This window comes from Vibrio tapetis subsp. tapetis (assembly GCF_900233005.1).
In the GTDB taxonomy this organism is placed as follows: Bacteria; Pseudomonadota; Gammaproteobacteria; order Enterobacterales; family Vibrionaceae; genus Vibrio; species Vibrio tapetis.
Window position 1 is genome coordinate 2018264 of the sequence record NZ_LT960611.1, and the last position, 57671, is coordinate 2075934.

The 57671-nt window shown below is 43.7% G+C and carries 47 protein-coding genes, 2 other RNA genes and 2 pseudogenes (2 of these 51 running past the window's edge); 9 read left to right on the forward strand and 42 right to left on the reverse strand.

Annotation, left to right across the window (positions count from 1 at the left end; translation table 11 throughout):
• Positions 1-3100, reverse strand: partial view of an RHS repeat-associated core domain-containing protein gene (locus tag VTAP4600_RS09010; protein ID WP_102522493.1) — the start only. 3896 nt of this gene lie to the left of the window's left edge; 3100 of the gene's 6996 nt are visible here — the first part of the coding sequence; its start codon is at positions 3098-3100; the stop codon falls past the left edge of the window.
• Positions 3087-3413, reverse strand: coding sequence for a hypothetical protein (locus VTAP4600_RS09015; protein WP_145958569.1), 327 nt, complete (start codon positions 3411-3413; stop codon positions 3087-3089). The genes VTAP4600_RS09010 and VTAP4600_RS09015 overlap by 14 nt, the downstream gene beginning before the upstream one ends.
• 947 nt (positions 3414-4360) lie before the next feature.
• Between VTAP4600_RS09015 and VTAP4600_RS09020 the strand changes: the two genes are divergently transcribed.
• The gene (locus tag VTAP4600_RS09020; RefSeq protein WP_102522495.1) at positions 4361-4735 is read left to right on the forward strand and encodes a hypothetical protein; all 375 of its coding nucleotides are present in this window, start codon (positions 4361-4363) and stop codon (positions 4733-4735) included.
• A 270-nt stretch (positions 4736-5005) separates the two neighbouring features.
• Here VTAP4600_RS09020 and ffs (VTAP4600_RS09025) read toward each other — a convergent pair.
• The 11 genes from ffs (VTAP4600_RS09025) to VTAP4600_RS09075 form a co-directional block, all read right to left on the reverse strand.
• An RNA gene (gene ffs / locus VTAP4600_RS09025) (signal recognition particle sRNA small type) lies at positions 5006-5102 on the reverse strand.
• Between the two features lie 442 nt (positions 5103-5544).
• Positions 5545-6156: a type I-F CRISPR-associated endoribonuclease Cas6/Csy4 gene (cas6f, locus tag VTAP4600_RS09030; RefSeq protein ID WP_102522496.1), complete on the reverse strand. Its 612-nt coding sequence runs from the start codon at positions 6154-6156 to the stop codon at positions 5545-5547.
• Between the two features lie 16 nt (positions 6157-6172).
• Positions 6173-7216 (reverse strand): type I-F CRISPR-associated protein Csy3, encoded by a 1044-nt coding sequence (csy3, locus tag VTAP4600_RS09035; protein ID WP_102522497.1) that lies wholly within the window; start codon positions 7214-7216, stop codon positions 6173-6175.
• Between the two features lie 6 nt (positions 7217-7222).
• Entirely contained in the window at positions 7223-9310 is a 2088-nt protein-coding gene (locus VTAP4600_RS09040; RefSeq protein WP_102522498.1) for a type I-F CRISPR-associated protein Csy2, read from the reverse strand.
• Positions 9311-9312: 2 nt separating this feature from the next.
• Complete coding sequence (locus VTAP4600_RS09045; RefSeq protein WP_102522499.1) at positions 9313-10527, reverse strand: TniQ family protein; 1215 nt, start codon at positions 10525-10527, stop codon at positions 9313-9315.
• A 53-nt stretch (positions 10528-10580) separates the two neighbouring features.
• Positions 10581-10754, reverse strand: a complete 174-nt coding sequence (locus VTAP4600_RS25930) for a hypothetical protein (RefSeq protein ID WP_172443105.1) — start codon at positions 10752-10754, stop codon at positions 10581-10583.
• Between the two features lie 93 nt (positions 10755-10847).
• Positions 10848-11465 carry a hypothetical protein gene (locus VTAP4600_RS09055; RefSeq protein ID WP_102522501.1) on the reverse strand — a complete coding sequence of 206 codons (618 nt, stop codon included), beginning with the start codon at positions 11463-11465 and terminating at the stop codon, positions 10848-10850.
• A gap of 10 nt (positions 11466-11475) precedes the next feature.
• On the reverse strand, positions 11476-12471 hold the full coding sequence (locus VTAP4600_RS09060; protein ID WP_102522502.1) for a PDDEXK family nuclease: 996 nt from the start codon (positions 12469-12471) through the stop codon (positions 11476-11478).
• Positions 12472-12483: 12 nt separating this feature from the next.
• Positions 12484-14238 (reverse strand): hypothetical protein, encoded by a 1755-nt coding sequence (locus VTAP4600_RS09065; RefSeq protein WP_102522503.1) that lies wholly within the window; start codon positions 14236-14238, stop codon positions 12484-12486.
• A gap of 3 nt (positions 14239-14241) precedes the next feature.
• Entirely contained in the window at positions 14242-16020 is a 1779-nt protein-coding gene (locus VTAP4600_RS09070; protein ID WP_102522504.1) for a restriction endonuclease subunit S, read from the reverse strand.
• Positions 16020-17537, reverse strand: a complete 1518-nt coding sequence (locus VTAP4600_RS09075; RefSeq protein ID WP_102522505.1) for an N-6 DNA methylase — start codon at positions 17535-17537, stop codon at positions 16020-16022. The genes VTAP4600_RS09070 and VTAP4600_RS09075 overlap by 1 nt, the downstream gene beginning before the upstream one ends.
• A gap of 177 nt (positions 17538-17714) precedes the next feature.
• Here VTAP4600_RS09075 and VTAP4600_RS09080 point away from each other — a divergent pair, with 177 nt between their 5' ends.
• Positions 17715-18113 (forward strand): hypothetical protein, encoded by a 399-nt coding sequence (locus VTAP4600_RS09080; protein ID WP_102522506.1) that lies wholly within the window; start codon positions 17715-17717, stop codon positions 18111-18113.
• A gap of 125 nt (positions 18114-18238) precedes the next feature.
• Here the strand turns inward: VTAP4600_RS09080 and VTAP4600_RS25775 are convergent, their stop codons facing one another.
• A complete protein-coding gene (locus tag VTAP4600_RS25775; protein ID WP_145958570.1) occupies positions 18239-18388 on the reverse strand; it encodes a hypothetical protein in 150 nt (49 codons plus the stop codon).
• A gap of 76 nt (positions 18389-18464) precedes the next feature.
• Between VTAP4600_RS25775 and VTAP4600_RS09085 the strand changes: the two genes are divergently transcribed.
• Positions 18465-18830 carry an elongation factor Ts gene (locus tag VTAP4600_RS09085; RefSeq protein WP_102522507.1) on the forward strand — a complete coding sequence of 122 codons (366 nt, stop codon included), beginning with the start codon at positions 18465-18467 and terminating at the stop codon, positions 18828-18830.
• A gap of 51 nt (positions 18831-18881) precedes the next feature.
• Here the strand turns inward: VTAP4600_RS09085 and hsdR are convergent, their stop codons facing one another.
• The 3 genes from hsdR to VTAP4600_RS09100 form a co-directional block, all read right to left on the reverse strand.
• The gene (gene hsdR, locus VTAP4600_RS09090) at positions 18882-21332 is read right to left on the reverse strand and encodes an EcoAI/FtnUII family type I restriction enzme subunit R (protein WP_102522508.1); all 2451 of its coding nucleotides are present in this window, start codon (positions 21330-21332) and stop codon (positions 18882-18884) included.
• A gap of 152 nt (positions 21333-21484) precedes the next feature.
• Positions 21485-22864, reverse strand: a complete 1380-nt coding sequence (locus VTAP4600_RS09095; protein WP_102522509.1) for a DEAD/DEAH box helicase — start codon at positions 22862-22864, stop codon at positions 21485-21487.
• Positions 22858-23433, reverse strand: coding sequence for a VspR family transcription factor (locus VTAP4600_RS09100; RefSeq protein ID WP_102522510.1), 576 nt, complete (start codon positions 23431-23433; stop codon positions 22858-22860). The genes VTAP4600_RS09095 and VTAP4600_RS09100 overlap by 7 nt, the downstream gene beginning before the upstream one ends.
• Positions 23434-23534: 101 nt before the next feature.
• On the opposite strand from VTAP4600_RS09100, the gene VTAP4600_RS09105 reads away from it, so the two are divergent.
• Entirely contained in the window at positions 23535-23840 is a 306-nt protein-coding gene (locus VTAP4600_RS09105) for a helix-turn-helix domain-containing protein (protein WP_102522511.1), read from the forward strand.
• Positions 23841-23848: 8 nt separating this feature from the next.
• On the opposite strand, the gene VTAP4600_RS09110 is transcribed toward VTAP4600_RS09105, so the two are convergent.
• The 6 genes and pseudogenes from VTAP4600_RS09110 to VTAP4600_RS09140 form a co-directional block, all read right to left on the reverse strand.
• The gene (locus VTAP4600_RS09110) at positions 23849-24922 is read right to left on the reverse strand and encodes a TniB family NTP-binding protein (RefSeq protein WP_102522512.1); all 1074 of its coding nucleotides are present in this window, start codon (positions 24920-24922) and stop codon (positions 23849-23851) included.
• Positions 24922-26805 (reverse strand): annotated as a pseudogene (locus VTAP4600_RS09115) (Mu transposase C-terminal domain-containing protein). Before VTAP4600_RS09115 ends, VTAP4600_RS09110 begins: the two are co-directional and overlap by 1 nt.
• A gap of 2 nt (positions 26806-26807) precedes the next feature.
• Positions 26808-27431 carry a TnsA endonuclease N-terminal domain-containing protein gene (locus VTAP4600_RS09120; protein WP_102522513.1) on the reverse strand — a complete coding sequence of 208 codons (624 nt, stop codon included), beginning with the start codon at positions 27429-27431 and terminating at the stop codon, positions 26808-26810.
• 120 nt (positions 27432-27551) lie between these two features.
• Positions 27552-27648: signal recognition particle sRNA small type (ffs, locus tag VTAP4600_RS09125), an RNA gene on the reverse strand.
• Positions 27649-27773: 125 nt separating this feature from the next.
• Positions 27774-29725 (reverse strand): annotated as a pseudogene (locus VTAP4600_RS09130) (diguanylate cyclase).
• Positions 29726-29884: 159 nt separating this feature from the next.
• Positions 29885-30628, reverse strand: coding sequence for a VP0952 family biofilm-associated protein (locus VTAP4600_RS09140; RefSeq protein WP_102522516.1), 744 nt, complete (start codon positions 30626-30628; stop codon positions 29885-29887).
• A 42-nt stretch (positions 30629-30670) separates the two neighbouring features.
• Between VTAP4600_RS09140 and VTAP4600_RS09145 the strand changes: the two genes are divergently transcribed.
• Positions 30671-30973, forward strand: a complete 303-nt coding sequence (locus tag VTAP4600_RS09145; protein ID WP_102522517.1) for an MGMT family protein — start codon at positions 30671-30673, stop codon at positions 30971-30973.
• A gap of 29 nt (positions 30974-31002) precedes the next feature.
• Here VTAP4600_RS09145 and VTAP4600_RS09150 read toward each other — a convergent pair whose 3' ends face one another.
• Positions 31003-31443, reverse strand: a complete 441-nt coding sequence (locus VTAP4600_RS09150; protein WP_102522518.1) for a YbaY family lipoprotein — start codon at positions 31441-31443, stop codon at positions 31003-31005.
• Between the two features lie 103 nt (positions 31444-31546).
• Between VTAP4600_RS09150 and tesB the strand changes: the two genes are divergently transcribed.
• Positions 31547-32407, forward strand: coding sequence for an acyl-CoA thioesterase II (gene tesB / locus VTAP4600_RS09155; RefSeq protein ID WP_102522519.1), 861 nt, complete (start codon positions 31547-31549; stop codon positions 32405-32407).
• Between the two features lie 104 nt (positions 32408-32511).
• Here tesB and VTAP4600_RS09160 read toward each other — a convergent pair whose 3' ends face one another.
• On the reverse strand, positions 32512-35565 hold the full coding sequence (locus tag VTAP4600_RS09160) for a hypothetical protein (protein ID WP_102522520.1): 3054 nt from the start codon (positions 35563-35565) through the stop codon (positions 32512-32514).
• 326 nt (positions 35566-35891) lie between these two features.
• Positions 35892-36359 (reverse strand): Lrp/AsnC family transcriptional regulator, encoded by a 468-nt coding sequence (locus VTAP4600_RS09165; protein ID WP_102522521.1) that lies wholly within the window; start codon positions 36357-36359, stop codon positions 35892-35894.
• A gap of 299 nt (positions 36360-36658) precedes the next feature.
• On the opposite strand from VTAP4600_RS09165, the gene VTAP4600_RS09170 reads away from it, so the two are divergent.
• From VTAP4600_RS09170 to VTAP4600_RS09185, 3 genes are all read left to right on the forward strand, one after another.
• Positions 36659-37957 carry an L-cysteine desulfidase family protein gene (locus VTAP4600_RS09170; protein ID WP_102522522.1) on the forward strand — a complete coding sequence of 433 codons (1299 nt, stop codon included), beginning with the start codon at positions 36659-36661 and terminating at the stop codon, positions 37955-37957.
• 683 nt (positions 37958-38640) lie between these two features.
• Entirely contained in the window at positions 38641-39900 is a 1260-nt protein-coding gene (locus VTAP4600_RS09180; RefSeq protein ID WP_102523948.1) for an SLC5/6 family protein, read from the forward strand.
• A gap of 201 nt (positions 39901-40101) precedes the next feature.
• Positions 40102-43911 (forward strand): hypothetical protein, encoded by a 3810-nt coding sequence (locus tag VTAP4600_RS09185; protein WP_102522524.1) that lies wholly within the window; start codon positions 40102-40104, stop codon positions 43909-43911.
• A gap of 68 nt (positions 43912-43979) precedes the next feature.
• Here VTAP4600_RS09185 and VTAP4600_RS09190 read toward each other — a convergent pair whose 3' ends face one another.
• The 16 genes from VTAP4600_RS09190 to menH form a co-directional block, all read right to left on the reverse strand.
• The gene (locus tag VTAP4600_RS09190) at positions 43980-44360 is read right to left on the reverse strand and encodes a YbaN family protein (RefSeq protein WP_102522525.1); all 381 of its coding nucleotides are present in this window, start codon (positions 44358-44360) and stop codon (positions 43980-43982) included.
• Positions 44361-44439: 79 nt separating this feature from the next.
• Entirely contained in the window at positions 44440-45885 is a 1446-nt protein-coding gene (locus VTAP4600_RS09195; protein ID WP_102522526.1) for a Tad domain-containing protein, read from the reverse strand.
• Complete coding sequence (locus VTAP4600_RS09200) at positions 45875-46564, reverse strand: hypothetical protein (RefSeq protein ID WP_102522527.1); 690 nt, start codon at positions 46562-46564, stop codon at positions 45875-45877. Before VTAP4600_RS09200 ends, VTAP4600_RS09195 begins: the two co-directional genes overlap by 11 nt.
• Positions 46564-47010, reverse strand: coding sequence for a TadE/TadG family type IV pilus assembly protein (locus VTAP4600_RS09205; RefSeq protein WP_102522528.1), 447 nt, complete (start codon positions 47008-47010; stop codon positions 46564-46566). The genes VTAP4600_RS09200 and VTAP4600_RS09205 overlap by 1 nt, the downstream gene beginning before the upstream one ends.
• Positions 47007-47729 (reverse strand): tetratricopeptide repeat protein, encoded by a 723-nt coding sequence (locus VTAP4600_RS09210; RefSeq protein WP_102522529.1) that lies wholly within the window; start codon positions 47727-47729, stop codon positions 47007-47009. Before VTAP4600_RS09210 ends, VTAP4600_RS09205 begins: the two co-directional genes overlap by 4 nt.
• A gap of 10 nt (positions 47730-47739) precedes the next feature.
• Positions 47740-48636, reverse strand: coding sequence for a type II secretion system F family protein (locus VTAP4600_RS09215; RefSeq protein WP_172443108.1), 897 nt, complete (start codon positions 48634-48636; stop codon positions 47740-47742).
• 16 nt (positions 48637-48652) lie between these two features.
• The gene (locus tag VTAP4600_RS09220; RefSeq protein ID WP_102522531.1) at positions 48653-49549 is read right to left on the reverse strand and encodes a type II secretion system F family protein; all 897 of its coding nucleotides are present in this window, start codon (positions 49547-49549) and stop codon (positions 48653-48655) included.
• Positions 49539-50873: a TadA family conjugal transfer-associated ATPase gene (locus tag VTAP4600_RS09225; protein ID WP_102522532.1), complete on the reverse strand. Its 1335-nt coding sequence runs from the start codon at positions 50871-50873 to the stop codon at positions 49539-49541. Before VTAP4600_RS09225 ends, VTAP4600_RS09220 begins: the two co-directional genes overlap by 11 nt.
• Positions 50873-51391 carry a CpaE/TadZ family protein gene (locus tag VTAP4600_RS09230; protein WP_145958571.1) on the reverse strand — a complete coding sequence of 173 codons (519 nt, stop codon included), beginning with the start codon at positions 51389-51391 and terminating at the stop codon, positions 50873-50875. The genes VTAP4600_RS09225 and VTAP4600_RS09230 overlap by 1 nt, the downstream gene beginning before the upstream one ends.
• An 18-nt stretch (positions 51392-51409) precedes the next feature.
• Positions 51410-52069: a CpaE/TadZ family protein gene (locus tag VTAP4600_RS09235; protein ID WP_102522534.1), complete on the reverse strand. Its 660-nt coding sequence runs from the start codon at positions 52067-52069 to the stop codon at positions 51410-51412.
• Positions 52069-52698, reverse strand: coding sequence for a CpaD family pilus assembly lipoprotein (locus VTAP4600_RS09240; RefSeq protein WP_102522535.1), 630 nt, complete (start codon positions 52696-52698; stop codon positions 52069-52071). Before VTAP4600_RS09240 ends, VTAP4600_RS09235 begins: the two co-directional genes overlap by 1 nt.
• Before the next feature lie 9 nt (positions 52699-52707).
• Entirely contained in the window at positions 52708-53613 is a 906-nt protein-coding gene (locus tag VTAP4600_RS09245) for a type II and III secretion system protein family protein (RefSeq protein WP_102522536.1), read from the reverse strand.
• Complete coding sequence (gene menE, locus VTAP4600_RS09250) at positions 53586-54968, reverse strand: o-succinylbenzoate--CoA ligase (protein WP_102522537.1); 1383 nt, start codon at positions 54966-54968, stop codon at positions 53586-53588. Before menE ends, VTAP4600_RS09245 begins: the two co-directional genes overlap by 28 nt.
• Positions 54969-54996: 28 nt before the next feature.
• Positions 54997-55983 carry an o-succinylbenzoate synthase gene (menC, locus tag VTAP4600_RS09255; RefSeq protein ID WP_102522538.1) on the reverse strand — a complete coding sequence of 329 codons (987 nt, stop codon included), beginning with the start codon at positions 55981-55983 and terminating at the stop codon, positions 54997-54999.
• Between the two features lie 86 nt (positions 55984-56069).
• Entirely contained in the window at positions 56070-56936 is an 867-nt protein-coding gene (gene menB / locus VTAP4600_RS09260) for a 1,4-dihydroxy-2-naphthoyl-CoA synthase (RefSeq protein WP_102522539.1), read from the reverse strand.
• A 32-nt stretch (positions 56937-56968) separates the two neighbouring features.
• A protein-coding gene (gene menH / locus VTAP4600_RS09265; protein WP_102522540.1) for a 2-succinyl-6-hydroxy-2,4-cyclohexadiene-1-carboxylate synthase crosses the window boundary here: on the reverse strand, positions 56969-57671 show its 3' portion. The gene runs 86 nt beyond the window's last position; the window shows 703 of its 789 coding nt (coding positions 87-789); its start codon lies off the right edge, out of view — the gene reads right to left on this strand; its stop codon occupies positions 56969-56971.

Genomic DNA, 57671 nt, shown 5'->3' on the forward strand with positions numbered 1-57671 from the left:
GAGTAAACCCCGTGCCTGATAAGGTCTCACTCTTAGTATTCCCCCATTTATCATACTGCCAAGCTATGGAGGTCGATTTAGAGGCGAGGGCACCGCTTTCATAGTCCGAGCCTAATACGGTCTGCTGCTTCATAAAACCGGTGTTATGGTAATCAAACTGCGTTTTAGTTGTGCGGCTTAAACCTGTGCTGTTATCTTTTAGCACTACCGTTTTTATTTCAGGGGCAAAGAGTGTCCAAAATTGACCGCCACTTTCCGTCACCAATTTAGGGACAGAAGAAGCCAGTTGCTGTAACTCCCTTTTGCCTCCCTGATTTGTGAATGACATCTGCCCGCAAATATGGAGATTGGCGCTATCAAATTCTGCTTTCGACGCCGTGCTCAAATGACCCGTGACCACGCTTCGGTCATCAAGGGTTTGTACCTTGGGGGTCGATAATCGGTAATAATTGGGGTTTCGCTTCGCTAGGATAGGTGTGGTAACCGGCATCCCTATGAGCACAATCAGATCGTTGGCTTTAAAGTAAACCTCACCATTCTCACTGCAGTACCGAGTAAAACCGGCTTTAAACTGAGCCAGCTCAGGTAACAAGTGAGTCGAATTTCGGTCCAATTGATAAACGGTTCTATTCTGGTGTTGACCGGGGGACAGGTACTGATTGACGGTGGTTTGGGTGTAGCTGCCCGCGTGTGCTTGCTCACCGGTAAACTGACGGACTTCCTTTGTCACATTGCCGAATCTATCCACATTTCGAGTGATGGTTTCTATCCGCTGTGCAATTTGAGTACCCAGTGTAAAACTTTTTCTCTGCACCTGATTGGCATAGGTTTGATAATAGTCTGCGTCATAACCGGGAAAGGTTTTACTGTGATATTGATACGTCGCCTCTGACGTCTTTTTCCCATTTTTAATGACTCGCACTGATTTAACACTTCCGGCCAGTGTTAAGTCTTCTTGTTCAAATTCTGTTTCCGTGCGGGTGGTGACGGCGGCGATTTCCGTTTCTGTGACCGTTGCAAAGCCGAGAAAACCACCGCCTTGTAAATGAGAAAGCGCCCCAGCGTAATGGTATTGATAGTGCGTTTTGGCGTAACCTTGCGGCTGTTTTTCTACCGTATAAACCAGCTCGACGGCTGGGGTGACAGACTGATACGGGAATGACTTAATTGCCGAGCCTTGAGTATAAACGTTGCTATCCGTCGCGGGTAAGTAACGAATGGTGTAACTGACGCCATGTTCGGTGACTTTTGTTAGCTTATCTTGCTGATGCGCGACAGAAAGCTGCCTATCTACGTTGGCGGTATTACTGCCACGCGAAAGTATGTCTACCCACCCATCTCCGTTGATGTCTTGCAACGAATACACTTCTTGGCTTGCTTCGTAGAGAACGGTTTCACTGATCTCACCGAACAGGTTCTGATAGAACGTATTCTTTGCCACCAACTCTGGGTACCCATCGCCATTAATATCAGCGAAGTTAATGCGATCTGTGCTTTCGACCTTGAATTTCGTTTTGGTCGGTTCGGTAAACGTGTTTCCTGTAAACAAGTAGACATATAAGTGATCACTCCCGCTCGATGGCCCCATGATCACATCTAGATAGCCATCGCGGTTAACGTCTGCCATGCTTTTGAGCTCTAAACTTCCCGCAGAGGGCAATGCACCCGATAGACCGCCGGAAATTTCATAGGCATAACCCCCGTTGACCACATCAAAACGATGTTTGTCATCAATACCATCGCCATTAAAGTCAGCGATTGAAAATCCCGAAATGGTTTCAGTGATCCCATCCCCGTCGATGTCACCCGCATTCAAACCATTCGATGAGTATTGACAAGAATTGCCAGTACATTGAGAAAACTGACAATATGGCGTGAATTCACCTTTGCCGTTAACATAGCTTGATGCCAAGTTGTACTTACACTGGTTCAACGCTAACTTAGGCTCGCCAAGCTTACCTTTTAGCGTAAATGATGCAACGTTACTGTGTGTGTTTCCTTGAAGATCTTTAACTTGGTATTTGCCCGTTTGGGTATTTTCAGACAGGACGCCATACGCGGTAGCCTGACCATCTCGATCCTCATCGTAAAAACGTGGCGCCTTTAATCCCGTGCTTTGAAACCCAGACCATTCAACGATTGGACGGCTCTGCCAATCAAACAGGATAGAGGAGGAACATCCCTCTAGTGTGCAGTATTGTATGCGTTCGAGTAAGGTTCGTGAGGTTGCAGAAGACACTTTATGAGTGAGCTGATAGGTGCCGACTTTAACGTGAGCGGCATCAAATGTGTTGATGGTAGACATGAGTCTGTCTTTGACAATCTGGTCCCCACCTAAATAAAAGCGGCGTACATCGCTTCTTGTTTTGTATTCAAACGTCACCTTCCCGCCAGCATAAACGACGCTTTTTATGAGTGGCACCCCGTTCTTTGTACCAAAATCGCTGTACTGGTACTGAATGGTATTCTCACCAGAAGCATCGGTATCGGAATTCAGTAGCCATTGATATGCATGCTTACTTTTGGGTAACGTTGCTCTCGCTTCCGCTTTATGGCCATATTCGCGCACGCGCCCATCTTGCGTCCACACTTTAAAAAATTCGGGGCCGCCTGCATTGCGGCCATATGAGACGACTTTTGCGTAACCATTTTTCTTCGTGCGATACTCGGTTAAATTGCCACCATCGGAACCGGTAATCGCAATCAGTCTTTGCCCATCAAGACAGTAACGATCTTCCGCGTCAAATCGAATTCCGCCTCTTTGGTGATCGGTTATCAGATCCTGTCCACAACGCGTAATGGCAGAAACCCCACGCAAACTCCACCCCATACCGAGCACGTCACTATTACCATTACTGCGATAAGCCAACCCGAGTTGTGGTTGATGAGCTGCTCTCCCCGGCGAAACAGTTATTGGCAACGTATAATTCGCCTGCCCACCAGAAGTTTGGTATTGACCAGAAAGGACAATTCGTGCGTCCCCACTGGGAGAAGAAGCGATCGCATGTGGGCCATTCACAACAAAAATAAATACCGCTGTGAGCTTCAACAGTATATTCAAAATAGGGCGTAATACTTCCATGGCGTTATTTGTTCTCATTAATTGCAACAAGAGTGTTAAGGCGAGTGCGCAGTTCGGTCAAGTTAACTTCTGGGGATTCATTTTCGGGTTTCATTACACCTAATCCAATATTCAATTGGTTAGTCTCTTCTTCAGCATTGACGGCGATCAATTGCTGTAAACTAATCACTGGTGATGGGTATTCATTTATTGAAACATTCCCATCAGATTCAGCCAATACTAAATTAGAATACTCTGAACGATATTCCAACGTCATCAGTTCTAAATAAAACAATTTAGAACAAATAAAGATTGATATCGCAGCGGTTACAAAGAAGACACACTTCCACATACAAACACGAATAAATGAAATAAGACGAGACTTTAGCGTTTTAACACGTAACATCAAACAAATTGGAGTGGATTGTGATTCATACCTCAAATACTAACAAGCTAACTTATTTGCATTGAATATACCTCCTATTTCTGCTTAAATTAACTGGAATTAAAAGGCTTAAAAATTAAGATATTACTGATTTTGGTTGTCCCCAGACGGCTATGAATTATACCCTTGTCATTACGGAAACCAACAACTTCAACCCTCGTAGCCGTTACCATCTATTTTTCTGCCACTTAGGTTAGTTTAAACATCATCAAGGTGTTCTTCAGGCAAGCACGACTATTTACTTCATGCGTTTTTAGTTGCTAAGTTGCAAAAATCGACTCCATCGGGTTATTTTTAATGTGTTCCCAATGTTCTATTGGATAATGGCTTTGTTACGAAAACCGTTGGAACAATATTAGATTTTTCGGTTTTCTAAGCTACCTAAACCTTCATCAACTATTGCAACAGAATAACCAGAATCATTGCTGAAAAGTGCGATATTTATCTTTTAATTACCGCCAGGTCAATGAACAAATTCACCCCACCTTCGTGAGTGACTGATTCATCAGAAAAGGTTTCCACTAGTAACATTGTCAGCCCCAATAGACAGACTATCTACAGTAATTTTTTTGAGCCAACCCAAATAAAGCTTTTAGATGCAATTAAATAAAGGCAAAAAAAATACTGAACATGAGTTTTTACACCACTGCAGGAATGAATTGAATGCGATACTTATCTCACAACTAAATTTAATAAGCTAACTAAAACAATATTCACTTTACAGACAAAGGACGCATGGTATAGTTTTTAGCTTTGCTGAACTCCCTCTATTAACTTTATTGGTAATGTATCGGCATATTTATAATCTAATCACTCTCTAGATTGCTAATGAGATGAATATACGGATCGGAAATATGAAAAAAATTATTTTGGCGATAATGCTAATCGTTGTAGCACCTTTTTCGCTAGCACAAGAATCGACAGGCCCTATTCAAGAGCTAAAAATATGTGCGACTGGTGATAAAGGTATCGGTCAATGGATACGCTTATTACAATTTAAAGTTGACAACAAATGGTACTCAACATTGGCAGATGCATATGCAGATCCTAGTGCAGATGCGGATAATCCACTAACTACGAGTATAATAATGATGGCATTTTCTCAAAATCTAACTATCAAAATACGTGCTACCAACAAGAGTTGGGCTCCCTTACACAGCCGATGTGGAATCACTAACGGAACGGTTTTTCATGGTAACAACGGTGATCACATCACAATCACTCGCTAAAATCTCTTCATAATGACAAAAACAAAAGGTTCTCCATATGCTATTGGGTAGTACTATATGTGTCATTTGGATTTTTCGAACAAGAAATTCACAGGCGTTTGATTTACTAAATTATTAAGTCTACTCGGTATTCAAACGTTAGTATTCAGTTTAAATACCAGAACAAAAATTAATGATGAGATCCAGCACACTCTTACCTTGAAAAAATAAAACCCCACAAACTCTAGATAGCAAAAAGCCGCTAATAAAAGCGGCTTTTCTAATGGGTGGAAACCCCAGCTACATCCCGGCACACAAGTCACTCGCTGCGGCTGCTTTCTTCCGAATCTGACCGAGTTCACGAGCTATTGTTGCGAGAGAACCAGGGTCTCCATTGATTTTTGTCTTTGTGAGCATCTCGCCAAAGAGTGAGGTGATTATCAGCCATCCCTCCCTTCCTTTGCAAGCTGAAAGCATAAGAATTTTAAGCATTTTAGTCTAAGTGCTTAACTATCGTTCACTTCCAGTCTCTTGCGAAACTGCAACAAAAAACCACCAAGCCTAAACTCAGTGGTTTTAATTACATTCTGCTTGTTCAGCAGGCTGGATGCTCTCTTCCAGGCCTATTCTTAACTGCCTATTCGGCAGGTCACTGTTAGGGTCTAATTTGAACGGTTTGTATCGTTTCCTAGCTGCCTATTCGGCAGGTCACTGTTAAACATAGACTCTAATTATATGATTCACAAACTAAACACGCACAATCATGCCAAATACCCTTTTTTCTTTGCGAATTTTAACACTATATTTTTAAACGATAATTTTTATTCCATTTAATTAGGGTTAAAGCGAAAGTCTGGAACGGTTCCTCGCCAATCTTTATTTGTGGCAAACCCGTAACAATTAAAACCAGTCGCTACTGACTCGACTGTCTGCTCTCTTTGTAGGTGTAAGATAAAGTCTTGTCCTGATGAACCACTGGAAATTGGTACTTTGTGAAAATGTTCAAACTCACGGATTTCGTTAGCTTTAGGTAGGTGTTTTTCGTCAATGGTTTCTGATCGCACTAAGCTCCGCTTGATTCTACGTTTTTTAGAGCCAACAAAACTCTTTCCTATGGCTTGATTACGAACAAATCTAAGCTCCGGAAGCTCATTGGGGACTTCATCAACAGTCGATACTTCAAATAGTCCCTCATTTACCATCAATGAAAAATATGGCTGAAAAGACAGTCCTACCAACAGATCCTTGTTCGCAGCAACAAAAGCTATGCTATGGCCTACAGATTCACTGCACCAGCTCGGAAAACTAACACCAATGCTACTTTTCGCCTGAGGATTGTTAGCTGCAAAGCCATGCATTTGTTCAATACACCGACCAGCTAAGAGCCCACAGTCTGCACGCTCAGGGATATAACGTATCGTAAAAAAGTATCGTTTGGGCATCACGTCATCACTTGCCTTACTTAGACTCAGACTTAAACTTAGAGCAGTTAAACAAACCGCCCTTAATCAACACCGACATAATAAAATGGACGTCATTAGGAATAGTTTGCGACTGTTCCATAGTCTCAATCCACTTCTCGGTATTACGAAGCAACTGATAAAAATCGTTTCCCGATTTAGTGTGCCTTCGAGCAATAACATACTCTCTGTCAGCACCATATTCATTAACTCGTAAAGGCTTATCGGCCTCTTGGTGCCACCAATCGTCTATCGACTGTAATGCAGCACCGATTTTCTGCGCATGAAACGCAGCCGTCTCTTGTCCAGAGCTTAACTCAACCGTTGCCAATTGTTTGGTTGGCAGGCCTTCTTGACGACTATCTAGAAACTCTTGGCTAGGGTAAACCTCATCTCCCCAACCAACACCAATCTTTGCCTTAACGTCCATGTAAAAATACTCAGACTTGTCAGACAGTGCTTTGGCTAAATAGACAGTAAGACTTTCGAGACTCTCTGTCGCCTCTTTGCCCCAATGCCCATACCAAGAAAGTCTTTCAGCATTTTCGACCGTGATGGTATGTGAATCACTGGTCGTAACTTCAACCGTTATTCCCCGACACTCTCTATTACGCCAAAGCCATGTGCCTAACAAAATATTTTTGGCATACCGCTGGGCAAGTTCTCGATACCCATTCAGCTCTTTGTAAATATGGGCCAAATGTGTGAGTTGCTCTCGAACGTTGTCGTCACAGCACACATCAGGACCTAACGAGTTAGCTCTAATTCGTAATGAAAATGCACAGTAGATCTCATCGACGCCAGGGGTTACATAGCACTCTTCAATGAACTGAGGGTTGGCATAAGCCAAATCTTGAGGCGCAACATTTTTGGGTTGAAACTTACTACCCTTGTAGCCTTCAGCATAGCCACCTTTAGGGGCTCGCAAACGAGTTCTATCGATTGAAAGCGGGCATATTTCATCACTGTTACCTAAGTGATAGAAACACGCCTTGCCCGATGAAAGTGAACGTACATAATTAAGCTGACTACAGAGTTCCATAAGCGACTAATTCCTATCCTTTTTTATAAGAATAGTTTCGCCACTGCATTCTAGCGACCAAAAGGCATGATTAAAAAAGTGATCTCTCCCTGCAAATCGAACTTCTATTGGGTTAACTCGTTCAGCGATACCTAATGCATTTTCCACATATGCGTGACTCCCCGTTAGGGCGTTCTTACGCGTTTTAGGTTGCTCTAGAAAATGAAAGCCAAGAGAAATAGGCAGAACATCATGATTCCTCTCTAATGACGCCTCAAGCTCATCGAGGTCCTTTGGTTGTTTATCACACGCATACAACCAACTGCCATAAGCTGGTAAGCCTTTTAACGAATAGAAAAGATCGGTACAACCGTTAAAAGTACGCAACCATTTCTTGTTCGATGATATAAGCGGTTGAAACAAAGTCCCCCCAGCGAAGGTGAACGGCAGCGAGGCTTTTAGAGCCGTTGCATAGTCCGATATTCTGTCATTACTTTTGACCTTGATAACCAAGTCTATTTCCAGATCGGTTAACATCTCTCGCCTAATCGTAGGGCGCATAGCATTAGATATTGTCCTAGCTTTCGCCAACGAATTCGGTTCTGTCAGCTTTGCTGTATTGCGAATCGCTTCACTTCGTACATAAAGAGCGAAACTAGAAAACTCGAAGTTAGCACTACCATCGATTAACTGGTTAAACTCTCTTTGGTAGTGATGCATAACCCCCCAGATAGCCGTCAGTGACGGCGCACCACAAAGGTAAGGGCTACTCATTGCTACCGCGTCTTGTATTCGCAAAGACGACAGATAAATATACTGTTCTTCATGCACCGGGGTAGTGGTATTGTGCGGCTGGCTTAGCTTATCTAAAACCCATTTTACTTGGGCCTTAGCGACTTGCATTAGCTTGGGGTGATAGGCAAACTTTCTGGCAAATTCATTTTCTTGAAACGCAAAGTGCAAACGCTGGTTAAACAATGTCGCTAAAGATTGAAGCTCTGACTCCGGCAGTGTAAGAAAGTTTTGAACTAACTGTTCGGAATGCTCAATTAATGGCTTCTTCGGCTCAGATTCAGCCAAGTCTCTTAATTCAATCAATGGCAGTATCCACAACGCAATTTGTCGACGCAGTATCTTTGCTTGGTCTTTTCGTGCCTTCGTTCGCTGTTTATGTGTTTTTAAAGGTTCTGCGCCAATCAAGTGGCTCAACACCTTACAAATTTTAGAGTTCGTGACCTGATAGTCATCAAAGTAACGGCCGCTTTTTTGACGGCTAACTGACAAAGTCTTTTCCGAATTGAGCCTGGCACCAATCGGGTAGTTGAGCACTTTCATATAGCCACCGACGCTACCACACAAATTGCCGATACTGGCAGAGTTAGGCAGTGACATAGTCACAAAATTAAGGGAACTATTTGGATCTCTGCGCCTACACTCTAATTCTCTTTGTATTGCATGACTCACAACCGGTGTTACCGATAGGTAATCATTCCCCCAAGGAAATCTGAGTTGCTTACTATATGAGTTAACGTATTCAGGTAATGTTGATACCGGCAATTGCGATTGAATCGTTTTTTGAAAAAGTACGAGATCTTTCACATTTAAGCCCAGATCTTGAAGCAGTTCGAGCCAAACGGGATTTCCTTGCTGAGCCAAAAAGAGAACATTTGCAGGCTTTGACTGCCAATTAAACGAGTTCAAAATCCACTGTGTATGGCGATAATCCGCTGCGTTATGTGCCCAACCCAAGCTATATTCTGATACTGCACTAGAAATAAATGACTCTGATGTTGGCAGAGGCTTTGCTATTACCCGCTGATCTTTTACACGGCAGTCTGGAAATTTCAGATTATGGGTATGAAGCCATTTGATTTCCGCTAGCGAATCTTCAATGTTCTCGGTATTTTTTAGATGTCTTTTTGCCCGTTCTTCATCTAGCCAATCGGCACACTTGTCGCCTTTATGGTGTGAGCTTAAATTAACTAATATAGTCAAAGCTTCTTTTTCGCAACCGTCAATATCGACGTTTTCAGAGTACGGCATAAACACCTTTTTCAAGGTTGCTTGCTTCACTATGCTATCTTCAATTGCAAGTAAATCACTAAGTTTTTTCATGGTTACCACTCTGGTAGATACACACTAAGACCATCGCTTTCAGAGCACATTCTTGTCAGTTTCGTTTCAATCACGCTTCTCAACGTAAACGCAGATTCATGGCTCGCTATTTTAATGTGCATTCTAGGGCGGATAGCGGCTTTGATTTCACCAAACTCATAAAGCCGATAGACTTCATCGGTAACACATGAAAGCAAGCTAGACGCTTCTAAAGGGCTTAAAAGAACATCGCCGATGTTTCCTTTAGCGGTTGCTGGGCTATCAGCGACTAAGCGGGTGAGATAAGCCAACACTTCGGTAAGTACGATATTTTTGCTCAATTGGCGGCTTGGTAACTGCCGACACCCTTTTAACAGGCTTCCAAAGACTTCAGAAAAGAACATCTGCTTCCAGTCTTTCACTCTCACCTGTTCTGCCTTTTTTACTCGTTCGTCTAGGTCTTCTTTCAATATGTTAGGCCATGAAACACAAGACTGGACGAAAGACTCAAGATTGATGTCATCAAGATCACCATATCGATTAACGTACCACAGCATAAATCCATATCGTTCTGATACGGTCATCTCTTGTGCCATGACACCGCTAGAAGCTTCCGTTTTACCTCCAGACAACCAAAGCGCCACCATGTATTCTGGTTCAGGCGCTTTTCCGCTTTTGCATCCGATCAAATCAAATCCGCACTCGCACTGTGTTGCACTTTCCGTCATTTGATATTCGAGTAATGAACTGCACTCTGGGCAGCGATGGAGCAATTTGCAGCCATGAAGATGACAAGCTTGATAGGAAATGAACTGCCACTGCTGCCGAATATATGGTGCGTCTTCTAAGCACTGAGGGCATATAGGTGTGAATCGCTTTCGAATAAGCGCGTAGGGGTAATCCGTACCAAAACGGTTAAGAGCTTTAAATTCTGGTGAAAATTTTGACTTAGAGTGCGCTAAAGATAGCTTGAGCACGCCAAAATTATTGAGTTTGAGCTGCTTTTCAAGATAGATGAAAACGCGAGCACGCATTTGACTGGTGGTTTGCGCGTGGTAGATATTGACTAGGTTCAGTTCAAGAGGGAATGCACCAGGAATCGCTTCATGCTGCTCCATCGTGTCATGCCAGATGTCTTCCGCGAAATGAGAAAATCGCTCGTAGCCTTGCTCTTGCGATAAGCGCAACAAGAAGCTTTCGAGCGATTCGTCAGCGTAAAGTTGAATGTCTGTATTCACATGTCACCACTAAAACTTAGATAATCTAAGTTTTAGTATTACAGCTAACTCTATTAAATCAAATCGATTAAGAGCAAATTGTGACTAGAAACGGATGCCTCGCTTGCCACCTTGGCATTGAGGGCACTTTCTTTGAAATACATCGGTCCCATTCGCTCCATAAACAGCCCCACATCCAAATTCAAGGCATTCGAGTTTGTAGGAGGCTTGGCAATGATCATTGCCATCCATACCCCTAGTACCATGATTCTTCTGGTTATTACGATTTATATAACCGATTTCAGTTGTTTTGGTTGTACCGTTTTTATACATGGATGACCTTAGATAAGTGACTTATAAGATGAGAAGCCAATCAAACGAGTACTGGTTCCTTGGTTCCTAAGTCCCAGTCGAATGCAAATCATCTTGTATATATCTGGAGGAAATCCCCCTTTAAAGTCCCACTCATCAGAAGCATTTTTCATACGTGCTACACCAGAAATAGTGGGGTACTTTCCACCCAAATTATTATCCACAATGTACTTCGATAACTGCTTGCTCGTCCTAAAATTCAATGGGCGCATCTCTGCAATCAATTCTTCCATTTCTCTTACTTCATCACTTTCTGGCCTAGATTTTGTCAGACTTAGCTTCGCATAAGATTCTAGTGATTTGCCGAAATTCTGAACTTTTTTTGCTGGTAACTTTCGATTATCGGTTATAGTTTGCTTGACATGAATTTTGGCGGTCTTGCTAACCTTCGGGTTATATAATCTGCCATCTTCATGTAACTTAGATAAAAATCCGATTTGCGCTTCAAACTTATCTGACGTTTTGGAATGCGTGAATACATAACACCCATTTACCTTCAGATTTATTTGGTCGTAAAATAAACCTCTCACACTTAAGGTGATTTTTTTATCGTCCAGATCTGCTAGTAACCCTTTTAATTCGTTCATTAATTCAATCTCAATTACTCTGAATTACCTCAAAGCCATCCAGTTCTACACGCTCAATCAAATTGTATATGTTCCCCACGCCCCATTGGTTCGAGATGGCGATGATTTCACCTGATTCCAATTCAATTGTTTGACCTTCTTTCATGTGGAACCGCTTGCGGCGTTTCTCATGGATTTCAGAGACAAGGGTGAATACAGACTTTCGCAACACACCGTTAAATGCCGCTTGTAACTTATCTAAGTCTTGCGGGTTGTGTTTCTCGATCCAATCGCTCAACAATGCGTAGGATAAGTGACGTTTATTATATACGGCCCCTTTGTATTGGTACTCAGAATAATCTTTATCAACATAATTACTACTTACACGCTGCTCTTGGCGCTTCTCACGAAATTTAACCTGATACTCTTCCACTTCTGGCACGGGAATAATTTGCTCGGCGTTGATTAATACATCATCTTTGTAGCGATAAGGGGCTAAACGTACACAGCTAATGTCGATGCCTTTGTCACGTAGCCATAGTACCGAGGTAGTCAGCTCTTTACCGAAATCAGCAGATGCTAGAACAATTCGAACATCGTTACCAAAATCGTCAAGACTGCCTTCATCTAAATCGACAAAATCAAGAATTTCTTGTCTTGCAACGATATCGAGACCTTCTTTCTCGATATATTGCTCGAAGTAGTCACACGCTTTTTCAAACGTCATGGTAGAGATCATGGCTGCGTAACGAAGGGCTTGAAGTTCCATATGAGCGCCTACATCATCACGCTTTAGTTCAATGACCACCAAGTTTGCGTTTCTGTCGATGGCTAACAGGTCAATACGGCGACGACTATCTTCCCAGTCGGAGAACTCTTCAGAAATCACCAGGCAATCGGGTGCAATGGCATCAATGCAGCCTTTGAGAGCTTCTTGTAAATCTTGACGCTCTTGCAAGCCTTCAGCTGCAAATGTTGTTGGTCTTAAAGCGGTGAGATTTTTATTAGCAATGTTATATAAGCTCATAAGTAAATCCTATTAAGCACTCTCTGTAAGTTTTTTGCCCTGAACCTTCGGTAGTTCTAAGTTACTCAACTCGACAGTATCTCCTACAGAATGGTGATTAAAGTAAAACAATCTTCTTTTATTTTCACCACGACCATCCGCAGACCATTGCTTTTGCTCGGAAAACTTTAAAGTGAGTAAAATACCAACTCTACCTTTTTCTAACTCTAGCGTTTGTTGAGCTCCACCAACCTCACTCCAAAGAGCAATATTACTACTGGGTTCATAGTTCAATCCTGTAGCCGGGTTAATATCTCCAGTTGATCTTTGTGTCATACCGTAAGGTGAAATAGACAGTACCGAACAACCCGGCTCCTCGGTTAACATCTTTGCATATGTACCTGGCCACCTTTGCGGAATTTGAGGACCATCAAGTAAAAGAGCAACGACAAGATCAGGGCCTAAAGATCGTAAAACAGGCGCAATAGGATCTTGCCTTGCCAAATCTTCACAAATCAAAGGGCATATATGAATGTAATCATCTTGGTAAGAAATTAGTTTTCTCTCTCCAGTTGAGCAATTCTCCCACCACTTTACTTTGTCGGTACTAAGTACATGCCCTAAACCGTAGGTATTTAACTGAGTCTCATCAAGAGCCCACCGGTGGTGTTTCTTCTGGTTTTCACCAACATACCTGTCAACAAATCGGTTCTCATAAAGTAGGTCCAAGCTATTCTCACCATAAGTTCCTCTGCAATCACCTTCACCAAAAATACCAAATATGATAACTGGTGGTGTAGTGCCCTTTGCCAAAAAGTGTGCTCTCAAACCTTCCAATAAATTTCTTTTATCATTGGAGTTAACGGCGCACTCAGGAATGACAACAAGATCGGGGGACTGCTCCTCACAAGACTCTATTGCATATATAACCATCTGACATGTTATTGCGTGGTGATTCACGTATGCGAAGAAGCCAAACCCTTCATCCATTTGTAAAGTTGGTTTATCGTCCTGCTCGAAAAACTCATCTTTGACCTCTAATGGCCAAGGAAGAATTAACACATTGTATTGATGAGACTCTCGCGACTGTGTTGAATTCCCTACAAGTGCTGCTACCTCGACCCCAGGCTTAATATATGCTAAGTCATGGCTTAAGCTATTTAGCGAAATGCCTGCTTGAGGGGTATGACTTTTAAACTGAATGACACCATTAGTTTTATCACATTGAGATAAACTCGAAATGATTGACCGCCCTTTTCTCGCAACCAATTTTTCTGAATATTCGTTAATCAATGGAGGGGAATTGCGATAGAGGTAGCTCTGAATGCGATAAGCACATGCATCGCTTGCGATGTAAAGCTGAAATAGAGCTCTTAAGTATCCTGAGTCTTCCAAAAGATCTTCTATCTTCATACTTACTCTACTTCGGCTAAACAGTGAGTAAAGTAAACTGTAGAAACGTGAGCTAATAAATATTTCCTGCGATGTTTCAGCCTTAATCAAAGACTCTCCCCAATTACGACCATGGCCGCTGTGAAACTGACTTAAATAATCAGTTTCGTTTTCAAGGGACACAATTTTCTGATACACATCATACGTATCAAAAATTTTCGCCAAAACGTGGAATGTATTCATTGGCCAAATGAGACGTGAGAACAAGTCGTCATCAATGCTGACTGAGTAAAAAGTTTCTTCATTTTTGATAGGCTTCAATCTAGCAAAACGTCTTGCATCTCCTGAAGCTTCATCATCCCAAAGCATATTTTTCAAAAAAGTAGCCAAAATCATACTTTATACCGCCTGCTCGACAATGGCATCAGTAAGATGTAGTTGTGTTGTTTGAGACTCTTTTAAGCTACCTTTAAGTTGTTCGCAAATGCCCAATAGTTCATTAGCTTTTTTAACTATTTGTCTTTGTTGACTTAAAGGAGGGACTGCAAGCACTACACTCCACAACTTGTCAGACACCAATTTGCAAGTACCATGTGAAGAACGGTCTACCAAGTCGACCATCTCATTCTTTATTCCTTTCATTACAACGAGCAGAAACTCTGGCTCAATATAATTGTAAATAAGAGCTTTCATATCTTGATTAATTACTACTGGCTTTTTAGTGAGAGCTACAGGGAAAGAATGTGCGAGTATCATTCCCCTAACTACCATCAGTAGACTGTTTTCTGGAATAAGTTTAATTGTCGTTTCCAATACAGCTTTCTCTGTAACGCTATCGATCGCCGATTCGATATAATCTCTTTTCATATCTTTCGGAGATACCCACGGAATACTACCTCCCCAATATTCAGAGTTACCTTTTGATGGAGTCCCACCACCTAAGTCATATCCAAGCTCACCAAAACGACACCACTCCCACCCTTTCGGCAGTTCAAACGGCTTTTCATCATCAGCAATCTGCGGCAGTGCTTTCTGCTTTTTGATTTTCTTCTCTTTGATTAACTGCGCTTTTTCTTCTGCAATACGCTCAAGCAGCTTTGCAGCAGGTTCATCATTCGGGTCTTGTGGGACAAGCTTACCCATAACTGCCAGTTGCAGGATGGTTTGTTTTAGCTGGTCGATACTCGCTTCGGTGGTGAACAAGGTATCGAAATGCTCGCTGATTCGTGCCCAGTTTTGCATTAGCTCTTCGGCATCAGCAGAGTTGGTTAGCGTGTCCAAAAGCGTTGTAACCAGTACCTGATGCGCTTCAATGCTGGCTTCGGTTTGTTGCTCTAGTTGGTCGCAGAGTGTCATGAGTTCATCGACTTTGGCGATGATTCGGTGTTGCTCTTCTAACGGCGGCACTGGAAACTCAAACATTTCTAGAACTTTTTTACTCAGTCCTTCAATCGCCATTCCTACCTGTCTTCCCCAAACAAGCTTTTGCACCATTGGAGATAAAATCCCTAAATGTACAAATTGACTCATCTGACGTTCTATCAAACGAATAATCGTAACGTGTTGACTAACATTCGCTTCAACCAAGCTTTCTGGAAATACTGTCGAACGACCAAGCGACGCTCCTGTGATGTTTAATAGAACATCACTGGGAATCACTTTTGTTTTATCCATCTTTTGATGAACTTCCACTGGTATGTAGGCTATATCATCCAGTTTAATTCCTTCATTTCGTACATTCTGCGATCGTAAAAATGGTATGCCTTCTGTGGTATAAACATTTTTACCTCCCCTAGGGGTACTGCCAGAACCCAGCTTAGAAGTCAGATTTCCCAATCGAACCATAGACCACCCCTTGGGTAAGTCATTAGGGATATCTTCGTCCAATAATGCTGGAAGAGCTTTTGTACGAGAGATTGTTTTATCTTTCACCAACTGCTCTTTTTCTTCCGCAATGCGTTCAAGCAAAACAGAAGCAGGCTCATCCGTTGGTTCTTGAGGTACTAACTTACCACGCACCGCCAATTCTAAAATCAGTTCACGCAGTTTCTTAACGCCATACAGCTCGCGCTTTTTGCTGCTGCCACGACCAGAGGCTGATTTGGTTTTAACGGTTGAAGTCCAAACGTCGATATTGTCTGTAATCAACTGGTTCATAGAGGTTTGTTCTGCGCTCATTATTTACTCTCACCAGTTGCAGTAACAGACGTTGAATCTACCGATGATTTCAGCGCATCACCTAAAATATCTTTGAGCTGATTGCGAAGCTGTGAGATCTCTTGTTGCTGCTGTTGGTAGTTCTCTAGTAGCTCGTTTGGATCGTGGCTTATCACTTCACCTTGATACGGGTTTTTAATATCTAGGTTGAAGTTGCGCTCAATAATGTCGGCGATTGGCACTTTCCATGCGTGATTGTTCTCTACACGGCTAGCAAAACCGTCTTCTTCATTGCCCCACCAATCGATCTCTTGTTGGAACTCTTCAAACTTCATTGGCTTGGTTTTGCTGTAGTTCTTCACACCTTCTGGATATGGATGTTCGTAGAACCATACATCTTTGGTTGGCTTACCTTTGGTGAAGAACAGAATGTTAGTTTTGATGCCTGTGTATGGGTTAAACACGCCATTAGGTAAACGCACGATGGTGTGCAGGTTACACTCTTCGGTTAGCATCTTTTTAATTTTGGTTTTAACACCTTCACCAAACAAAGTGCCGTCTGGCAGTACTACCCCTGCGCGGCCGCCACTTTGCGTTTCTGAGCCTTCGTCTAACACTTCGATGATCAGCTGTAAGAACAAGTCAGCCGTTTCACGCGTCTGCATTTCTGCAGGAAAGTTCTTTTCAATACCGTCTTCTTCTGTGCCACCAAATGGAGGGTTGGTCGCAATCACGTTAATGTTGCTGTCCCAGCTTGAAAGCGGTTTGTTTAGCGTATTGCCGTGTTTGATTTGCACAGGTACTTCAATGCCGTGCAGCATCATGTTGGTGATACACAGCAGGTGTGGCAGTTGTTTCTTTTCAACACCGTGGATCTGCTTTTGCAGTGTTTGGTGATCCGCTGCCGTTTTCACGTAGTTGTCTTTCACGTGGTCAAACGAACACGCAAGGAAGCCACCCGTACCCGTTGCTGGGTCCATAATCGCTTCGCCCAGTTTTGGGTCTAGTCGGTTAACAATAAAGCGAGTCACAGCACGAGGCGTATAGAATTCGCCGGCGTTACCTGCGCTTTGTAGATCTTTTAAGATTTGCTCGTAGATATCACCAAACAGGTGGCGCTCTGAAGAGTCAGTAAAGTCTATTTCATTCAGCTTGTTGATCACTTGGCGCAGCAGCGTGCCGTTTTTCATGTAGTTAAACGCATCGCTAAATGCTTCTTTAACAACAAAGCCGCGTGGGTTTAGATCAACAGGTGCGGTTAGGTTTTTCAGCTTGTAGAACAAGTCGTCGTTTACGAATTCAAGCAGCGCTTCACCCGTAATGCCTTCGGCATCTTGAGCCCAATTACGCCATAGGTATTGTTCTGGGATAGGTGATTTGTAATCGTCCAGTTCTAGCTCTAACTCTTCTTCTTGAGCGTCAAATACTTTAAGAAAAAGTAACCAAGACATTTGACCAAGGCGCTGTGCATCACCGTCGACACCCGCATCTTTACGCATGATGTCTTGAATGGATTTGATTGCTGAACTGATAGACATAAATCACTGCTTTTATATAACTGAAATTGGGCGGAATTATAACAGAACTTAGATCGAAAATCTGAAGATAGAACGCTGAATTTATTAGTGGTTTTGTGACCAGTATGTATACTATTTTTGTGGGAAAAATAATAAATACAAATAGCTAAAACGTCATTGGTTAATATTAGGGATAATATGAAAATTGAATGTCCACGCTGCAAGACTGACAACAAAATCGAGTTTGCAGAAAATATCACCTGTAAAGAGTGTGAAAAGAGCTTTAAAGGGTTTAAGTTTAGTAAGCGGCGGTTTGTTTCAGCGTCTTCAGCTTTGTTTGTTGGGGTCGTTGGCGGTTATACGGTGAGCGATAAGCTTGAAGAAGTCAGATACCCACTCAAAGTTGAATACGCAATTCTAGATACATGCGTTAATGGTTCTGAGAACACTCTTTCGGTTAGATGGTATGAAAGTAAGCGAGACGCCTGTTTATGTGCTCTGACAAAAACCGAACAAGATGTGTCTTATTCGGTGTACAGTTCAGACCCAAGTACTTTTTTTGACAATTTTCACTTTAACGCTGAAAGTTGCAGTTAAAAAAGGCAGCTATTGGCTGCCTCAAATTCGCATACTAACGTTTTGGGGTGTTGCCACGGCCTTTGCCTGATGGTCCACCCGTTTTGCTTGGATAGTTCGGATTTTGCTTGGTCATGATGACGCTCCTATTTAGATTGTTTTTGGTTGTTTTCTGCTGCGCGCTGAGCTCGTCCAGCAAAATCCCCTTTAGGAACTTGGCCACCATTTTTTTTTGCTACATTACCTTGAATACGAGCAGCGGCTTCCGGTGTCATTGGTGCTTTTGATTTAGTCATAATTTTTCCTTTTTAAATTAAGTAATAATGCGTCTTCGCTAAGACAAGGTAATAATAACTAACGAGGTGGGGACAGATGGGGACACCGAAAAAACAAAAGCAAATTCAGCAAGCTCTGGACGCTTTAGGTTGGAGTCACCTCACATTTGCAGACGTTCTTTACGATGAATTATATGCTGATGAAAATGATGATTTTAAAGACACTGATAAAGATGAAATTCGAAAACTAGCGCAGAACCTAAAAAAACAATTGCAACGTGAATCCACTTCAGAAAAGCGGCTAGATATTTATCTACGAGTACTATTTGAGCATCCGGCTTATCAAGCTTTAAATTTGGATTCAGTGCTACCAAAGCATGTAGCTCACAGCTGTCTTTCCGATGAATTATCGCAACGATTGACTCAGCTATCGTCAAATTTAGATCGTTCAAGTAAAAGCTAAAAAGGCCGCAAATAATGCGGCCTTATCGTATTTCAATTAGTTCAACAATCATTATGCAGACTGATAAATTGCCGCTTCCAACTCGTGTACAGCCTCTAGATATTGAGGCTTACCACCAAACCCTTTCTTAATGATCTCCAGCGGTCTTCCCATCTCATCAAAAGGTTTTACTTTAAGTACGTGGATATTTTCAATTTCCTGCACACCTTCATCTGCATATTTATCAAGTAAGTTGATTAACACCTGCCGCGCAGTGTCGCCATATTTGGTGAAGTAGTTACGCTTCTTCACGTTGTCTGCACGTTCTTTACGCGTAAGAGCAGGCTGATCATAAACCACATGGCAAATCATATCGAATGGGTCCATATCTTTACCCACTTCATCTTCAAGTGCTTCCCATAAAATGCCTGCTTCGGCCAACTCATCTATGATGACTTGCTTTCGATCTGAGTCATTCCAGCGTTTGGTAAACTCATCCATAGAGGCAAACTGCTTCACCATGGTTTTACGGGTGTAATCTTTGAAAGACTCTGTGACTAGCTTGCCATCTAAATCATAGTATTGAACACGCTCGGCCAATGCTTTCACTGCCACACCATTTACGTGAAATTTACGCACTCGGTTTTCATCATCCCAATCATCATTTCCTGCTGCGCCACCTTCCGATGACCCGCCAAAATCATCACCATAAGTCGGCTCTGGCTCTTGGATTGAATCAGGATCGATATCTTCATCACCAAATGGGTTATCGGTGTCAACATCGTCAACACCATCGATGATGTCATCTAAGTCCTCATCATCTTCAAACTGTTCTGGTGTGGTGACTTTCACGCGCTCTGGCGTGCCGTCAAAACGTTCATCTGCGAACAGTTCTGTGGCTTTTTTGAAATCTAGAATCGTAAACCAAAGCTTGCCGTATTTATCGTCTATTCGTGTACCACGGCCAATAACCTGCTTGAACTTGGTCATCGATTGAATGCCTTGGTCAAGCACAACAAGTTTACAGGTTTTGGCATCTACCCCCGTGCTCATTAGCTCTGATGTTGTCGCTATGACTGGGTATTTCTTTTTCGGGTTTATGAAGTTATCAAGCTGGGCTTTGCCTATTTCATCATCACCTGTGATCTTCATAACGTACTTTTCATTTTTCTTAACTTGATCAGGGTTCAAGTTAACCAGTGCTCGGCGCATTCTTTCTGCATGATCAATGTCATTACAAAAGACAATGGTCTTTGACATTGGATCGGTACGCTTTAAATAGTTTGTGATGGTTTGAGCAACAAGCTCGGTACGCTCATCTATTACCATAGTGCGATCAAAGTCTTTCTGGTTATAGATACGGTCTTCTATCACTTCACCATGTTTATCGACTTGCCCTTTGGTTGGCCGCCAACCTTGGACGTCGACATCAATATCCACACGCACGACTTTGTAGGGGGCTAAAAAGCCATCCTCGATACCTTCTTTTAGGGAGTAGGTATAAACAGGGTCACCAAAGTATTCAATGTTCGATACTTCATCGGTTTCTTTAGGGGTTGCAGTTAAACCCACTTGAGTCGCAGACTTAAAGTACTCTAGAATCTCGCGCCATGCGCTGTCTTCTGATGCACTGCCACGGTGGCATTCGTCAATGACAATTAAGTCGAAAAAGTTGGGATCTACTTGCTTGTAGGCTTTTTGATGTTCTTCAGGCCCAGTGAGTGCTTGGTACAATGCAAGATGAACTTCAAAAGCAGGGTCGACGGTTCGCCCTGTAATCTTAGTCATCGCTGAGCCAAATGGCTGAAAGTCATTAGTTTTGGTTTGATCGACCAATATGTTGCGATCAGCTAAAAACAGAATTCGCTTTTTAGCTTTCGCTTTCCATAATCGCCAAATGATCTGAAATGCGGTGTAAGTTTTGCCTGTGCCCGTTGCCATCACCAGTAGAATTCGGTCTTGACCTGCAGCTACCGCTTCAACGGTTTTGTTTATCGCTTGTAACTGATAATAACGCGGAGATTTGCCACTGCCATCATCATGATAATCTTGGGTGATCACGGGTAGATGTTCGGTTTTGTAGCCTTTCCAAACGCAGTATTTGTCCCAGAGTTGCTCTGGAGTAGGAAAGTCTTCTAAACGAATTTCAGTTTCTAGTTGAGCTTCGTTGGTTAGATCTCGGAAAATAAACCCATCACCATTTGAAGCAAAAACAAATGGCACTTCAAGCAAGTTCGCATAGTCCATGCCTTGCTGCATGCCTTTACCAACTTCGTGTTTGTTAGCTTTGGCTTCGACCACAGCTAAGGGCATGCTTGGCTTATGGTAGAGCACAATGTCGGCTGATTTTACTTTCTTACGAGCGGCAGCTTGCCCACGAACGATGACTTTACCATCACGCAATTTTACTTCTTGGCGAATTTGCGTCATATCATCCCAGCCTGCATCTTTGATCGCAGGGAGAATAAATTTTGTGATGATGTCGGTTTCGGTTAGTTTTGCTTTGTTAATGTTCGCAACCATACTGCAGGCTCAAGGAAATCGAATAGGTAGTCAGTATATAACAAAGTTCATATTATGCCGAGAGTGTTACCTTTACCATCATAGGGTTACTGCGTATTCGCAGTCACATTCTCTCAATTTAATGGACGATACCACTACACTATTTATCTTATCTATATAAATGCCGATATCACTCTTTGCCTGAATTGACCTAAGCGCAGTTCATCACAAGACGACATTAAATTTATGGTGCTTTCGCTTGATGGCATCATTGAATCATCCCAGTTAACTAAGTGCCGTTGAGTCAAAGTCGATAGACTTCTTTCTGTATTATCTAGTAATCCTCGTTCGTTAATTGGGAAAGTATTTTGCTTATCAAAGTCCTGTTTTATATATAGACATGTATCAGGAATATCTTGTTCAATCCGTTCAGAGAATCCAATAAGGCTCTCTTCTGCGAAGGTGAACAACCATGCTTCTTGATTTGGTGAGTCGTTTACTCTCAATATTCGCCCTAAGACTTGTCTAAAATACAACTCGGTTTTAACCGCGCTCATGTGACAGCATACCTGCAGCCGAGGGATGTCTGTTCCTTCACTGATCATTCCTACGCTCACAATCCACTGCGTGTCGCCATGCCGAAAGGCTTCTATCTCTTCAAGTGGGGATTCATGATGGTAGGTAACAATGCACGCCGATTGACCAAACTTTTGTATCAGCATCGCTTGGATGGATTTGGCGTGCTTTACCGAAGCAGCTACAACAAGGCCGCCAGCCTGTGGGGATTGCCGACGAATATGCTCGAGTTTATTACAACCTGATTGCAACAAATAACTCATGGCATCTTCATTATGAATTACCGTTTGATATGAGATGTCTGACTTTTGAATTAAGTCGAGTATTGACGAGAATGACAGCCTTTCGCCACCTTCGGTAATGCTAAGGTGTTCGTTATCAACCAAGGCAATTTTCGGGGCTCGGCAAACTAACTCTTCAATGGCTTGCTTTAAGCCATACTGAAAATCGCACACCAATTGACCGTCAGGATCTGTGTACTCCGCCATTGCAATAGGAACGGAATCTGAGCGCCACGGGGTTCCAGAAAGCGCTAACGTATATTTAGCTAAGCCTTGAATTTTGGTAAGCACTTGCTCACCCCAAACATTAGATCCGCCATGTTCATCGCTTGCGCAATGGTGGATTTCATCAAAGACAGCAAACACTCGGTATTTTTCGACAGTTCTCCAAAAGTCATCATCCATAAAGCGGATGGTTTGATAGGTGTATGAAACGCCAAGTGAGCCCAGCCCACCATTAAATGAACAGCCAAGCTTCCAAGCAAAGGTTTTCTTAATCCCTTCTGCTACGGTAAGTGAAGGAGAAAAACACAAAATTAAATCAACTTTGTCTTGCTCAATTAATCGCTTTGCAAGCTCCGCAGCCATCACTGTTTTGCCAGCACCAGGTGTCGCTTGGCAAAAAAAATGTGACTGATCATAGCTATATTTCTTCAATGCTGCTTCAACACACTGAGATTGCCAGAGCCTTAACATGAGCTCACCATCGTACCCGATGTTTTGAGAGCTTTAGACAGCGCATTAATTTTGCCAAGTAACCTTGCGGATCGTTCTTTTGCCTCCGAAAATAACGGCAAGAAAGCATCGCGATTATTGGGGAAGCGTTTAATAAGAGATTGATATTCTTCCACTTCACCAAGGATGATCGCCAGCTCCCCCTCATGTTGGCTTTTCTCTTTCAGCAACACTGTAAACTCGAATGAGTGCAATTCAGTTGATTGTGAAACTTTATGTTCTTTGCTTTTGGGAGCATGAGTAACAGAGGTACTGGCACTCTTTGCAACTCGAGGAGTACAGGTCATTTGAAGAAACAAATCTGTTTTTTGGTATCTTTTATTGCGAGCAGAACCATTAGCAACGAGCCAGCCTTTACGTTCAAATGAAAGTATTTGCCTATAAACATACTTTCTTGCTTCATCTAGATCGGTATGTTCTTTTGCTACCAACATAAGAGCATCTCGCGCTTCAGTAACTAAAAAGTCATCCATCTCTTTTTCTATCAATAGGTTAAACATGTAGGCGTTGATTTTTTTTGATTGCTTCATTTGAACATTTACACAGCTAAAAACTTAGGATTGCTAAGTATACAAAAATCAGTAAAACTTAGACAATCTAAGTTATCAAAAGGTTGAAAAGAAATGTGTAAGTGCAAAAAAACAACCCAATCCCAGAGAGGCTCAAAGCAGCTCGTAAAAAAGCCTGTATCACCCAAAAAGATCTAGGGGTGAAAATTGGTATGGAGCAAAGCTCTGCAAGTGGCCGAATGAACCACTACGAAAAGGGCCGACATGTGCCAGATATAGGCACGCTTGAACGTATGGCCGATGAGTTAAATGTGCCACTGAATTACTTCTTCTGTAAAAGTGATTTAAGCGCAGAACTGGCGTGTGCGATTGATAAGATGAGTGATGAGGAGAAAGCTGCATTACTGAAATCGTTAGCTTCTAAGTAGACGCGGCTTTACGCTTTCAACCCACCTATGCTTAGCAGTAAATTCAACGGTATTGCATCGCTGAATCGCGGTGGGAGTATTTTATCTTCCGCTGATATAGCAGATGTGTTGTATGTAGAGCTGGCTTCTAATTGATGTACCTTCAGCGAGCTAAGGTTGCAGGTAAATGGATTATCCAAATAAGGAAACTTAAAGGCAAAAGTTCTCTCTAGCACCCCACTATCGATCGTCTCTCTACCTTCTTTAAAACTTATTAACATTGCATCTTTTAAGAAATGCTTGAGTTTCCGACATTCCCCATTACACACTGAAAAAAGTGGGTAAAGTACGTCATTTGAAGTTAATCTCGGCGCTTTTTGATAGCCCATTCTTTTTGAAAGTCCCGCTACAAACTGGGCAAAGTGTTTCTTCTGATCTGGGTCAACGTCATACTGCGCACTTGTTGTTTTCGTCGCTTTTGTTATCTTCAGCAACTTGAAATAATTAAGCCCCCGACGCCAACTCAAACGAGAATTCCATTGCGGTTCTTCTGCCAATACATTGGCATAAGGCAATCCAACGAGCACAAAAGACACACCAGCCTCTTCACTGATATACTTAAACGTATTTGCTATGGCTTGCCTTTCCTCGGCTGTTGAAAACTCAACTAGCTCTTGAACTTCATTGACAATAATAAGTTCGACCGACTTCCTCTTTAAATGTCTTACCACACTCTCTCCTAACGCGATTTCGTTGCGTCTACGAGTTGAACGCCCGCCGGATTTAGAATTTAGATCAACCAAGAACTTATTCAGCGTGTTTTGCTCATTTACTCGGCTCGGAATTCGAGTACTTAACACGGTTTGAGTTGACCAACTTGAACTTGAACTTGATTCGAAACGCTTAAGGTAGTTATTAATCAGAGCTGTTTTTCCGCTTCCCGTTTCACCTGTTAGCAAAAACGATTCGGGCTCTCCCCCTAGAGACTGATTAAAACGAAGCTGATCAAATATTGAATAGATCTCTGTTATTTCAGGGTATTCAATAAAGCTGGTCTCGTATTCCATAAGCTGTTTTCGCTGTTGGGAAGTAACATTGAACATCAGTAACCCTCGATATCATCTAGGTCTTCATCATTTGTCGATAGGGCGTGACTTAGTATTTGTTGCTCTGTTGGCTGGTCATTACTCGGCTTACTCGCAACAATCGACGTTGGGCCATTGCTACCTACATCTCTGAACTTGGCTAACTTGGAAGTATTTCCAGTTTTAGATGGGGCCTGCTTCTTGTTTCGAGACCGACTCAATCGCTCTGTTTCACCTTCAATACGGCTTTCAATATACAAGTGAGTCTCAGCTAACGCCTCTTCATTTTTTAGCTCTCGCGTATTCAACCTTCGTACCTTTTGAATTCGTTCGTGCTCAAATAGCGAAAGTCCTTTCGTATAGCCGCTATTGTCTACCGCTGGAACTTTGATATATCGTTTTTCTGGTTCCAAAAAAACGTAGATTGAACTGATATCTGATGGGTCTGTTTTTGTTTTAACAAATAATTTGCCGTCTGATTTAACAGGGGCATATTTTCGATACTCTATAAGCTCGTCAGATTGATAGTGTAGGTTATGAAGACGAATACCTGAAATCCCTATCGTGCGCTCCTTCAAAAGCCCTAATTCAGTTCGTAAAGCCAAAATTTCATCATCATGATAAGCATTAGGTCGCCACTTTGACTCGTGCCACTTATGATATGGAATTGCACGTTCTCTAGCATCTGGGGACATATGGTAGTAATCAACTACCCATTTATGCAGCAATTCTAGAAATACTGACACCCGAACAACCGATTCTTTTTTTGGGTCATAGTCCTTTAGCTGAGTAGGATTAGTGAATGTTTTACCTGGTAAAGAGTTGGTCAATCCTTTGTTCAATTGATCGAACAACTTTTCTATACCCGTCTTTCTCCACGGTTTTGCCGCTTGGCTATATTGGATATCGGTCACAAATGGCCTTAGGGAATCTTCTAAACTGTCTGTCCAGAACTCAGCACCGTTATCAACAACTAGGTAATCAATTTTCCCATGACATGGCCAATCATTCTTTATGGATGGGTAGCTATCTTTTAACCAGCTTTTATCTAACAAGGTATTGAGTAATGCCTTTCGTACAGAGTCAAAACTAGGGTCTCTAAAGTTCACGCTTAACCCAACGACGCATTTGCTAAACCGATCATAGAGCATGGTTAAGTAAGGCCGTCCTAACGGTACATCCAACTCATCGTCAATCAATATAACGGGAAGTGGTGTATGATCTATTTCGACATATTCCATTGGTTTTGTCGCTGCAATTTGCTGCCCTACAGAACGAAACTCTCTATCTGCATATCGCTTTCCATACCGGGCAACGGCCACTTCATAAGGAGGTAATGAATTGACACGATCATAAAAGGTTCGTTCACTAATAGGATCAATTTCCCCTTCAACGATGGTCTGATTGATTGTTATTACTCGACTTTTGTAATATCGAAATGCCTCTGCGATGCTTAAACGCTCTTTAGTCAGGTACTTTTTTTCAATCGCCTCATCAACCAATACCTGAGAATCTGAAGATTTATTTCTGTTACCTTTTTATGCATGCTTTGGGATAAGTGATTTGATATCTCTACCTGATTCAAAATAGAGTTTTTTCCAACCAGCCAATACTCGCCAGCTTGGTGGTTTTAGGCTTAGTGTTTGCTCTACAGTACCTAAAATTGGGATTAGATTCTTTTCTGTCCAGCCACCCTCAAGTCGTTTCTCTACAAAATTAATCACTTTGATACGACGGAGAGTTTCCTTTTGTACTTCTGAAGGGAAAGTGTCCAAAGAAGGAGGATTGATGTCATTTTCATCAAATACATCTTCAGGAATTTGAAGCTGATCAGCCGCTTCTTCTTCAGAAGCAGCCATTTCGTCAAAAAGGCCAAAGAATTCTTCAAATTCATTTGCCATTCCTAGCACCAAACATAGCTATTAAGACCAAAGTCGTTATTTCTTAAGTCTGTTTTGATCCTACCAGAAGAGAGCCAACACAAGGAATGAATGAGAGTCTCGTGCTCTGGTAAGCCGAAGTACTGCGAAACTTCAAACAACTGCACTTTTTGTTTGCTTTGAATGAATTGCAAAACACTTTTTTGTACTTGTGTCACCGTGTGAAGACCTGAATACCGATGCAGGAGCTTCAAGTTATTGAATATTGGATTTATTCTTATCTGCTTTTCAGTCACTAAGATAAGTCGTTTTCCATGTTCTTCTAAAGCCGTACGCTGTTTTTCTGCGAATCGTGCTCTAAAGTCTGGTTTTAGAATTTGGCTTGAGTGCTTCACTTCAACAAAAGAAGATTGTTCTTTTTGGTCGCAGACCAAGAAATCGGGAGTGTAACGACACTTACGGCCATTGAAATGATAGTGATAACCGTATGGTTGGGAAGTGTATTCTTTTACGTCTGGGTTATATTCGAGATGGAAACAGAAATCAAATTCTAAAACAGAGAGGGTTCGTACGACAGCATCGTTTTTCAAGCTCATGAACTTGCAGATGTTGTGAACGTGGGAAGATTTTTTGGTTTGGTCGAACATAGTGCGCATCACATTTGTTGTAAACCTACAACAAAAAATAGACTATGCTGACTTATAGTGCAAATTTGCTAACTTCTTTGCAATTTATGCTAAGTTATTTTGCAAACATCAAATGGGTGGAAGCCCCAGCCACATCCCGGCACACAAGTCACACGCTGCGGCTGCTCCCTTCCAGGCCTGACCGAGTTCACATGCTATTGTTGCGGGAGGACCAGGGCCTCCATAGATTCTTTGTCTTTGCGAGCATCTCGCTAAAGAGTGAGGTGATTATCAGCCATCCCCTGCCCCTTTGCAAGCCCAAAACTCTCGAAATTAAGGGTTTTGAGTTCAACTGCTTAACTATTATTCACTTTTACTCTCTTGCTTAGCAGTATACATGGCATGATCGGCTTGCTTAAGCACATCATTAAGGCTTTGGCTCTCTTTACTCGCTTTAGATACACCGATAGCAACGACAATAGAATGCTTATTGCCAGAGTGCAACACACTAAAGCTCTCTAACTTTCTCACCATAGATTGCACAACAAATTCGTCACCGCTACCCACCAAAACAAACTCATCACCGCCAATTCGATAGCCATTACCGTCCCAGAACTTCATGACAATTCTAGCTAACTTTTTCAACACGGCATCGCCCGCTTCATGGCCAAACAAATCATTTATCTCTTTAAAATTATTCACATCTAAGTAAATCACCCGTTGATCCGCTTTAATGCCTCTTCGATATTTCGCGTATAAAGCTCGACGGTTTTTCAGCCCGGTCAGGTTGTCTGTTTGTGATTGAATGTGAAGAAAATAAGCGACCGATACCATGAACGCCAACACAATAACAAACAAGATTTGAGTACGATGAGAGAATTTTTTCTGTAAGCCTAGCGTTGTGCGCCAGTCTGGTTTTTTATCATAGTCATTGATGATGGCCTTGGTGTCTAGCATGGTAATAGCACGAGAAAACAGTGGCGCCAATTTGCTGCCCAGGTCATTTTTTACAAAGCCAATGGCGATATCTGAACGATAAAAGCTCCCTATAGACTTAGCCTGAGTAATCGGCAGCATTTCAGACGAGCTGAGTATCGAGTTCAAGGCTGAGGAGTCCATGGCTGCATAATCTATGCTGTTGGCAACTAACGAGTCGATCAGCGCTTCTTCATCATCAAAATAGTGCAATGGTTTCTGTGGCAGTAACCGTGTTAACAGCTCATCAAAAATGGTGTCTCGCACGACGCCTATTCGTTCCGAGATCAACTCAGATACGTGATGATACACCCCTACTTTGTAACCAAGCCTCTTAACCACCATAGATTCAGGATAATAGTATGGCTCTGAAAAATAGACATAGTGACTACGTTGGGCCGAGATAGTCATTGGAGCAAGTACATCAATCTTTTGATCGATTAGATCTTGCTTCATACTTTCCCAAGTTTCATCAGCCTCACTCACTACTTCGCACTCTATGCTCAGTATTTTGCAGGACTGCAACAAAATATCGGCCGTTATTCCGACCACATCGCCATTACTTTTATAGCGAACGTATGGATAAGCGTCATCTAACTTGATGCGAAGCGGTCGATCCACGTTTAAGTCACTTTGAAAGACGGATTTTTGCAGTGATTTTCGACGGATCTCAAACTGATATTGGCTAATGCTTCGCCTTAGATGTTTTTGAATACCTTCTGAATGAATATAATCAACAAACTGCGCCAATATATCCTCATGCTTACCTTTAGGACGAATAATCGAAACTGGCTTTATAGACAAGAAATCATTGAGCAACTGTGCGTCCAGCCCCGCTAACAGCATTGGTTTGAGCTGATTGATTGCGTCAACAACACCATCCACTTCTCCGCTTTCCAATAAGGCGATGGCCTTGCTATAGCCTTGCTATAGCCTTGATATTCTACGGTTTCAATTTCAGGGTAATGTTCTTCGATCAGTTGGGAATAAATGGTATCTTTCGGTACGCCAATCGTCTTTAGATCGCCCAAGGCGATTTCGCTGTAACTATAGAGATAGGTGTATTCGATATTGGTTGGTTTGGAGTAATCGAACCGCCTTTCACGCTCGACGGTATAGGTGACATTAGCAGCAAAGTCACTCTCACCTTTTTCAACGGAATCGAGAATGGCATCGAAACTGGGGTAATCTCGATAAACAATGCTGACGGGAAACTCTTTCTCGATAGCACGAAAAAGAACTCGGGAAACCACATCATCAGCCTCGACGGCTACCACATATGTTGGACGCAACTGATCATTACCTGCTGCTGTTGGGAAGATCCACCCAAACAAAAGCAAGCAAATTAATGCTCGTGTTAAAGCCACTGACTGACCTCTATCTTTATAGAATACCGCACTCTAATGGTGCAATTTATCCTTTTATTATGGCCTATTTTATTAAACTGTACACTATGCTAAAACGTTCATTTAGCCCATTTTGGAATGAGAACTAGACTTTTACCGTTCGTTTTCATCCTGATCGTTACTTCGCAGCACAAAGTCGGTAGCCCACGCTGTGCCAAGAAAGAAAATCCAAACAACAAAAACAGGGTTAGGTACGTCGATTTCAGGCATCGCAACGATGGCTGCGAACCCAACCGTCGGCAGTGTCCAGCACAGTAATTTACTCCACTTAAATTGGCGAATTTTAGCCATTGTTTCAGCCGAGGCGATGATGCCGACAATACACAAGGCAATCAGTGCTGCGTGTGTCCAACCTGAGATCCACAGAGCTAAAATGAGTGCAAGTGACCACCAGCTATGCTGTGAAGAGGGTTTCCAGTGACGCGCAGCAAACCAGGCCACCATCACCGACAGAATTTGCACTAACGTCACCAACCAGTTTCCTTCAATTTTCCCTTCCGCTTGTGTCACCATGATCCCCAGTTCCATCGTGCAAATGACGGCTGCGCTGGTAATGAGGACGTAAATGCTGCTTCGCTTAGAGAACGTCACCATCAGCAAGGGAAATAGAATCCAAACACTTAAAGACAACGCGATGGGCTGATGGGGCAGCGTAAACCCATAGACCGTCATTGAGCCCAACAATAAAAAACCAGCAACGCCACTTTGTGGCAATATCCATAAAGCTGGAATGATCAATGCGAGCACGGGAACATCGCCACCACTCACACTTAATGTGCGCGCACATACGATGGCTAACAAAGTAGTGATGACAAACTGTACAATTGAAACTACCATTGCGTCTCCTCTCTCTTCCTTGGACGAATAGACCTTTTCAGTATGGATCAGTTTCTAGTACAAATCTTTGCAGTAATTCACCAAATTCCATCAGGAAAGGTAACAACGTACGGAAAAATAGCGCAATTATCTGGATATCCCGGCTATGCACGCCACGTTGGTAAAGCCTTAGGCAACCTACCTGAGGGATCAAAACTCCCATGGCATCGAGTCATTAATAGCCAAGGAAAAATTTCATTGAAAGGCGATGATTTAGAAAGGCAGAGAGCTTCTCTTTTGAAAGAAGGCATCAAGGTGACACCGGCTGGACGTGTTTCTTTAAAAAAATATCAGTGGCAACCTTAGTCACCACCGACACTTGAATGTTTTGCTACTCAGTTGCTGCTAACGCCCACCAATCTTAGGTTTGCGTTGTCTGTTTTGCTTTCATCAGTTAATACCGGGTAAATGGTGTCTGAGATGAAACGTAACTTACCATTCACTTCAATGCGTGCGCTAATCGTGTAACGGTGGTTCTCTATAATTTGGCTCGGATCATAGTCGATTTGAAACGCAAATGGAGACTGAAACCCTTGAGATTCAAATTCTGTTTCCGCAATGACTACCGACGGTGCGTCAGCCAAAGAAATATCTTCCAATTTCACGGTGATCACCGCATCTTCCGGCAATGCAATTCGCTCACGATAAGACACCATGCCAATCACTGTCGCGTATTCTACTTGCTGTTCTACTTTTGGCTCTTCTTTCGTGGATTGACAGCCCACTAGCGCAAAACCAAGTATCGCAGGTAATAACATCCATGATTTATTCTTCATTCTACTTCGCCACTTATTTTGAGATATGTGCCAGAGTATATTCATGCCTTGTGTTTTGTCTCTATCCAAGGTATTAATTTGACATAAACATGACGGAGGTACGATGAGCAAACCACTTAATGAATTGCTGGAACTATTGCAGCTTGAACAGCTAGAAAAAGGGCTGTTTAGAGGGCAAAGTGAAAACTTAGGGCTTCCACAAGTCTACGGAGGTCAAGTCATTGGACAGGCGCTCTCGGCAGCTCGCTATACCGTTGAAAGCGATCGAACGGTGCACTCGTTCCACAGCTACTTTCTTCACCCTGGTGATCCTGAAAGGCCGATTATCTATGACGTAGAAAATCTTCGTGATGGCCGCAGTTTGAGTACTCGCCGTGTTAAAGCCATTCAAAATGGTCGACCTATTTTCTACCTTACCGCGTCTTATCACGGTGAAGCTGAAGGTCACGAGCATCAAAATGCCATGCCAAATGTCCCTGGGCCTGAAAACTTTGCATCGGAGTCAGAACTGGCAGCGAAGATTTCAGATTACTTGCCCGAGCAATTGCGCACTATTTTCTGTGGTGAAAAACCGATCCAAGTACGCCCTGTGACCGTCATCAATCCACTAAAACCTGAAAAAGCAGAGCCCACTCAGTATCTGTGGATTAAAGCCAATGGCGAAGTACCCGATAACCAGCTAATCCACCAATACTTGTTAGCGTACGCGTCAGATTGGGGGTTCTTAGTCACCGCCCTTCATCCACACGGCGTCACTCTGCTAACGCCTAAGTTTCAAGTGGCGACCATCGATCATTCTATGTGGTTCCACCGTCCGTTCAAGATGGACGAATGGTTGCTGTATTCTATCGAGAGCCCAACCGCAAGCAGTGGCCGAGGCTTAGTTCGAGGAGAGCTGTTCGCCCAAGATGGCACCATGGTTGCGTCGGCAGTTCAAGAAGGTGTGATGCGCTTTAATAACTAGCCTTTCCTTTCTGCAATGAAAAACCGGCGGCCTCAATAGGTCGCCGGTTGTCGTTTAACACACCAATGTTTGGCACTCAAATAAGTGGCTGCCTGTACGCGGAGTTAGTGACGGATTGTAAAGTTCAGTAGCGACCATTCGTAAATCCTAGAGGCCTTAGGCGATGTCTCACGGTACAAGCCGCCATCGGGAGTCTGAATAAACTTACGCGCGCCATAACGCATCACCGAAATCGGTTTTGTTGTTTTCCACACACCACCTTTAGGAATAATGTCATTTTCTGGCAAGCTATGAATGGTCATCGTTCTTGTGGTCGGCCCATTACTGCATAAACCATCGCTGTCGAACTTGATTGGAGCCGGCGCATCAAGGCAGCCATCATTACGAGTGACGTAGAAAAATGCGGGTGCGGCTTGAGTACGCTCGCTTCCCTCTAAGCTAAGCCTAACCTGAAGACGAACCCCTGGGCCATATCGCTTGATATCATCTTCGGTCGGCTGAACCACTTTTGCACCTTTAAACCATAAGCGGCTTTCTTGTAGGTTACTGGCCGTGCTGCCCAGTAAAGAAGCAACCGTCACTTTTCTATTGGATGCGGTAAATGCAGCTTCTCTATGCCAATCCGCTTCCGATGCCAAGGGCGGGTGTATGTACACCTTAAATCCCTGAGACGCCGCTAGGTAGTTATCGCTCTCTGCTTCGTAAACCGTGAATGTGTCCCGATCATTTTCCCCAGAAAGTGGCAGATTTCCGACCATGAACTCACCGGTCAACTTGTTGGTAACATGGGTCAGTTTGTTGTACGGATCAGACACAAACCGACGCTCTCCAATGGCTGGAGACTCAATATTGAATTTAAACAACTTACGAGGGTTAAAGTTAACCGAGTTGCGCCCTATTTTGATTTCTGGGTGCGCCGCTTTGTTGATGGTGCCGCGTGCCGAAAACTGCAACGGCGCGAAGTTGTCGGATTTGGCCGTCACATTCAACATAAAGTCTCCTGCTTTTTGAACGGCCACTTCACCGGTCGCAGGGTTGACTAAGGTGACAACATGGCGATATTGCTCAGGCAACTGGTAGCTCAGCGTCACAGGCTCTGGAGACAACACCGTTATGTCTCGTTCTTCGACGGGCATCAGCTTGGCGTTCTTTTTATACGTGATCGCCTGATAACTGACGCTCATTTTTAACGTCGCTTTATGAACGATAACGTCGTAACTGATGGTACTACTTTTAAAACCAGTGGTGCCAGAGTCGGTTGCGGTGATGCGCGTCTTGCCCGCTTTTAGCATCGTCATGTTGCCAGTGGTTTTATCAATCGACACGACCCCATCCGCTTCATGGCCCGCGGCGAAGGCGTAACTGAGTTTGCCCGTCACACCGTCTATTGGCAGTGGTGCAATGCTGTGACCGCCTGCTTTCCACGTGCTTTGAGCGCTGGTCGCCTCTCCCTTTAGGGTCAGTCGACTGCTGCCTGCCGCCACGTACAATTTGAATGATGCAGGCTCTGAGGCAAGGTAATTGCTATCACTTTTCGTTCTTACCGAAATACGGGTTTCACCGGCTTTTGCTACCGCTAATTTCGTTCCACTATAAGCGCTCGCAACCGAGGTTTCTTGAATCGAAGCCAGCTCGATGGGGCGTTCAAACTTCGGCAATTTTTCGGTTAATTCAATAAACAAGTTTTTTGCATAAACAACATTGACGCTCGATAACTCACGTAATGGCGCTGGCTTCGCTTTGTTCACCTGTACCTTGAAGGTTTTACGCAGTGATCGATAATTTGGCCCGCCATCATCGATGACAGTTAGCTCATAGTCCCCAGCTTTAGTGATTCGAAATTGCTTTAAGTCGGAGTTCCATACTGCGTTATCCTGAGAATACGCACTCAATGTCCCTTTTCGATCCGCAGGGTCTACCTTGAGCACAAGGGTCGGCGAATAGGTGAGGTACGCTTTAGGTAAGGTTAAACCCGGGTGAGCACTCGGCGAGACGGTAACGTCAATGCTCCGTGACCACGCAAGATATTTGTCGCCCTCTGGTATGGTTGAGGTAAGCTCAACCGCTCCAGCATTGATGATCTTAGGCAGTTGAGTCGCTTGGTCGATAACCAATACGTTCTGCCCTTCTGGCACAGAGTATTGAAGCCCAGATAACCCAATGCCCGACAGTTGAGGGTGAAACACCGATTCTGGTGCGTAATCCTTATAAATTTGGCCCGTCAGTAAGTTGGCTGGATTCGTGCCTTTCGCGATTGTTACATCAAAACTCACGGTTTCTGTTGGCTTACTAAAACCAGATGGATAGGTCACCGATACGTCAACTTTTGCGCTGCCCGCTTTTAAAACTGTGATAAAACCGGTTTTCTGATTCACTTCAATCACATCTTTGGCGCTATCGGCATTCAATGAAAAGGCCACGGATTGCGTGTTACTTCCGCTGAGCTTGTAGGCCTGAAGCGTCAATTGTTGGCGATAGGTTTCTTTCAAAGCCGCATACGAAAGCTCATTTGGATTAACCGCAGTAATCGTTACCGGCACCTCCACCGTTTTGGCGGCATACAACGCGTTGCCTTCATCGGTCACCAATACTTTGGCCTCACCGGGCTGGCCTTTAGATTTTATTGAGCCAAAGCCATCAACCGAGATAAGGTTCTCATACCCTTTGGCAACAACAACTTTACGGTTTCCTTTCGCACCCTGAATATCGAGTCGTTTTTCGGCATTGGTGCCTAAAGTGGTCAAATGCAATGGGCTGATCGTCAGCGCTTTGTTGTCGCCTTTTTTAATGGTCAAGGTAAATGCGTCTTTCGCAGTCTCGTAGCCAGATTTTATGTCTTCAACAGTGACCGTCACCACGCCTGCTTGGGTGATCAACAAGCCGTTGTCGTAGTGATCACTGGCGATGTGGCTCGCATCAACGCTCAGTGTTAGGCTACCAATCCTACCTTTAACGTCAGGGAAAAAACGTTGGCCGTACCCTGTAAATTCAATTTCAGCATCTTTAACAGAAATATTGGCTCTTTGAATGAGCTTAACCGAGGGGGTAATGACCGAGGGAGTCGATGCAGACGACCCACCGTCACCGCCGCCACAACCAGCAAGCGTCGCAGCCAAGAGGATTGGCGAAGAAATACGTAAGAAAGTTTGTTTATACATTTATATATACCGTTACAAATTGACACATTTGGTGAACGGCGAGAATGTAACACGTGTTTTACGCACGGCAATAGTAAGGTTTTGTAAGCCGAATGTAAGAATGTGTCGTCAAGGAAGAGTAAGCTACTTATGCACTACAGGTATCGATATTAAGCCCGTACATTAGGTGCATCTTATGCGGTTGAATTGGCGGAGCTTTGGTAGCGATAATAGAGAAGATGTACCAACTCTTCTCCATTAATCGCTTGAAAACATGAAATGGATTGGGTATTTTTTGCCACTTTTTCCATTCTCATTAATGAGATTTTTTTCACTTGATACATAAGCTACAGCGGTAAAACAGTGCTCGATTTCAACGACTCCATAGCAAAAGTAGACGTAACGTTAGTAATGCCATCAACTCGGTTAACGAGCTGCTTATAAAAGTTGTCGAACGCTTTCATGTCTTCGACCAACACGCGCATCATATAATCGTACTCTCCCGCCATGCGGTAGAATTCCATGACCTCTGGCAGTTCAACGACTGTTTCCACAAACTGCTGGTACCACTCATGAGAATGGTCACTGGTTTTCACCTGAACAAATGCGGTAAAGGATAAGCCTAGCTTCTCAGGATCAAGTAATGCGACCCGTCTTTTGATCACCCCTTCCTCTTCAAGCCTCTTTAATCGCTTCCAACAAGGTGTGGTCGTTAAGTTCACTTGCTCGGCAAGCTCACTTAAGGGCTGAGTGCAATCTTTTTGAAGCATCGTTAAGAGTTGGCTATCGACTTTATCTAGCTTTGTTTTATTCATATTGGTTAGAACTTAGAAATAATTGCAAAAAACAGCCCACATAATACATGAGCGGGAGGTGCTGAGTTTTTATAATGGAAAATAGAAGCACAAATTGTGATACAAGTAGCAAAGTGATTCACCACTAGCTACAGGGGAGAATAATTTACCACAAAAAGCACAAACAATAGAAAAAATTGAAATAACTTTCTTTCACTCTAATCGTATAGTTAACCCATAACAAAAAGACACCACAACTAACCAACTCGTTGTCTTTGATATTAATTAGCATTCATATTGAGCATGTAAAGGTAATTCAAATGAAAAAGCATCTTTGGGATTCATTCGTTTCTGTTGTAAAGCGTGAAGTTGTTCCGGCATTAGGTTGTACCGAGCCTGTGTCGGTTGCACTGGCTACCTCAATCGCTATCGAAAAACTCGGTATCAAAGATGTCACAGATAAGATTACGATCTGTGTTTCAGTTTCTCCAAATTTGATGAAAAATGGTATGGGTGTGGGCATTCCGGGAACAGGCATGGTTGGCCTACCTGTTGCTGCTGCTATCGGCGCGCTAGCCGGAGACCCAAGTGCAAAACTTGAGGTACTCAAAAATATCACCGCCAAAGACGTAGAAAACGCAAAAACCATGCTTGAACAAGAGCGTGTCACCGTCGGTGTTGCGGATGTTAGCCATCTTTTATACGCAAAAGTAACGGTTTTTTGTGAAGATAAAAACGTGTCCGTCACCATTGCCGACAGCCATACAGAAGTGGTGAGTATTGAAGAAAACGGCATAACAACATTCAGAGCGCAGAGCAGCGCCAAAGACAAGTCAGTCAAAACAACCTCACCATTTGAAGAAGCCGATGCAGAAGACGTCTTCGATTTTGCTATCAACGCACCATTGGCCGACATAGAGTTCATCGAACAAGCCTATACATTGAATAGTGCCCTTTCAGAGGAAGGGTTAACTCACGATTACGGGCTGCAAATTGGCGCAACGTTTAAACGCAATGAAGAACGCGGTTTACTCTCTGGTGGCCTGCTTACAGAAGTGCTTAAGCGCACCTCTGCCGCTTCGGATGCTCGTATGGATGGTGCAATGAAAGCCGCCATGAGTAACTCAGGCTCAGGTAACCAAGGCATTGCCGCGACCATGCCGGTGGTTGCGGTAGCGGATTTTCTTGAATCCGACAGAGAACACCTGATTCGAGCTTTAATGCTTTCTCACTTAATGGCGATATACATAAAAAGTCACCAAAATAAGCTCTCTGCTCTATGTGGTGTCACCACCGCTTCGATGGGCGCAGTTTCTGGAATGACGTGGTTACTGGGCGGAACATTCCAGCAAATCAGTGACGCCATTTGTAGCATGATCGGGGATATTTCAGGCATGATCTGTGATGGAGCAAAAACAGGCTGCGCGATGAAAGTATCTTCGTCAGCAGGAGCAGCAGTAAAAGCTTGCTTAATGGCTCTTGATGGAATTCGTGTGACTGGTAACGAAGGTATTGTTGCCAATGACGTGGAATCTTCTATTCAGAATTTAGCCGCACTCGCAAATGGGTCAATGACACAAACAGACGTTCAAATCTTGGATATCATGGTTAATAAATAAGCGTTAATTGACGATAAATGAGTATCCGATCGTCACATCCGCAAAGCTTGTAAGCCCGTCGCTTTTCATTCGAAATGGCTCACCTAGGTGAGCCATTTTCACTTCCATGAAAGCAACAAAAATGACAACACCCACCAAAAGATTCAACAATAAATCTAAAACAAAAAAACATGCCCAATTTACGCTAATCCTTTCGAATTCGTTTTACTTGTCCCTAGTCATTTTTTCTACCCCACCTATCCATTTCTTATATCTTAACAACGTTATCATTCGCTCAACTTTCAATTATGTGAAGTCGATAACACTTGTTTCACGCCTGTAACCACCAGAATAAAGCACCGTTATATGAGCAAGTTCAAATAAATTTGCACGATCAGAACATCTAAAAATGATTGAAATCAAGACCAAAAAAATCCCACTACAAACCACTCTAAATTTAAGGATTTTATTCTACTCAACGTACGATTCCTTAGTAAATATTAAAAACATTTTCTACGAAAGCAAGAGTATGCTCGAAGTCAAATCAATCGAACTTGCAACAATAATTGCATTACGTTCAATTAAGATTGATAAAAACATAAAAATAAAACCCTACACCTAAATGGAAATGAATCATGAGTGAAGTTATAAATGCGACACCATCGAGTAAAAATGCCAACCAGCCGTTGCATGTAAAAGCAAACATGTCGGAGAGTGAATGGAAAAAAGCCATCAAGTTCGACAGCGTTGATCTCGGTTGGATCGTAATGAGCATCGGTATGGCCATTGGTGCTGGTATTGTCTTCTTACCAGTACAAGTGGGCGTAATGGGCCTTTGGGTGTTTTTGCTTTCTTCTATTATTGGCTACCCAGCCATGTACCTTTTCCAAAAACTGTTCATCAACACATTAGCCGAATCGAAAAAATGTACTGATTACCCAGGTGTAATCACCGGTTACCTTGGTAAAAACTGGGGCGTAGCATTAGGCGTGCTTTATTTCCTCATGCTGGTAATTTGGGTATTGGTCTACTCACTTGCCGTTACGAATGACAGTGCTTCTTACCTGCATTCATTTGGTATTACAGAAGGTCACTTAAACGACAATGTTTTCTACGGTTTAGGGCTTATTTGTATCTTGGCCTTCATCGGTTCTAAAGGCGAAAAACTTCTGTTTAAACTTTCAGGTTTCATGGCGGTAACGGTACTTACGCTCGTGGCTATCATGGGGGTACTATTGATTGCCCGCTGGGATATGAATAACGTCCCAGAAATTGGCCAATTTGGCTCCATGCTAAAAGATGCGATTATCACTCTCCCCTTCACCCTAACCTCTATTCTGTTTATTCAGTCTTTGAGCCCAATGGTGATCTCTTACCGCTCTCACGAGAAATCAATTGAAGTCGCTCGCTACAAAGCCTCTCGTGCCATGAAGATTGCTTTCTCGATCTTGTTCGTTATCGTGTTCTTCTTTGCAGTCTCGTTTACTTTTGCTATCAGCCAAGAGCAAGCCGCTGAAGCGATGAACAAAAACATCTCTGCATTGGCTATTATTGCTCATTACTTCCCAGGCAGCTGGGCGACAGTCGCTGGTATCATTATTAATATCTTTGCTGTTGTGACCTCTTTCTTTGGTGTGTTCCTTGCGTTCCAAGAAGCGTGTAAAGGCCTAGCCATGAACGTTCTGATGCGTAAGTTTGATGAGTCTCAAATCAATAAAGCACTAGTGAACAAGCTGGTAACGGTGTTCATCATCTTACTGGCATGGTCTGCGATTGCATTAAACGCACCTATTTTATCCTTCACTTCCGTTTGTAGCCCTATCTTTGGCATGGTTGGCTGTTTGATCCCAGCATACCTTGTGCACAAAGTGCCGCATTTACACAAATATAAGGGCATGTCGACCAATCTCATTATTGTGACAGGCGTGCTTCTATGCATTTCTCCTTTATTAGCATTTATGTAATTTAAACAAAAACTTATTCAAACGGCTCGTAATGAGCCGTTTTTTTCTACCTAGAAAGTGCTATTGAGCAATCTCACAGTAATAACAATTCATCTACATTTTCATTTCATAAAATCCCGGCATCACTACAATCTAATTGAGGCTTTTCTTATGTTCACTTCATTTATATGACGGTGATTTCATTCTGTACAGGGACATACTATGAAACAAAAACAGTTGGTGATAGCGCTAGGCTTAACCTCCTCACTCGGCTTAGTCGGATGTGGCGGAGGCAGTGACGGCGATAGTGATAACAATGCAGCAGCAACCAAAACTTACAGCGTAAAAGCCATTGATGGTTATTTAAATGGCGCATTAGTTTGGTTGGATGTAAATGGAGACTTTCAAAATAATCCAGGCGAACCCACTGCAACCTCCACAGCCGGAGGGAATGCGAGCCTAGATGTAACGGGTATTGATAACCCAGAGCAATATTCCGTCATCGTTCGTGCCATCAAAGGTAAGACGATTGATGAAGATACAAATAAAGTCGTCGCGGCTGATTATGTAATGTCGGCACCAGCGGGCCAAACTCATGTAACTCCTCTTTCAACGCTGGTACATGTCGAACTAAAACGTGATACATCCACCAAGACGGATGCCGAAAAACAAGCAGATGCAGAGAAAAAAATTGCTGACCAGCTTGGCATTCCAGAAGATGATGTTCTGGGTGATTACATTGCAGATGACAAAGATGAAGCCGCGGTTGGTGCCAAAGCCCTCGTGACTTCTGGAACATTGCCAACGACCGCAGAAGAACTTAAAGATCAGTCAGATACAACTGATGATGGGGCTGGCGGTGATGCCGATACGTTACTATCGGACGCAGACACCATTAATACACTCATTAAAACAACCATTGCGACTAAAAAGTCAGAAGCAGGCGAAGGTGGCACAGCGGATTTATCAGCAATCATTGTCAGCCAAGATGGATCGGTTGATGAAGATACAGATAACGACGGAGTCGCGGATAAAGACGAAGATGAAGGTTTTGTTGGTAACTCGAACGAATGGTTCGATTTCGACAAAGATGGCACAGGTGATAATGAAGACACAGATGATGATGGTGATGGCACGTTAGACGAAGACGACGCCATGCCATATGACAAAGGCGAAACTAAAGACACAGACAACGACGGCATTGGTGATAACGCCGATACCGATGATGACAATGACACCCATAAAGATGATGCTGATGCCTTCCCAACCGATGGTAAAGAATGGCTTGATACCGATGGGGACAAAATCGGTAACAATGCTGATACCGACGATGACGGCGATGATGTTATCGATGGTGATGACGCCTTCCCTCTAGATAAAGATGAATCTGTCGATACCGATGGCGATAAAGTCGGTAACAATGCCGATACCGATGATGACGGGGACGATGTTCTCGATGGTGAGGATGCCTTCCCGCTAGACAAAGACGAGTCTATCGATACCGATAAAGATGGAACCGGTAATAACGCTGATACCGATGATGACGGCGATAACGTCCTCGACGGCGATGATGCATTCCCACTTGATAAAGATGAATCAGTAGACACTGATGGCGACAAAATTGGTAATAACGCTGATACCGACGATGATGGCGACGTCGTAAGCGATGACGATGATCTTGATCCTACCGATCCAGACATTGGCGCACCACAAACAGCCGCTCTCATTAGCTTCATGCAAGAAAGCACCACTTTATACGTGGGTAACACCGACAAAGAAAACGACAAAACCACAGGGGCACTGGAAGAGTTCACCCTCGCCAACAACATAGCAACCATCACAGGGAAATATTCCATTGGTAAAGATGGAACATTAACCGCCAAAAACAGTGCACAAGCCGCGTCCAATGTCGACACAAGCTTTGATCGCTTGATCCTCACCGACAATGGATGGGAGAAATCGAGTGAGAACTTTGAGTTGAAAATCGATGGTACTCAAGTTCAGCTATATCCTTCAGGCCAAAGCAGCCACAACTTCCAAGTTCAGGGCTCTGTTAAAGATCTCGCCAACCTCAATATCCACGATAATGCTGGTGAGTTAGAAAACATAGTCAAAGAAAGTGGTAATTACCCTGCTGGTGCAAAAGCCGCCATTGTCTCTTTGCTTACTCTTAATGAGAAATATGAACTTAAGAACGACAAAGTCTGGTTCTGGCATGGCTCTGGTAATACGGACGACGACGGCCAAAATGCAACCACGTTAACGGAGATCATCTCAGACCAGTCTGCCGGTGAAACTCCCGTCACCACCAGCATTAAAGGCATTTCTTTAGGCCATGATATTGGGGTGGAACTCGTGACTGGAGGTGTCGCGTACTTCTATACAATGAACTGGAATAATAGTACTGCCATGAGCGATTCAGGCTCAGGGACAACGAGCCAAGTTTCAGCTCGTGTAGGCTCCAGTACTTGGACCCAAGCGACGGTGAACAGTGAAGAAATATTAACCATTAATGTTCCTAAATCCGTTCAAGACACGTGGGGAGATAAGTACCGCGCTGGCGACACACCGATCGTTTCCGTTTATCAAAGTGCGTTGTACATAGGTAAATACATGGCAGCCAACAGCAGTGAAAGTGATAACTCCGCTCTGCTAATGAATGCCACTGCAAAAACGGCGCTATTGGGTTCTGTCGATATTCCTCTTTACAAATGTTCGAGTAAAGAACGAGAAGACAGCAACTTAACACTGGCCGACCTAGACAGTGCTATCGAATGGTGTGGATTAGCACAAGCGATTACCTCTGAAATGATCACAGGTAAGAACTTCAATCGTGTGAAAGGAAATGGCGACACTCGCGATTACACATTTAATAGCAACGGAACCGTTAAGGTGACGAAGAACAGTGACAGCAACGATACCTACACATGGAATTGGACCATAGCGGGTAACTACGTAAAACTGTACAACGTCGACGAAACCGATAATTCTCAGTGGTATTGGGCAATTACGGACATCAAAGACAACGGTTGGGCGATATTGACCTATGAAAATCACCAAACGACCGCATCAGATGATACAAACTTCGTTGCATTGTGGGCTTCCGTTGTTACGAACCAAGACATTGGCACACCAACAGCCTGTACCATTACCGAGAAAGAATCCGGTGCAACTTACGCTGATTTCTCTTCGGAGCTCGCTGCGTGTACCAATAAACCATCAATGACGGTAGATAAGGTCACCTCGATTTACCGCATAAGCGGCTCAAAAGAAACACGAGCTTACGTGCTTAACCCGAACGGAAACATGCTGTACTTCCGTAACGGTGTACCAAGAGAGATGACATGGGAAATGAACTCCGATGACATCATGGTTTGGAAAGAAAATGGCACTATTGTTGATTACCTACGCGTCATTAAAGACCTAGGCAGCACTTCAGATGTGGCCTTCTTTGCACCTGAAGAGAGTGAGGTTTGGGTTTCTACTCTGACCGATACCGAACCTTTTGGGAATGTACAAAACTGCAATACCGGTGATTCAGACTGGGATGACGCCAAAGATCGCCCAGTGGCTTTCACCACCTATGCGGCCTTCCAAACCTCATTTGATGGCTGTATAAATAGCAGCGTCAGAACCGCAACGTTTGTGGATAAGGAGCTACTCGATAGAACAATCACCTTCCAAACCACGGATGAGCGCCTGACGTTTAATCCAGATTATTCTGGTACGTTGAACGACATCAATGAAACCACGGGCGTGATTGAGTCTACTCATAGCTTTACGTGGAGCATTCATGATGCAGACCGCGGGATATTGAAATTCGTCCTTACTTATTCGGACGATAACAATCAAAGCCAATCCTTGAACCAATACTTAGCCATCACAAGTTCAAACGGCATCGAATTTGCGATCAAAGGATTCTGGGATCACACCGCATGGGAAACAGAAAGTGATTACACAACCGGCCAAGGTGAGATCTTCTCTCGCACCTATTCGCATCCGGACGCAAAATCAAAAATTGATGGCTTGTAATCTTTATTAAGATATCAGACCTGAAATAAGCCAAAGCCAGCGAGTTCCTTCGCTGGCTTTTCACTTTTTTACTGACTTACCGTTTGCCCAGAATAAGTCTTACATTTCAAAATAAACCAGGTTTCCATTAGTAAAATCGTTACTAGCAACATTTGAACGTGAACATTGTCCAAAACGAACAGGACAGTTAATCCAATAGACAACCATGTAATGACCAAAATTCTGGTTTTCTCTCTCACCGTTAAGCCTAAGTCAGCCCGAATTCGACTCACAACAGGGCCAAACCAACGATTCGTTTCCAGCCAATGCATAAAACGTGGAGAGGTCATGCCAAAGCAATACATCGCAAGTAAAACAAAAGGCACCGTAGGGAGCAAAGGCACAAAAATGCCGATAAATCCTAACGCTGTCGCCACCCACCCTAATGCCATTAATAAAATTTTTTTCATTTAAAAACCTTTCTACAAGCCAATTTACACGTTACGAATGACGCAACATTGAGTTATTGTTCTCAACTAGTGATATTACCTACAAGTAACGCACTTGATACTGACGAATCGCCAAGCGAGCAAAAAACATCCTTAGTGCGCCTAAGTCGTCTCCTTTTACGTAATTAAAAGTCCCTCCGGTCAGTGCCGCACATTGCCGATAGGCTTGCAGTTCGTCTCGCTTAACACCTTGGTCAAAAATCACTGCATCCATCTTGATGCCTTGTTTATGCAACGAACGACACATAGTACTAAGTAAAGTAACAAAACGCTTTTTTGTCACACCTTTATTATTCGCACCATCGGTAAACATGATGACACGACGTTTGGGCGCTTTTAGTGCTTGATTAACTTTAGGCCAAATTGTAGAGCGCCATTTTGGGTCCAGTAAACGCCAAGCCCAGATTACGCCTTCATCGCCGCCAGTTACGTGAGTCGGGTAATAATCATCAGCTCTGTCTTTGAGTGCTAAAGTGTCATCAGTTATTGGCATCAAGGCCATCGACGGGCATGAGCCATTAGAGCCTATAAACTCCCCAAGTTTCGGCCCTTTTTGAATAAACGGCAGCATATGATCGGGTGTGAAGCCTGAGTTCAAGTCAATCAAGAACTGGCGTAAATCGTTGTTAAACGGAGAACCAGGGTAATTAATCACCAATTCAAAACCCTGCCTCGCCGAATTCGGTACGCGCAATATATCGTTAGGATTATTTAGCTTGTATGGCTTACGTGCCACGCAAGCTCCGCTTCTTTTTCCCTCAACGCCTAATCGATGTAAAAAGTCGCCATCATATCCGTGCATTCTGGCCGTTGGCCTCACTCCCTCCGGTACTCTCCGAGATTGCGGAGTAATCAGTCGATCTTGAAAAGCCTTTCCTACGTTCACGTAACCAGAATAGGGAACCAAACCAATATGATGATCCTTAGATATCGCAACCTCGCCGGTTAAACTATCGATAAAATCATTTAGGATATCCGGCATAATCTCAGAAGGCTTTTTCCCCCCCCCTAACTTACTCGACATCGACGAGCTTAAATCCAAACTTAACACGGTCTCGGTTGATGGGTATTGCCTGAGCAACTCACGACTTACTTGTGCTGAAAGCACGGGAACATCTTTAACAAACGGCTGTATTGGCAAACTCACATTCAGCCTAAGTTGCTCGGAATAACCTAAATTCGATAAGTTTATCGACACTTGCTTAGCTGTTTTCACTGCCTGATCTCGAATACCAACAGGGCTATTATTTATAATAAACGTCCGCACCAAGTATTGACCTTCCGCCTCCGTTACGGCAACGCCCTCCCGAGCGACCAGTGCCAACGCCGCGTCAACGGAATGATTAAGCCTCGTCTGCATAGTGACTAAACGAGTCGCACTGATAGACACAAAAAACATGACCATCATTAAGATCACAAACGTCACCATCAGCACCGTACCACTGCCTTGTTGCTTCGATAACGAAGGCGTGCATTTACACTTCATTGCGATCTCCGCTATACCAGTAACGTCGTAAACTCAGTGAATCAGCAAAAAGGGGGGCATCTATTAGTGTCTTTACGACGCTCATCAACCCAGAGGGCTGATAACAGACGGCAACATAAATAAACTGGCTGTGAGCTCGATTTTTTAATTCAACTTCACGAGTAGAGCTAGAATTGGACAGATACTTAACAAGACGAATTCCACCGGGCACGTTAGGGTACAATTCACAGCTTCCACCGCCCAATGTATTGGTCTTAGCAAACTCTTTACTGCTGGCATTGTTGGAATCACTGATAAATTCAAGCCGCATTGCAAATCGCTCCGAATTCTCTAACCCCATGGTTTCCAGAGCAATCTTAAGTAAGGCTTTCGTCACCTCTGACTCCGGGCAATCATCATGTTTCAAGTTCTGTTGGCTAACACCACAAAGCTGTTGTTCAAAGCGCACATTATTGCTGCTATCTGGGGGAATATCAGCGGCTAATGGCCCAACGGTCGAGACCACTAAATGCAACCTGTCTTGAAAGTGCACGTAGCGTAGGATGTCTACCGCCGCAATCATCAACCCCATAACAATCGAGACATACAGAACCAACTCGATCATAATCACGCCACGTTGTTTATGCCTATTGGACATCGTATTTAAGCTAAAACGGCTAGGAAAATTATCGTTTATCATCACCACTTTCCACCTGAAAAATCTGGCTCATTACGCATGACCATCACACTTCGGTAGTCCCACTGACGAAGGCCATCAGACAAATAAATAGGGACAATCGGCGTAAACGAGTACTTCATCTCATAGCGCACAATGTATTGTTGAAAACCTTTGCCTGAACTGCATTTACCATCCGAATAAGCTTCTAAATCCTCGCAATTCTTAGCCGTCACCGTTACATTCTTGCGCGAAAAATAGAATCGGTCAGTAAAGTGTTGGTCAACATAGTATTCAACGCTTTTTTTTGCATCGGTGCGGCTGTCGTAAACCATTTCTCTAAATTTAAAATCAAGCACACTGCGAACCACAAAATAACGGCTGACTTCTATGGCGATCATGGCGACAGAAAAAAACACCAAAAATGTCACGATGAATTCAACGGCATACGCCCCTCTTTGATGCTTCATTGTGTCGCCTTTAAGCTCTCAAGTTGTGCCAGTAATTGTTCCACTTCATAAGGGCTGGAATACCCTTCAAGAGTGCGAACTGCTTTCGGGTCATCCTGTTGTAGCAAGGCCACTATCGCCGCCAGCATATCGCGTTGCCTATCCCGAACACCTAGCTCATAAAGCGCCACAAGCTGAACTTCCGCTTCGCGATAATCTCCTGATAATATTTGCGAGTACACTAGATTTCGACGTGCTTTTACATCGAGCTTATCTGCCGCTAAAACCTGCATGTACAGAGCTTGTGCTTCTTCATGTCTTTGCAAATAATCTAACGTCACGGCTTTAAGATTACGTAACTCATTTGTGTTTATGTCCGTAGGTAAGTTAACGAACGCCAGCTCAGGGTTTGATAGCTTAAGTTGCGTTTTTGCCATCCAAATACGGCTTTTAGCCCACTCTGGTTGATCTTCTTCTATCTGCTCTAAGTGAGTTTGAGCCAACACCCATTGCTCACTTTTATAGTACAGTCGGCCTAACGCTAAGTTAATTTCAGCATCTGGCTTTTTCTTGTATAAACGTTGATAGATATTAAGAGCCGAGTCCAATTGATTGTTTTGCTCAGACATCATTGCAACCTGCTTCTGCGCATCGGCACTTGCGGAATGCGTACGGCTATCTTGCGATTGGGCGCACCCAACCAGAACCATCAACAGCAAAGCTGTAATCCAATGTTTCATGATTTCTTTCCTATGATAATGCGTCGATGAGCCCTAACAACGCAGGGGCCGCAATCAAAACAAGCGTGGGGAACAAAACGAGTAATATAAGTGGAAGTCCCATTTTTGCAGGGACTTTTGAGGCGAGTTCTTCCATAGACAATAAACGTTTCTGCCGTGTATCAGATGCCACTACTCGCAATGTTTTCGCGATAGACGTGCCGTAATTCATGGCTTGATACAAGGTAATCGCTAACATTCTCAATTCTTCGACCTGAGTTCGGTTGGCAAGGTTTTTAATCGCTTGACTGCGACTGGGTAGAATTCTGAGCTCGTTCACGACTTGTTGGAATTCATCAGCCAATTCAGGGCAAATAGGCCTGATCTTCTGTCCTACTTTTTGCAATGAAACGTCTAGGCTAGTTCCTGCTTCGGCACAAATGACCATCATGTCCATCACATCTGGGCAAAAACGGCTCATTCGAGACTGCCTTGCGTCCGCCAGAGCAGCAACACGCTTTTCGACCAAAATACCGACACCAATAGAAGCCACCAGCGCAATGAGCGCGCTTTTTCCGCTGAGTAATTCAGGGTTGATGAGAAACCATAAAGCAGAGATACATAAGCCAACAACCATCGCACTCATTTTGGCAAATAAAAACCAGGCCAAAGCTTTAGGGTGAAAATACCCCGCCTTAAGTAAGAGAGTTTGTAAGGGCTGTTTATCTCTTTCGGATGAGAGGTATTTTTCGACCCATATAGCGCATGTTAGCCCAACACCTTTCAGTACCAGACCCGCTTGGTTTTGCCTTCTTGGGGTTTGTAATACCAACAGCAAGCGTCGATGAAAACGCTGCTTTTGGTACTTTGTTTGAGCGATTGCGCCTATAAGCACCATAAGCGTTACGGCTAAAATAAATGGCATCATCGTAGTCATCCTATTATTACGACACCTTGGTCAGTCGATTGATCCAAATAAGACCAAGCGCCATACTAACAACCGCATAGGCCAATACGCTCTGACCACTAGGGTCATTAAGCAAGAAGTCGATTTGTTCTGGCTGTTTAACAAATTGCATCGAGAGCAAAACAATGGGAATCGCCGTTACCACCCGTGCAGCGACTCTTGGTTCCGCCGTCAGAGCCAGAACTTTCTGATGAATTTTGCTTTTCTCTCTTAAGCTCGCCCCTAAATTACTGAGTGCGTCCACCAATGGCCCACCGGTTTCAGTGTTCAAACTTAACACTGCGGTAAAATAGCCAAACGCTTCTGAATCCACCCGGTCGGCGGCATCTGAAAAGGCTTGTTGGAACGAGACACCTAACAACAGCGCATCGTAGATTTTACGAAACTCGCTCCCTAACGCCCCCTCAAATGACTCTGAAACACTCAGAACCGAACGATTCAAAGGCACGCCTGCTGCAATCGCTCGGGCAAATACCTCGATAGCATCCGGTAACTGAGCTTCTAACTGCTGCAGGGCTTTCTTCGCTTGATGCGCAATAATGAGCTTGCTCGTCAATGCCATAACGACAACGGCGACACCAAAGGTAAGAACGATGCTTGCGGACATTTTGTAACACAAGGCACCGGCCCCAATACCCACAACCATAACGGGTAGCGTAATACGGGATTTGACTGATTGCAGTTGTAACTCAAACCCAGACATCGACGAAGCTGATAATTTAGCGAACGCGAAATCACCTTGATAATGAATTGACAGAACGCGTTTTGCTTGGCTTCTCAGCGTTGCCAATCGTTTTTGTTTACGCTCCAATTTGGCAACGATCACCGCGATACACACAACAAATGCGAGAACATAAACGGCGTTATTCATCATGATTGACGCCCTCAACCGTTCGTTTTTTCGCTAAGTATTGAGAGGCCAGAAGCTGTTGGGTTTCGTTAAGCAAACCGGCATGCTGTAGTTTTTCTTGCTTGCAACTTTGCTCAACTAAACAATCAAAGTGCCCCTCTAATGTGTCGTCCACAATGCGGCCATCGTAGACAAATTTAAACAACGTATTGAGCGCGATGTGCCCATCATTACAGCCTAGTATTTCTGCAATGTGCGTAATGCGTCGTTTACCATCTCGGCAACGTTCAATTTGCACAACCACATCAATCGATGACGCTATTTGTTTACGAACTAACTCAGGGTTGAGCTTACTTTGGCTCATGCTCAACATGTTCTCTAAACGAATCAAAGCATCAGCGGGAGTATTGGCGTGTACCGTAGACAAGGAGCCATCGTGGCCGGTGTTCATCGCTTGAAGCATATCAAACACCTCCTCGCCGCGAACCTCACCCAATAAAATTCGATCCGGTCTCATCCGAAGCGCATTTTTAACCAAATCGGTTTGAGTTACCGCCCCTGAACCCTCTACACTCTCGGCACGAGTTTCTAGGCTAATAACGTGCGGTTGTTTTAACTGGATCTCTGCCGCATCCTCAATGGTAATCAGTCGTTCATGCTCAGAGATGTGCTCGGAAAGTGCATTGAGCAAGGTTGTTTTACCAGCACCGGTTCCTCCTGAAACGACAATATTCATTTTGGCGCTTACGTAATTGGCCAGCAAACGCGCCATAGACTCCGACAAGTTTTGTTGCTGAGCCATGACCTCAAGAGACAATCGGTTTTTTGAAAACTTACGAATGGATATGACCGTGCCGTTTAGCGATAAAGGAGGGGCTATCACGTTCACTCGGCTACCGTCTTCTAACCGTGCATCGACCATAGGTGACGCTTCATCGATACGTCGACCAACTAGGCTCGCAATTCTCTGTGCTATGTTATGTACGTGTTCTTGATTACGAAAAACAATGGACGTCAACTCGAGTTTGCCATGCCTTTCGGCATAAACCTGATCGCAACCATTCACCATGATATCCGCCACATTAGGATCATTTAGCAGACTTTCTAGTTGACCTAACCCCAATATGTCGTCGATCAATTCTTTAGTGAGTTTTTGTTGTTCACGTAAATTCATGGTGACTTTGCTGTCTAGTGCTAGCTGGTTCAGCGATTGAAAGACGGTAAACTCAAGTTCTTTTACCGACATTTCCAATGCTTTACTGGGATCAAGCGACTCCAACAGCGCGTCTCGAACCGCGCCTATTTGCTCTTGCCTTACCTTTTCAGTTTGATGAATATCGTGAGCCATTACGCGAGTTTCCTTTTATTCCAAAAAGAAAACAGGCCGGATTTTTTCAGCTTCGCCTGCCCCAAACAGTCCAGCGCTAGGTCTTGTAGCTGTGCTGCTGTCTTACCACCATGCTGGCTTAACATTTGACCGCTTTCTTGAGCCTGAGTAAATTTCTTACCGTTGTAATCCAGAACATGCCCAACCTGAATGCCAATGGCTTGTTCAAATTCTTGTAAAGTCAGTAACCTGCCAGATTCTGGCCTAACTTGATTAACAACGGTAATCGCACGTAAATGCTCATGTTTTTCTATAAAAGTTAACGCTTTAGCCAGTTCACGAGCACCCGACAAAGTCAGGTCAGAAACCAATACGCAGGTCTGGCAATGAGCCAGAACTGCGTCTATTTTATCAACACTACTCTTCGCGCTGTCCCAAACATGAGCGGCATATTCTTGATTCACTAAGCGGGCTAAGGAAGCCAACTCCCCCACTTTGAACATTGGAGACTGAGCAAAGGGCATATTGTCATCTAACAAAGCAAGTCGCTCGTTTACTTATACAACGCTTCGCTCCAGCAGCAAGGGATCCAACTCTTGCGCATAAGCCAGTAAGCCAGACAATTGCCCATGATTATCTTGGTTTAAGTGAAGGCCTAAATCTCCTTGTTGAACATCAAGATCTATCGCCAAAGTATGTCGATGGTGTGCATTAGGCAGTAACCAAGCAATATTGGACGCTATGGTCGTCGCACCGACTCCTCCTTTTAAGCCCCAAATACATGTGCCGTTCAGTCGAGTCGAGCTTAATTCGCTACCTAGTTCAATACGCTTGAACACCTTCATAACCGCGTCGTGGTTTAATGGCGTAGGCAGATAATCAAAAACACCAAGCGCAACCAAAGCACGATATTTATCGATGCCTTGATCCGGCGCGATAACAATGAGTTTTGTCGAGACGGAACATAATGAAAGCAGCGCCTCTGCAACTGACAATATGTTTTCGTGTTCAGACAGCTCAACAAGCACTATGTCGGTATGCGCATGTTCGCGGCAATACGCCATCGCTTTTTGGCTGTTTCCTTGGTGTAACTGGCTATCGAAATTACGCTGGTTGAGTAACTCTGCCAATTTCTGCTTATCCGCATCACAGGTCAAATAAGCTGAAACTGACAGGGTTTGTCCCGTTACAATCATATTAGATGAGTTCGTTTCCATTATTCACCTCCCACACTGATCGGTTGGGTTTGAAGTGGCATTACCGCTCCTTGATTAAATGCTTCTACCGCACTCACACCTTGAACGCTGCTGTTATTTTGGTAAATTTTTCCTTGTAAGAAATCCCTTGGGTCAGCAACCATCGCGACTTGATTTTGTATGCTGGCACACGCATGGTTTGGGCTATATCCCGTTTTACCATCAAACGTTTCTGGGAATGCCGCCGCATTCTCACAGCCAATCACCCTTGCCACCGCATAATCCCCAACGACAGTCACCTGCTGAATGTCAGCAGGCTGAAATGTAAATAAACTTGCATCTGCTACGTTAGATTGGGTGTGCGACGTCAACATCGACACCTGTTTTTTTGACCAGACATTGGGGTAATGGATCGTGGCTCTTATTAGCGCCGGGGTGTTTAGATGCGCAAGAAAGTCGCCCATTTTACGCTTCATTGATTGTGTCATTTCCAGCTCCATGTGCCGGGTTTGTATATCAACGATAATTTGAGGTTCTTGGTAGGGCGTCGATAGCCTGTCTTCCATTTTTATCATTTGAGTTCGATTAAACTCACAGCCAGCTAACAATCCGCACGCCACTGCAATCAGAGTTAAGTTTCGCTTCAACATGGTCATTCCTTAAAATTCAAAGCCTTTAAATGCTTCGCTTGCGATGGCTTGCGGCGGTTTTTGGTACGCTTCTATCGGCTTCAAACTGCGGCCAAATATTAAACGTTCGAATGGACTTGAAAGGTGCAAATTGTCCGTCGGTAATGCTAACGGTGCACGCGTTGGTTCAACCAAATGTGCACTGGCAATAATCACCAATTCTGACTCGCTATTTTTAAACTGACTGGACTCGAATAGGCGACCCAATACTGGGATCTGATTCACCCATGGCAGATGCTGAAGATCATCGTTTACTCTGCGCTTTATCAGTCCTGCGAGCGCAAAACTTTGTCCTGAAGCCAGTTCAACACTGGTTTCTGCCCGGCGAATATCAAATCCCTGCTGAACAATACCGTCCGTGACTACGCTGTTTGCTGAAGAAAGATCACTGATCTCTGTTTTTACCTTCAAGGCAATTCTGTTGTTAGACATGATGGTTGGCGTCACGGCCAGTAACACACCAAAAGGTCGATATGAAATAGATGCCGAACCATCACTACCACCACTGATCACCTGCGGGACTTCACCACCAGCCAAAAATGATGCCGTTTCACCAGTTGTTGCCGTCAAATTGGGTTCCGCTAACACGGTAACAAGGTTTTCCTCCGCTAAAATGTCGACCATTCCAACAATGTCTTCAATTGGGCGTAATGGATCGACATTGGCACCTTTAAATAGGTTTTCGGTAATGATTGAGTTGTCCGAAATTGCCACTTTCTTGTATCCCGACGCAAAACTTTTGTTCAAATAGTTCCACTGAAAGCCGAAGTTCTCTTTCACTTGCTTGCTTACTTCTGCGATCCGGATACGAATGTTCACTTGAGTAGGGGCGTTGATTTTTAAACGATTCAAATAGCCATTTGTTGCAGTAACCATTGTTTAATTGATTGCCTCGATACTTTGATGCCACTTCCTAGCAATTCGGTCGGCATTAAATAATAAGCGATGGGCCATTTAAATTTGGTGAGCTTTGAGGCAATGAACGCTTCGTAATCGCCTTTATTCAATAGTCTATCTGCGATCAACACTGCCACAGGTCGATGGCCAAATTCGGCATCCACCATTGGCACTACATAGCTTTGTTGAATTTGTGGAAGAGCATTGAGTACGGCTTCAATTTCTTCGCAATGAATATTCTCTCCACCAGATATAAACTGGTTATCGGCTCTGCCTATGATTTTCAGCTGATTATTGGCTTGCCATTGACCTAAGTCCTTAGTATCAAACCAACCATCTTGCTCGATTAACGAGATAACATTGCCCTGTTGATAATAGCCTACAGCCAGCGTTTCTCCGGCGATATAGATTCTGTCCCCTACTAACTTTAACTGCCTATTAGGTAGCACACTTCCTGCATTGGCAAGTTCATCGGTTCGCTTAGCGGTTACCGTTGAGGCAGCCTCAGTCATACCATAACCTAACCAAGTATCTACGCCTCTAGCCTGAGCTTTCTGGCATAGAGAATTACAGACATGACTCCCTCCGAGCAATACGCGTTTTAACCGTAATGTCAGGTTGTCTTCGAGTGCTCGCTGCAGTTGTACAGCAACCAAAGAAGCATGAGTCACTTGAGTTAAGTCGTAGGATATGCCTTTGTCACTAGGCATCACTAATGTCGCCCCCACCACTAACCAACGCCAGATAATTGCGAGCCCTGAAACATGATACATAGGTAAGCTTAATAACCAACTGTCTGTTGGCTCAAATTCGAACTTGCTAAGCAACCCTTTTGCGCTCGCGATATGTTGGGATGCATTATGTGCAACAGCTTTAGGTTTTCCAGAGGAACCCGAAGTAAAAATAAGACTAACAAGCTGATGAGAAGACAGAGCATTAAACGGCTCGATACAGACATTCGATGCGCTAGCCAAAGAATCTACGGTCCAACTGAATCTAGGCAGATCACATGCAGATTCTGCTTGATATTGCCACCAAACGCACTTAGGGACTAAAGTTTGAAACTTACCTTCCAGCACAGACCAAGGATCTGGCGAGATGGGAGACATAATGGCCCCTATCTCTAAACACGCCATGTACAGAAACAACAGGTCAGGGCAATTTTTGCCCACAGCAGCAACAACATCGTTGCGATTCACGCCTTCAGCCTTAAGCTGTAACGCAATCTTGCCCACTAGCACACTCAGCTCCGACCAAGTAACATCAGAGCTGCGAGTTTTTAGGGCAAGCTTACTTGGCTGGTACTGCGACCAATACTGTAAATAACTTATCATTGTTCAGACCTACCACGACACGTAAAAATTACGCGTAATAGACAAGCTCTTGGCTATCTAAAGTCAATAATGGTAGTTGGCTTTTAGGCCATGCCACATCCAATTGCACTTGGAACATATTTAACGTATCCAAGCCTGGTAATTGATCAGGAGTGAGCCATTTTGCCATTCTCGCTAACTGACAAAGCCCAAGGCTAGATTCAATGCTAGAGCTGATCACCGCTTTCATACCAAGCTTTTTGGCCTGAGTAACAAGATCTACACAACGATCAATTGAACCGATTAGAGTTGGCTTAATCACGATGGTTTTTGCACCCGTCAAATCCGCTAGTTTAAAGTCCGGACGGCGGACGGCTTCTTGAAGTGTTTCATCCCAAGCAATCGCAATACCGGTATCAATGGCAAGAGAAAAGCTGTCTCCTGGCTGCTGGCATGGCTCTTCCAAATATACGATTCTCTGGCGGTATGAAGGATTAATGTACTGAGCAAACTTGTGGGCTTTTTCAGGTGTCCAAGCTCGGTTAGCATCCAGACGAAGTGTGAGTTCTGGAATTGACTCTAGAAACAAGTTCACTAACATTCCGTCTCGAATCGGCTCATATAAGCCCACTTTAATTTTTGCCACCTTCTCGCCCGGCATATCATTTAATACCGGGATCAGCTCATCAGGGTCACCGACACACAGCGGAGCAACCTGGTAAGCACCGTCAATAGGCAGCCCATCACTGAGCTCCATTATCGCGGCAGATAGACCAAATGCGACGGAAGGATGTAAACCAGCATAATCAAATTCTTGACCCGTTTGCCACAATTCTAACTGCGACTGAGCTTGTTGCCCTGCTTCTGATAAACTTTCAACACTGAATCCAGCGAGTGGTGCAATTTCACCGCGGCCAATTTTTCCGTCTTGGCATAACTCCACGATGTAACCTTCTCGCTCTGAAAGACGTTGATCTCGTAAGACAACACCACTGTCCATGGGCAATTTGTATCGATACAACTTAACTTGGCGCATAGGGGGTTCCTAAGTGTGAAATCAAAAAGGCTTAATGTGTGGTAGACGCTTAATGCCCGACCAACAAACTAAGCCAAAACTGGGCGTTACGGGTTACGCGGGTACTTATCAAAATCAGGACGACGCTTTTCATTAAATGCGTTACGACCTTCTTGACCTTCCTCTGTCATGTAGAACATCATCGTCGCGTTGCCTGCTAGCTCTTGTAAGCCCGCTTGACCATCACAGTCTGCGTTTAAGGCCGCCTTCAAACAACGTAGTGCCATTGGGCTATGTTGCAACGCTTCACGACACCAACGTACACTTTCTCGCTCGAGTTCATTAACCGGTACAACGGTATTAACCAAGCCCATATCCAAGGCTTCTTGCGCATCATAGAAACGACATAAGAACCAGATTTCACGCGCTTTCTTCTGACCAACAATACGAGCCATGTAAGATGCGCCCCAGCCACCGTCGAATGAGCCCACTTTTGGACCAGTCTGACCAAATTGAGCATTTTCCGCGGCGATGGTTAAATCACACATCATGTGAAGTACATGACCACCACCCACAGCGTAACCCGCTACTGCTGCAATAACAGGTTTAGGGCAAGTTCGGATTTGGCGTTGGAAATCAAGTACGTTCAGGTGATGCGTACCTTCTTCGTCACGGTAGCCACCGTAATCACCACGAATTTTCTGGTCGCCACCACTGCAGAACGCATCTTCACCTAAACCCGTAAGAATAATCGCGCCGACTTTACTGTCATAACGGGCGTCTGCTAGAGCCTTCATCATTTCGTTTACGGTTTGAGGACGAAATGCGTTACGTACTTGTGGACGTGCAATGGTGATTTTTGCGATGCCATCGTTTGATTTGTGGTAATAAATGTCTTCGTAATCAGCACCACAATCTAGCCATTCAACTGGTGCATACAACTCTTCTTCCGTAATGCCAACTGTTCTTGCCATTTCTTTTCCCATCCTATGATGTGATATCAGCGCTAGGCTGTTACTTTTCTAATGATTTGAGCAAACGCTTCGGGTTGCTCTTGATGTACGTTATGCCCGGCTTGCTCTACCAGGCTGAATATTAATTCGCTAGAACGTGCCAAGTGTGTAAATTTAGCGTCTCTTTCGCCACAGATATAATGCAACCTAGGCGACGTTAGCTCTTGCAAGCGATTCAATAAATAGGGTTGTTTAGCCAATGACGTTGCCATCAACATACTTGCAATCGCGAGACCTTTATTATGCTTGCGCTTAGCAAGCAAAGTTTGTCTTTGCTCATCATTTAGTGAACTAAACACGGCTTGCTGGTACCAAGCGTCCAATACTTGTTCGATCGGTTCGGAACTAAAGCGTTCCGCCCATCGTTCATCGCTTATCCATCGCTGCCGTTTTTCAGCCACTTCACGCAACCCAAAGTTGCCGCCTTCCAGTACAACATTCGAAATATTCAATGATGCAAAGCCGCCATAGGCTAAGCCGTACATGGTAATTCGAGCCCCTAAAGAGTAGCCAACAATAGTCACTTTTCTACCTTTTGAGATCACGTTTTGAGCCGCTTTGACAACAAGCTCACAAACATAGTCGAAATCTGAACATGAGATGCTTTGCGACTGCCCATGAAAAGGCAAATCAATGGCAAGGCATGAATAGTCTTGTAGATAAGGAGTAATAGAGAGCCAATCATCAGAAGCCCCC

Bases quoted from the DNA above. Each gene is read 5' to 3' on its own strand.
- VTAP4600_RS09015 (WP_145958569.1), bottom strand. From the start codon at position 3,413: ATGTGGAAGTGTGTCTTCTTTGTAACCGCTGCGATATCAATCTTTATT.
- VTAP4600_RS09020 (WP_102522495.1), top strand. From the start codon at position 4,361: ATGAAAAAAATTATTTTGGCGATAATGCTAATCGTTGTAGCACCTTTT.
- cas6f (WP_102522496.1), bottom strand. From the start codon at position 6,156: ATGCCCAAACGATACTTTTTTACGATACGTTATATCCCTGAGCGTGCA.
- csy3 (WP_102522497.1), bottom strand. From the start codon at position 7,216: ATGGAACTCTGTAGTCAGCTTAATTATGTACGTTCACTTTCATCGGGC.
- VTAP4600_RS09040 (WP_102522498.1), bottom strand. From the start codon at position 9,310: ATGAAAAAACTTAGTGATTTACTTGCAATTGAAGATAGCATAGTGAAG.
- VTAP4600_RS25930 (WP_172443105.1), bottom strand. From the start codon at position 10,754: ATGGCAATGATCATTGCCAAGCCTCCTACAAACTCGAATGCCTTGAAT.
- VTAP4600_RS09055 (WP_102522501.1), bottom strand. From the start codon at position 11,465: ATGAACGAATTAAAAGGGTTACTAGCAGATCTGGACGATAAAAAAATC.
- VTAP4600_RS09060 (WP_102522502.1), bottom strand. From the start codon at position 12,471: ATGAGCTTATATAACATTGCTAATAAAAATCTCACCGCTTTAAGACCA.
- VTAP4600_RS09065 (WP_102522503.1), bottom strand. From the start codon at position 14,238: ATGATTTTGGCTACTTTTTTGAAAAATATGCTTTGGGATGATGAAGCT.
- VTAP4600_RS09070 (WP_102522504.1), bottom strand. From the start codon at position 16,020: ATGAGCGCAGAACAAACCTCTATGAACCAGTTGATTACAGACAATATC.
- VTAP4600_RS09075 (WP_102522505.1), bottom strand. From the start codon at position 17,537: ATGTCTATCAGTTCAGCAATCAAATCCATTCAAGACATCATGCGTAAA.
- VTAP4600_RS09080 (WP_102522506.1), top strand. From the start codon at position 17,715: ATGAAAATTGAATGTCCACGCTGCAAGACTGACAACAAAATCGAGTTT.
- VTAP4600_RS25775 (WP_145958570.1), bottom strand. From the start codon at position 18,388: ATGACTAAATCAAAAGCACCAATGACACCGGAAGCCGCTGCTCGTATT.
- VTAP4600_RS09085 (WP_102522507.1), top strand. From the start codon at position 18,465: ATGGGGACACCGAAAAAACAAAAGCAAATTCAGCAAGCTCTGGACGCT.
- hsdR (WP_102522508.1), bottom strand. From the start codon at position 21,332: ATGGTTGCGAACATTAACAAAGCAAAACTAACCGAAACCGACATCATC.
- VTAP4600_RS09095 (WP_102522509.1), bottom strand. From the start codon at position 22,864: ATGTTAAGGCTCTGGCAATCTCAGTGTGTTGAAGCAGCATTGAAGAAA.
- VTAP4600_RS09100 (WP_102522510.1), bottom strand. From the start codon at position 23,433: ATGAAGCAATCAAAAAAAATCAACGCCTACATGTTTAACCTATTGATA.
- VTAP4600_RS09110 (WP_102522512.1), bottom strand. From the start codon at position 24,922: ATGTTCAATGTTACTTCCCAACAGCGAAAACAGCTTATGGAATACGAG.
- VTAP4600_RS09120 (WP_102522513.1), bottom strand. From the start codon at position 27,431: ATGTTCGACCAAACCAAAAAATCTTCCCACGTTCACAACATCTGCAAG.
- VTAP4600_RS09140 (WP_102522516.1), bottom strand. From the start codon at position 30,628: ATGGTAGTTTCAATTGTACAGTTTGTCATCACTACTTTGTTAGCCATC.
- VTAP4600_RS09145 (WP_102522517.1), top strand. From the start codon at position 30,671: ATGGATCAGTTTCTAGTACAAATCTTTGCAGTAATTCACCAAATTCCA.
- VTAP4600_RS09150 (WP_102522518.1), bottom strand. From the start codon at position 31,443: ATGAAGAATAAATCATGGATGTTATTACCTGCGATACTTGGTTTTGCG.
- tesB (WP_102522519.1), top strand. From the start codon at position 31,547: ATGAGCAAACCACTTAATGAATTGCTGGAACTATTGCAGCTTGAACAG.
- VTAP4600_RS09160 (WP_102522520.1), bottom strand. From the start codon at position 35,565: ATGTATAAACAAACTTTCTTACGTATTTCTTCGCCAATCCTCTTGGCT.
- VTAP4600_RS09165 (WP_102522521.1), bottom strand. From the start codon at position 36,359: ATGAATAAAACAAAGCTAGATAAAGTCGATAGCCAACTCTTAACGATG.
- VTAP4600_RS09170 (WP_102522522.1), top strand. From the start codon at position 36,659: ATGAAAAAGCATCTTTGGGATTCATTCGTTTCTGTTGTAAAGCGTGAA.
- VTAP4600_RS09180 (WP_102523948.1), top strand. From the start codon at position 38,641: ATGTCGGAGAGTGAATGGAAAAAAGCCATCAAGTTCGACAGCGTTGAT.
- VTAP4600_RS09185 (WP_102522524.1), top strand. From the start codon at position 40,102: ATGAAACAAAAACAGTTGGTGATAGCGCTAGGCTTAACCTCCTCACTC.
- VTAP4600_RS09190 (WP_102522525.1), bottom strand. From the start codon at position 44,360: ATGAAAAAAATTTTATTAATGGCATTAGGGTGGGTGGCGACAGCGTTA.
- VTAP4600_RS09195 (WP_102522526.1), bottom strand. From the start codon at position 45,885: ATGAAGTGTAAATGCACGCCTTCGTTATCGAAGCAACAAGGCAGTGGT.
- VTAP4600_RS09200 (WP_102522527.1), bottom strand. From the start codon at position 46,564: ATGATAAACGATAATTTTCCTAGCCGTTTTAGCTTAAATACGATGTCC.
- VTAP4600_RS09205 (WP_102522528.1), bottom strand. From the start codon at position 47,010: ATGAAGCATCAAAGAGGGGCGTATGCCGTTGAATTCATCGTGACATTT.
- VTAP4600_RS09210 (WP_102522529.1), bottom strand. From the start codon at position 47,729: ATGAAACATTGGATTACAGCTTTGCTGTTGATGGTTCTGGTTGGGTGC.
- VTAP4600_RS09215 (WP_172443108.1), bottom strand. From the start codon at position 48,636: ATGATGCCATTTATTTTAGCCGTAACGCTTATGGTGCTTATAGGCGCA.
- VTAP4600_RS09220 (WP_102522531.1), bottom strand. From the start codon at position 49,549: ATGATGAATAACGCCGTTTATGTTCTCGCATTTGTTGTGTGTATCGCG.
- VTAP4600_RS09225 (WP_102522532.1), bottom strand. From the start codon at position 50,873: ATGGCTCACGATATTCATCAAACTGAAAAGGTAAGGCAAGAGCAAATA.
- VTAP4600_RS09235 (WP_102522534.1), bottom strand. From the start codon at position 52,069: ATGGAAACGAACTCATCTAATATGATTGTAACGGGACAAACCCTGTCA.
- VTAP4600_RS09240 (WP_102522535.1), bottom strand. From the start codon at position 52,698: ATGTTGAAGCGAAACTTAACTCTGATTGCAGTGGCGTGCGGATTGTTA.
- VTAP4600_RS09245 (WP_102522536.1), bottom strand. From the start codon at position 53,613: ATGGTTACTGCAACAAATGGCTATTTGAATCGTTTAAAAATCAACGCC.
- menE (WP_102522537.1), bottom strand. From the start codon at position 54,968: ATGATAAGTTATTTACAGTATTGGTCGCAGTACCAGCCAAGTAAGCTT.
- menC (WP_102522538.1), bottom strand. From the start codon at position 55,983: ATGCGCCAAGTTAAGTTGTATCGATACAAATTGCCCATGGACAGTGGT.
- menB (WP_102522539.1), bottom strand. From the start codon at position 56,936: ATGGCAAGAACAGTTGGCATTACGGAAGAAGAGTTGTATGCACCAGTT.